Below are 57671 nucleotides of genomic sequence, written 5' to 3'. Positions count from 1 at the left end.
AAGATTATCGCCCAGCGCTTGTTTGTAGTTTTTAAGTTGCAAACGGAAGCTTTCATCAAAATCGAATAGGTTATTTAACGATTCAGGCGGGATTGCAATAAACTTAATGCCCTTGCTGTGCTCAAAAACATCGTGCTGATAAAGGTGGCAACTGCCTTTTTCGGCCCGGATATTGCCCACGCTCAGCAATGCCGAAAGTCGCCCGTAAGCCGCTTCGTTGGTAGGAAAGGCGAGGAGCGAGGGCCCATCAAGGAGATCGAGCCTACAGGCGGGAATTAGTTTTATGTGATGCTGTTTTGCCGCAACATGCGCACGTACAATGCCTGCAAGCGTATTTCTATCGGTAATGGCTATGGCTTCATATCCAAAAATAGCGGCCTGTTCAACCAATTCTTCAGGGTGCGATGCGCCCCTTAAAAAGCTGAAGTTACTGGTAACCTGAAGTTCGCTGTAGTTCATATTTTAAATTCCTTCCTATTCATATAATATTGACCACATAGAAACATAGGTCACATAGCTTAGCATATAAAAAAAAACTATGTTTTCTATGTGCCTATGTTGTCGAAAACGGTATTTCTATATGTAAGCATAAAATTGACCACATAGAAACATAGGTCACATAGCTTAGCATATAAAAAAAAACTATGTTTTCTATGTGCCTATGTTGTCGAAAACGGCATTTCTATATGTAAGCATAAAATTGACCACATAGAAACATAGGTCACATAGCTTAGCATATAAAAAAAAACTATGTTTTCTATGTGCCTATGTGGTCGTAAACGGTATTTCTATAGGTAAGCATAAAATTGACCACATAGAAACATAGGTCACATAGCTTAGCATATAAAAAAAAACTATGTTTTCTATGTGCCTATATTGTCGAAAACGGTATTAGTCACATAGCTTAGCATAAAAAAATTATGTTTTCTATGTGCCTATGTTGTCGAAAACGGTATTTCTATATGTAAGCATAAAATTGACCACATAGAAACATAGGTCACATAGCTAAGCATATAAAAAAAACTATGTTTTCTATGTGCCTATGTGGTCGTAAACTTATACAAAACCCTCTCTCTTGAGGTGGGCTGTTGGCGTTCTGCGATTCATCGCTGGTTATTCTTCCAGAAATATCTGGACATGCGATATATTACTATTAATGTTTTTGTATAACTGTCTGTTTTATAGTGTTACATATGAACGGTTGTCATGCTGTCCCGAAGCTTCGGGATCAGCATGTTTCATGCTAAAAAGCCCTACTCCCGTACGTACGGGACAAGGTGACGAGGCGGTTAACCAAATGGATGGAATACCAACTACGAACGGTCGTCATCCTTCCCGAAACTTCGGGAGGGATACTAAAGCGAAAGAAAGGCTTTAAGATTCCCGCCTGCGCGGGAAAGACGGCAAGAATAGATAAATGTAATCCCAATTCCTTTTTTATATAAAATTGACCACATAGGCACATAGGTCACATAGCTTAGCCATATATAAACTATGTTTTCTATGTGTCTATATGTTCGTAAACTTATACTACACTCTCTCATTAGGTGGGCTGTTTTCGCTATACGTTCATCGCCTCGTGATTCTTCCCGAAATATCTGGACATGCGATATATTAATATTTTGTGTAACTATCACGTCATCCCAACTCCCTTTTTTACTAAAAATAACTTAATTTATTACGCAAAAAAGCCATGCAAGTACCATTTCGAAGGCTTATCGCCAGAATAATGCCCCGAGCGGAAAAGCCAGTACCTCTTGCCAAGCTCATCTTCAACACTGTAATAATCGCGGTGCTCGCCAGCATCAAGCCACCATTCTCTTTCTATACGTTCGGGCCCGTCGGCCTTTTTTACTTGATGGATCTTACCGCGGTACCTAAACACCATTGGCGGATAATCAGGTATTGGCGCTGTTACCTCAATTTCTTCAGGTTTACCCAACAACTGAACAGGGCGGGGCTTATCGCTTCGCCACGGAATTTCGGGCTTTAAGGTAAGCGAGGTAACGGCCATAATAGCCCGCTCAGGCCAGTAATGTTGCTGCGGCAGGTAACGGTGAATGGTATTTTCGCCAACCTTTCCGCAAATTCGGTCTATAAGCTCGGCAATTTCCTGGTTGCCGCCGTTATCTGCCTGCAACCAAAAAGCTTCCTGCCTGGCTTGCGTATCTTCAACCTTTTGCGCATCAAGAATAAAAAGCTCAATCCCCATTTTTGGCGCTATATCACCAATTTTTAATCCAAAGAGTTTTAATAAATGGACTGCGTTTGAACTGGGCTGGTTGGTGCCAATTTGTACACGGATTATTTTCCCGTCAACCCGATAACAGCTCAGCGTAGCTTGCCGCAACCCCTTTCCTTCACTTTGCAACCGCTTACAAAGCGTGTTCATTAGCTTTTCTACTGCAATCTCGATACCCACCCTGGTATTAATAGGCTCCATGCTCGGTAGGCGCTCCGAAAATGGATCAGGCAAAATGATGGGCGTAATAGGATCGGGCATATCGCCTATAGCCTTTCTTATACGCTCGATCATTTCTTCACCAAAGCGTCGCCGCAAAACCGAGGCAGGCATGTTTATAAAACTTCCGATGCGATAAAGGCCGAGCTTGCTCAGCTTTTGTATATTCAGTTCGCTTAACCTTAATGCCGGAGACGGAAGTGGCAATAAAGCATCAATATGTTTGCCCGGGGCAATAATTGGCGATACCTTTCCGAACCTCGCAACGGCCCAACTGGTCGCTACAGTATCGCTAATGGCCGCCCTTACCTGATAACCAGCCCCCCGAAGCCTGTTTACCACTTCTTTAAGGTAACTTTTTTCGCCGCCCCAAAGATGCGTGCAACCTGTAATTTCCAGCATCAGGCCATCTGGTAAATCGATTCCAACAATTGGCGAATATCGGATGCACCACGTACCCAAAGCTTTTAGTAATCTGGCCGTTCTGCCGGGTTTATCATCCAGCACTTCAAGCTCGGGAAGGATAGCCCTTGCATCGGCCAATGGCATACCGACATTAATACCGAGTTCTTCCGCTTGCCTGCTTGCTGCACTCACTATGATCCTGTTTCCTGCTTTAATTGAAAAAATAACAGGCTTATCTTTAAGTTGGGGTCTTTTCAGGCAGATCCAATCTGTTAACAAATGAGAGAACCAAATAGACATATATCTTTTTTGCATCATATTGCCTCCCGTCTTTTTTCTTCAATAAACTGCTTTTCCGCCTGAGGAATTTCCTCACAAAACGCACCGTTTAAGTACGATACATTCCAACTTCCCGGCAGGCCATTTCTCACTTTTAACAGCGCCACCTGCCAATTGGGAAAGCCGAGCCCGGGTAAATCATCAATTTCCCTGCTTGGCAGCGGACTAATCTTCCATCTTGCTACGCAAATGGTATTGCTGAGTTTTTCTGCATTTCGCCTGATGAGAAATCCTGTAACCCTGCTTTTCTCTACCACCAATTGTAGCCGCCTCGATTGTGCAAAGCTGATTTCGTCGAGCTCAGAAACAACCACAGCTATTGAACTGCATTTAAGGGCTTCTTCCGTTGCCCAAAGCACATCTTTTTCCGATTTTAGATCGATAAACAACAGCCTGTCCGGAGATATGCCAAACGCGTTCAGCGAAGCTGGATAAAGGGTTCTTTTAGTGCTGATCCAAATGCAATTGGTGCCTGTTCTCATCAATGTTGCCATCAATGCCGTAATAAAGCCGCCGCTTGCCGCCGCATCTTCCATATTGCAGCCCAAAAATTCATGGATGGCTCCCGATGGGAATATGCCATTGGGGAAAGCATTACAAATTTGGGGCAGACCGATATCCTGCAATCCTCCCTCGCCAGAAGGTTTAACACCTTGTAGCAACAGTATCTGCTTTTGAAGCGCCTCTACAATATCCTTTTTTTGCTGCAACATAAATCAATTACAAATCTAATACTAAAAATATTAGTAATTTAACATTGTTGAAAAGTTATCGAAAAAGCTTAATTAATGCAATTTAAAGCTTGTTTTATATGTTGATAAATACTATTATTTTTAGTAAAATTACTTTTTTATATTTGTTCGTAATTCTAAACCAACCCGTTTTATGATTGAGCTTGACTTTTTTTATCCTTTAAATGATCCGAACGCCTTAGCCTATCAATTAATTTGTTTTGATACCAAAGCATGTTGGAAGATTTTATTGGATGGCGAACTTTTGGGCAGTTTTGAGAAACAAAATAATGCATGGAAGAAACTTACAGGCGAGTGGGTGAATGATGATTTTATTGTTGCCGCAGGAAACCTGATAGATGCACAAGCGTATAACCGCCTACCAAATGAGATTTGCACAAGGTGGGAAAAACAGATTGCAGAGGTAATTGCCGAATCAGATCATTCTTATCTGGTAATCTGTAAAGCCGATATCAATTTCGCCGCTTTTACAAAAATTTTCAGTCGCTTTATTCCCGGTCTGTTAAAAGATGAGTGGGAAATTACATTTAAAATTTATAGTCATGATTTTAACGAGGATTTGGAGCTTGTAACACGTATGGATTTACGTCGGGAACGTGCCTTTTATTAAAATTTGCAGTGAGTAGAGTTTAGTTTTTAAGGTTTAATTTAATCGAATTATAAGCTGAAATTTCTTTTAGGGTAAAAAATATCTATTTTAGAGAAAAGAAGCGACTTGATTAAATTAACTCCGATACGATTTGATGGTAAACTTAAGGGTGGTTCAACAAAACCTTGGAGCGTTACCTGTATCGACGAGAATTCAAACGATTTATCAATGATCCCTTGTGTGGTAAAATTATTTACCCCAAATCACATCGCTCAAAGTTGCCACATTGCAAAAGAGTTTATTTGTAGTGAACTTGCCCGAGAATTCGATTTAGATACGCCAGAGAGTTACTTGGTAAATTTAACCGACCCAAAATTTCTTAGCACACTTTTAAAGGAAGATGTTGAGGAACTTAAAACCAAACATCAGGGCACAACTTTCTGCAGTAAACTTATTAATGCTAGCTTGGTTAGCGAGGGGCTTAAAAAATCGACTTTTAGTATTAACGATTGTGCAACTTTATTTGCCTTTGATTGTATGATTATGAATGCCGATAGGGGCGGGCATCATAACAAGGCAAACCTAATGATGGATGATGATGGGTTTATCTTAATTGATCATGAGCTTTGTCTTCATTTTATAGATGGCGAATCTGATGATGCGCTACAAGTAATTTTAGATGAATTTGCTGAAAACAGATGGCCAAGAATTTACTTTCACCATTTGTTTTATTCAAAATTAAAAGCCTATCGTGGCCAGAAGAAGAACCTTTTTGACACTTTTAAAGAGTATCTCGACCGATTGGATATCAATAAAATCGCCGATTTGATTGAGCAGCTAAAAGTTGCAGATATTGGTGTTGGCGAAAGTGATCGACTAATTGATTATCTTTATCAGCTTAAACAAAATTCAAATAAATATTGTTTAATTATGTTAAGTCTCATTTCATGATAAAAGGAACGTTCCAATATGCTTTATTGCAATATCATCACTCACAATTGCTGGGGGAGGTGTTGAATGTTGGTCTTGTGGCCTATTTTCCCGAACACAAGAGACTTGAATTTATTTTTCCTGAAAAGCTTATCAGACTAAGGTACACTTATCCCGAAATTCCTGAAAAAACAATAAAATCTTATTTCAGGTATTTCCAAGATCGTGTTGCTACTTTGAATAAATCTCCGAACTTATTTTATGATCAGGATTTGGAGCACGGACTCCAACAATTTTTGGAAAAAGAATTTCTAGCGCCTGATGCTTCATCATTACAATTTGGTAATTATCGTAACTCAGTGCTCTATACTCAAAACATTCAACAAATTTGCGATCAGCTTTACAATCTTTATTTTTCTGTATTTAAGATTCAGGATAGCACTATTAAAAAGATCGATGAAACGATTTTACTCAGAAAGTACAAAAATCACTTGAGTAAATTTACTAAGAACACATCTTTAAACGAGGTCGATAATTTGTATTTTAATTATAGCATTAAACCCGATTCTGGAGCATCTGTTAAATTTGATATTGCCTGGAAAGAAGACAAGAACACCCACTTGGTAAAACCTGTTAGCTTTGATTTGCAAAGACCAGAATCCATCCAGCGAAAAGCCTGGCAATACTCCGGTCAGTTTGAAGATCTGCATGATTTAGCTGTACATAATGACTATTTATTTGATGTAATTCTTGCTAAACCAAAATCAACCGATTTGGTTAAGTCTTATGATAATGCCATTCGCTTACTCAGCAAGTCAGAAAGAGTAAATTTAATTGAACTGAACGAGTTACAGGAATATTCTCAGTTAACTATAGATTCCATTTTGGAACTTTAAGATTCGATAATTTACAGTCGACTTCTATTGCGTAGCTGTGGTATAAACGACTTTTTTTTACTCAGGCTTGTCGTGTAGACACCTTCTATTTATTAGTCGACAAACGAATAAACATGGTCTTCTGAGTATTTCGACTGGAGTTTATCTTGAGCGAAGCCGAAGGGCCCAATACAGGCTTAATCGAAGGGTGGATGTTTAGATATTTATCCAAAATAAAAGTCTTCGACTCCGCTACCATTGACGGTTTTCGTAAACACCATAAATCGTCATTTCGACCGAAGTGTTCAATGGGAGCTCCTACGGAGGAGAAATCTTAAGCTAAAGTTAGGTTCAAAGATTTCTCGGCTGCGCTCGAAATGACGGCGCTTCTTAAGAGCATTCTCCGAAAAACAATCTCACCACCAGCGAATTGAGGAAATTTAGCGCTGGCAGACTTTGATACAAATCGACAAAAGGTTGAACAAATAATAAAGAGGCTATTTCTTTACTTTGATTACAATTAACCAAATAATAAACCTAACTGCAAATCCCTTTAAAAAGCACCACAATGCTTTGCAGTTGCAATAACTTTTTATGAGAAACAATTTATTAATTTCAGATGCCTAACATTTTTGATTTTGCTTAAGTCAAATCAATGAGGAAATAAAAACTAAATCTAAATTATGGTCAATAAATACTTATCAATTCTGTAAATATTCATATCAGTTAAACGCACTCAACCATACCATTTATAAATGAGCCAGATAATGCCAGGCATTTTAATGATAGCATGCAACAAGGCTACAAAGCAGTTTACGAATAGCCAGCTTTGAACGCATTATACGTTTGCAATAACCAAATAAGTCGCATGTTTTAATCATTTATAATCGGTTGCATTTACGCTAAGCACAAAGAACATTACAGATAAGGTCATCCCAAAAACAGAAATCAAACTGAGATAACAGTTGTTGAATTTAACGCCGAAGATAAGGGTTTACCGGTTAAATCATTCCACACAATCTCAAAGCCAAAGCAACAGTTTAACGTTTTTACGCTATTCCATTTTGCAGGCAGGCAAAGCTTTTTTCAGATACAGCAACAAGGAACCCTAATTTTCTTGTATGGAAAACCTTTGTCCAAATCGCAACAGCACTTCCGTTTTTGGGCATTCTTAAAATAACCTTAATAAGATCACTTACGCCCATCGGCGGTTAAATCGTACAAATAAATAATGAATAATTAATTCATGTAAAATCTGGGGCTGCCCAGATAAAAGCAATAGGTATATGAAAGTAAAAAACAATGTTAAAACCAAACGTTGGCAAATCCATTGGATGTTGCTGGGGCTCTTAGCACTTACCTTAACAAATTGTAAGCAAGATGAGCTAAAGGCCGAACCCGGCTACGATCCTAATAAGGAAGTGCTTATTGCCGATTTTTACCCCAAAGAGGGAAGTGTAGGCAACAATCTGGTCATTTATGGCGATAATTTCGGAAACGATATTTCAAAAATAAAAGTGATGATCGGTGGTAAAGAAGCCAAGGTAATCAGCGTTAAAAATAACGCTTTGTACTGCATAATTCCCGAGAAAGCTTATGCCGGTGATATCAAGATTACCATAATCGGCGGCAACAGTCAGGAGCTTGCAAACGCAGTATCCAAAGAAGCATTTTCTTACAACCGGAAATTACTTGTTTCTACCTTTTTGGGCAAATATTACGAAGTAGCGAGCAATTTTGAGGAGAAAGAAGGTCCTTTTAACGATTGCGGTGCATTTAAGGGCGTGCTTTGGCTAACATTTGATCCCAGAAACCACAACCGCCTTTATTTTACGGCCGATGCAAACAGTTGTCGACTCATCGATTTCGAAAAGCAATATGTTAATTATTTCAGAACAGGCTTTGCCAGAACTTCAATCATCAATTGGAGAATTGATGGCAATCAGGATATGATAGCTTCAGATAACCATTCAAGCGATACCAAATACGGCAATTATATATTTAACCGCTCATCAAATTTCGTTCAAAACGAACCCATACAAGTTTATGCCCGCGGTGTAAACGGAACAATTATTCATCCCCAAAATGGAGAGTTGTACTATTCGAGGTTCAGGGCTGGCGATATCCGCAGGTACGATTTTGCTACCAAAGAAGACAAGTTGGTGTTCTCCAATCCGTATAGCGCCGTGGCCGTTTACATGGTTGTGCATCCCTCTGGCGATTACGCTTATTTGGTTGAATACGACAAGCATTTTATTATGCGTACCGATTACGATCGCGAAAAGAAAACATTTAAAACACCTTATACCATTTGTGGTGCAGCAGGTACCTCGGGCTATTCAGATGGAATTGGCACCAATGCCCGTTTAAACAATCCGGTTCAAGGCGTATTTGTTAAAAACCCCGATTACGAAACCGCGGGAGGCGACCAATACGATTTCTATTTCTGCGATAAGGCCAACCACGCCATACGCACACTAACGCCCCAGGGCCGGGTGAGCACTTTTGCCGGTCGAGGCAATAACGGCGCCAGTGGTTATGCCGACGGTGATTTGCGCACCGAAGCACGTTTCAACAATCCACAGGCAATTACCTACGATGAGGATAAGAAAATATTCTACATCGGCGATACCGGCAACTGGCTTATTCGCAAAATTGCAAAAGAAGAATAATTATTTAACAGCTATTATATAATGATGAGATTTATTGTACTAACGTGCATGGTGTTGTTTGGCATTTGCCTAAACGCTATGGCGCAGGAAGTGATAGTGAAAGGAGTAGTTACCGACGAGAAAAAACTACCCATTCCCGGCGTAAGCATATCAGTTAGCAATGTACCCGGATTAGGCGCTATTACTGATGTAGATGGAAAATACAGCATTAAAATGCCCTCATACCAAACATTGGTTTTCACCTTTATGGGTTATGATAAAAAAGAAGTATTGGTTAAAGAGCAACGCGTGGTTAATGTTACCCTGATAGAATCGGAGGCCAGTGTACTCGATGAAGTAGTAGTAACCGCAACTGGTAGCGAACGCAAAATAGCCATTACAGGTGCAATTACAACCGTAAACGTCGAACAACTAAAATCGAACCCCTCCACATCAATGGCCGATGCGCTGGCAGGTGTTGTGCCCGGTATTCAGGCTATGCAAACTTCTGGCCGTCCGGGCAGCGTTTCAGAGTTTTGGGTGCGCAGTATTTCTACATTTGGGGCAAGCAATGCTGCATTGGTACTCATCGATGGTTTTGAACGCGATATGAATGAGATTAATGTGGAAGATGTAGAATCGTTTTCAGTATTAAAAGATGCCTCTGCAACTGCCATGTACGGTAGCAGGGGAGCCAATGGCGTTATTTTGATAAAAACAAAAAGGGGAAAGGAAGGGAAAGTTAACATTAACGCCAAGGTAGAAGGCTTTTACAACCAGCTTACCAAGCTGCCCGAATTTGTTGATGGCTATACTTATGCCTCCATGGCAAACGAGGCCAAAATTGTTCGCAACCAGGAGCCGCTTTTTTCTAAAACAGAACTTGAGGTGCTTCGGTTGGGGCTCGATCCCGATCTCTTTCCCAATGTAAATTGGATGGATGTAGTATTACGCGATGCTGCAAAAAGTCAGCGCAGTATGCTTAACCTCAGCGGTGGCGGTAAAACCGCCCGCTATTATTTATCGGGAAGCTACCAAAACCAACAAGGTATGTACAAGGTAGATGATGCCCTGGGAGATTATAACACCAATGCCAATTTTAATAAGTACACCTATCGCCTAAGTGTGGATATGGACATTACCAAATCTACCTTGCTAACGGTGGGCGTATCGGGCTCATTGCGTAAGCAAAACGACCCGGGCGTGGGCAGTAATGCCATCTGGACAGCGCTAATGGGCTATAATGCCATCACCTCGCCGATTCGGTATTCAGATGGGAAAATTCCTGCAAGCGATGATGGAGATAACGATCCGAACAATGATATGGACCGGTTTAACCCATTGGTACAGGGAACAATGACCGGCTACAACGAAAGCTGGAGCAATAACATTCAAACCACTTTAAATCTCAATCAAAAGTTAGATTTTATTACCAAAGGGTTATGGTTTGTGGGGCGCTTTGGATACGATACCTACAATAACAATTATATTAAACGTTACAAATTTCCCGAATTGTGGAGCGCCAACCGTTACCGCAACACCTCGGGCGACCTTGTTTTTAAACGAATAAAAGAAGAACAAAAAATGACCCAATCGGCGGGATCAGATGGCGATAAACGTGAGTTTTTTGAATGGGAAATGCATTACGATCGCAACATTGCCCTGCATAATTTTGGCGGCGTGTTTAAATACACACAGGCATCAAAAGTGTTTACGCAGAACATTGGTACCGACCTTAAAAACGGAATTGCCCGCCGAAATCAAGGTTTGGCAGGTCGCGTAAATTACAACTACAACTCCCGTTATTATGTCGATTTTAATTTCGGTTATACCGGATCAGAGAATTTCCACAAAGATTATCGCTTCGGGTTCTTTCCTGCCATTTCTGGCGCATGGAACATTGGCGAAGAGCCCATCATAAAAAAGCTGGGTTGGGTTGATATGTTCAAGGTGCGTTATTCTTACGGAAAAACAGGAAATGACAATCTGGGCGACATCAGGTTTCCTTACTTGTACACTTTAGAACAAATGTATCAGAGAGATGCAAATGGCAATATCCAATATTATTCTGACGGAACGCCAATTGGGGCCAGCGGCTATCAGTTTGGCGATTACGAATCGGCATCCCGCCCGTGGGGAGGTTTAGGATACACTTCTGTAGCCTCGCCAAATGTGACCTGGGAGGTTGCCACCAAGCAAGATCTGGGCATTGATTATTCATTGTTTCACGATAAGATTAGTGGTGCTGTCGATTACTTTTACGAGCGCCGCGAAGGCATTTATATGAGCCGTAATTTCCTGCCGGGATTCGTCGGTCTCGAAAACAATCCATCGGCCAATGTGGGCGAGGTAAAGGCGCACGGTATTGATGGTAGCTTTACCTTCAAGCAGAAAATATACAATGTAGATTTAACTCTTCGCGGTAACGCCACTTATAGCAAAAGCGAGATTATTGAACGAGACGAGGAAAACACGATTTACGCTTACAAACTGCAAGAAGGCCACCGCGTAGATCAGGCAAGGGGACTTATGGATTTAGGCTTGTTTAAAGATTATGATGATATCCGTAACAGCCCCAGGCAAACCTTTGGCGAAGTGATGCCCGGCGATATTAAATATAAGGACATTAATGGCGATGGTAAAATCGATGATAACGATATCGTAGCTATTGGCGCCACAACCAGGCCCAACCTTACTTACGGGTTCGGTGTTTCAGCAAGCTGGAAAGGCCTCGATATCAACGTCCATTTTCAAGGTGTAGGCAAGTCAACCTATTTCATCAACGGTTCATCAGTGTATATGTTTAACCTTGGCCAAAACTGGGGCAACATCCTCACCGATATTGCCGACAGCAACCGCTGGACGTTAGGCGTTAACGAAGATCCAAATGCAGATTACCCACGCTTAACTTACGGCCCCAATGCTAATAATTACAGGGCATCTACCTTTTGGTTACGGGATGGTTCGTACCTGCGCTTAAAAACCCTCGATATAGGTTACTCCCTGCCCAAAACCTTTGTTAACAAGGCCCATTTAAATAACGTTCGTTTCTTTTTAATAGGTACCAACCTGCTCACATTTTCGAAGTTTAAGCTTTGGGATCCCGAACTCGGAAGTTCAACCGGCAAGGTTTATCCGCTTAGCAAAACATTATCAGTAGGCGTATCAGTTAATTTATAAGCATCAGAGAACATGAAAAAAATACTAACAATCTTAACTGTTGCAAGCACCATACTCATTGTTGGCGGTTGTAAAAAATATCTCGATTCGGATTACCTTTTTGATGAGCGATTAACCACCGAAGAGGTGTTTACCAATACCGATTATGCAAACCGATGGCTGGCAAAGGCTTATTCATTTCTAGGAAGCAACTACATGCAAGACGTAAGCAGCAAAAAATCGGTACCCTTTAACTTTGCCGATGACATGTATTACGGCGATGAAAGCGACGGTTATAAACGATGGAAAAATGGCCAATACACCGAAAATGGCTTAAACGGAGAAAGCAAGGAAATTTGGAACACAGCTTACAAGGGAATTAGACAGGCTTCGATTTTTATAAACAATATTGATATCAATAAGACCCTTTCTGTAAAGGAAATTGCCGATATGAAAGCGCAGGCGAGGTTTTTAAGGGCTTACTTTTATTGGGTACTGCTGCGCACCTATGGCCCAATACCTATTGTACCCGACGAAGGTATTGATTACACAAAGGAATATGATGAGATCGCACAGCCGCGGAACACTTATGAAGAATGTGCAACCTATCTTTCGAATGAACTTGTAGAAGCTGCAAAAGGGCTCTCTGCCCAGCAGGGAATACAACAGCTTGCACGGCCCACGCGTGGTGCTGCTTTAGCACTCAGGGCCCGGGTATTACTATACGCCGCAAGCCCATTGGCCAACGGAAAAGCTCCGGCAGAAGTGGCTGCGGCAATGGTTACCAAAGACGGCAAGCCCTTACTTTCGCCAACGTACGAAGAATCGAGGTGGGCAAGGGCTGCAGCCGCCGCAAAAGATGTGATGGACCTTGGGCAATATCGCCTTTATGTGGCCTACAAAAAAACAACTGGCGATGCTGCCTATCCGGCAACAGTTACCCCTCCATTTGATAGCAACTTTTCTAACAGTGCATGGCCCTCGGGCTGGAGCGATATCGATCCTTTCGAGTCCTATCGGGCACTGTTTAACGGAACCGTTCCTGCGTATCAAAATCCAGAGCTCATTTTTACACACGGCCAAAACCAGGGCGGCGAAGGCATAAATGTTTTGGTATTGCACCAATTGCCCCGTTTAGAAGGTAAAGGATACAACTCGCACGGCATGACACAAAAACAGGTTGATGCCTATAGCATGAACGATGGCAGCGACATACCGGGAATGAACAGCATGTACGCTGGCAGACAGGGTTACGAAAACAGGTACAATACGCTGCCACGCGCAACAGGCTTTGTAAAACAAGAAGAGTTATCAAAATATCCCGAATTAGGTCCTTTAGGCGTTGGAGTAAACAAGCAGTACGTTCGTCGCGAACCACGCTTTTACGCCTCAGTATCGTATAACGGCTCAACGTGGAACCTGTTAAATGCCGAAAGTGTGCGGGATGAAAAAAGTAACGTACAGATCTTTTATTACAGAGGCGATCCCAATGGGTACAAGAATACGTCGTACTGGCCGCGAACAGGAGTGGGGATAAAAAAGTACATCCATCCAGACGACATTAGTAATGTGGCCGTTACGGCATACGATCAAAGTCGGATGAAACCGAAAGTCGATCCTGCAATTCGCTATGCCGAAGTGTTGCTGATGTATGCCGAAGCACTAAACGAGCTGAACGGTTCGTATACCATTCCATCATGGGACGGTACCAAAACACACAATATATCGAGAGATATTTCGGAAATGAAACGTGGAATCCAGCCTATCCGCATCCGTGCGGGTGTTGCCGATTACGCCAGCGATGTTTATTCAGACCAGAACAAATTTCGTATTAAATTGAAGCGGGAGCGCCAGGTAGAATTGTTTGCCGAAGGACAGCGTTATTTCGATTTACGCCGTTGGACAGATGCACAATCTGAAGAATCGGCCCCTGTTTATGGCTACAATGCTTATGCTACCAAAGCACAGGCCGACCTTTTCCATACCGTGGTAGAAACGCCATCGCTGCCCTCTATTTTCACTCTTAAAATGTGGTTCTGGCCGATACATTTCGATGAGCTGAAACGAAATAAATACCTCACACAAAATCCCGGTTGGACCAATCCTGAATAATTTAATAGAATCTACAAACATGAAGAAGAATTTATATTTTCTGTTTTTACTGATAGCAACAGCAGCAGGCTTTGTTTCGTGTAACGATGAATGGAAGGAAGAGCAATATGTTCAAATGGCATCATTTAAATCAGACCCCACCGCTCAAGGAGTAACCTGGTGTTATATCCGTTATAATGCACAGGGTAAATTGCGATATAATTTGCCGGTTATCATTAGTGGCTCAACAGCCAACGTAAAAGATCGAACCATCCATATCGGTTTAGACCCCGATACACTGGCGAAATTAAATCAGGAGCAATATGGCCACCGCCAGGAGTTGTATTTCAAGCAATTGAGTACAAATTATTATGCTATGCCCCAAACAGTAAACGTACCTGCCGGAGTAAGCACCGTTACGGTACCCATCGATTTTACCCTGGGAAATCTCGATCAGGCCGACAAATGGGTGCTCCCCTTACAAATTTTAAGCGATCCCTCATACGATTATCAGGCCAACCCGAACAAGTATTATCGGCGAACAATGTTGCGCATCACACCTTTTAACGATTACTCTGGCGAATATGGCGGCACCTTGTATAAAATATACCTCGACGGAGATACCGAACCGCTAACCTTAAATACCCACAGAACTTTTGTTGTAGATGATAAAACCATATTTCTGTATGCCGGCATCAGAGATATTGATTACCTCGACCGTAAAAACTATAAGGTGTTTATTAAATTTACCGATGAGAAATTAGATGTCCAAAAGAAAAAGCTGGAAATCTGGAGCGATAATACCGCGAATAACAAATTCAAGGTGGGCGCAACGCAATCTTATTATACAAGAGACGAGGCAATGGATGCAAAGCTCCCATATTTGAAACACATTTATACCACGCTTTACCTTTCTTACGAGTTTGAGGATTATACCACAGTACCCGGCCAACGACTAAAGTATAAGGTAGAAGGTACTTTATCGATGCAACGCGATTTAAATACCTTGATTCCTGATGAAGATCAGCAGATACAATGGTAAGGGAAAGGTAGAGGGTAGAGGGTGATAAGGTTTAAGGTAGAGGGTTTGCCTTTCTCTTGATTAAAAAAAACCACGAATTGGGAGTTAATTCGTGGTTTTTTGTGTGTAAGCTTTGTCATCCTGAGCGCAGCGAAAGGATCTCCAAGCGATGAATCCGATAGCTATCGGACGCAGAACGCCAAAACCCCACTGCCAAAAGAGGGCGAGTGGACAAGGGCGGTAACATATAGGTTGCAGATACTTCGCTATGCTCAGCAAGGCAAAACCCTTGCTGTTATGGTAGCTGATCTACATAATTTTCTGTCTGTTAAATATTTATTTTTGATTAAGCTTGCACTCAAGGTCTTTTGTTCGGATGGCGTTTATTGTGGAAACACGATAACACCCGGATCTTCTTTTCATCTTCATCAATGGTAAAATAGAGTGCGTATGGAAAATTTCTGATTTTTAAAGCCCTTATATTTTTATATCGAACTCTAACAAGGGGAGCTGTTTCTAAGGTGGCATACGCTTCTTTAAGCGCCAATGCGAAATTTAAAGGTGCATTAATGCTGTATAATGCGTAATAATCAATGGCATTTTCAATCTCCTTTTGAGCCCGAGGAGATACCACGATTTTATAAACCATACTTTTTATTAAGCTGTTTGATAGATTCTTCGGCCGAAAGATAAGTGCTTTCATCTTCCTGCAGGCGCTCGTCTAAAACGGCCTTTGCATCAGTCGTCAGTTCAAAATCACTGTCATCTTCCTCCACAATAATAGTAATGGGCTTCGATTTAAAAGTGGTTTTAATAGCATCCACAATGTCGGTGCTTAAATCCTGTGCAGATGTTAAATGATATGTTGTATACATAAACTTCTGTTTATTATTGTCTTCGTTTTGATAAAGATAAAAAAGATATTAGTTCTTTTTGTTAAAACAAAGCAAATTGCAAGAATATACTTTTTGAAACTGAAAGGATAAATATTATTTCAAAGATTTCTCGGCTGCGCTCGAATCCGATAGTTATCGGCTGACGATATGTTTAACGCTGTCATCCTGAGCGCAGCGAAAGGATCTCCAGGCGATAAAAACAAAACGCCAATAAGGCACTGCCTAACAGTTGAAAACGCCATCGACGTTATTTTCCAGTTTACTAGTTATAGGCCCCTGCATTACGGTCGTCATCCTAAGAGATTAGTTCTTGGGAAAACAGAGAAGTTGGGATGACAGTTTTTCACCGAGTCGTCATTGCCCCAAAGAGGCTACTTTGTAGCGAGGCTGGGCTTGAGCGAGCTGAAGCAATCTTAGAATGGCCGCCACAGAGAGATTGCTTCGTACCTCGCAATGACGACCCGTTCATAGGTGCTGTCATCCTCAGCTTGTACCGATAGCTATCGGTAGGGGATCCTAATGCGTAAAAATGCTACTTTGCATTAGGATTCCCGCCTGCGCGGGAATGACGGCAAGTAGCCTGCATGCGATTTACTTTGCTGTTGGCTCCAGCCAACGGCCCATCAGCACATCAGTAATTCGCTATTCTAAAACTTTTAAAAGATCCCTTTTGTGGGGCATTGCCTTTCACTACAATCCCGGCTCTGTAACCCATTCCCCATGGAACGTACTTAGCTGCGTTGAACGGCGTGCGATAAAGGCTCACCCATTTTTCACCATCGTTTTTATAGAAAAATTCAATCTGTTTCCCGTTATCAGCAATCTGCATTCGTAATTGCACCGTTTTTGATAAGCTTATTTTCAAATCCTTAAGAACGGTGTATGTCCCCTCGAAATTGTCAAAAACCGCAAGGCCGTCGTTTGAAGCAGTTATTCCTATTCCACCGAGTTCGCCGGGCCATTTGCTTTTAAAAATTGCGCCACCCAGGCAAATCCCTGCGTTTGTTTCATTAACATTTACATTCGCTTCGATATTGAAATTTACCGTTTTAATGTATTGCCCCAAAAACGTTCCGAGGCCATGGTTTTGATCAGAGGCAGCAAGGTTTAAGCCATTCTCGAACGACATTTGGGGCCTTTCAGACTTTGATGGCCATTGCCATACCAAATTCAACTTGGTGTCCTGCTCAAAGTCGTCAGTAAAATTCAGGTCAGACTTGGCACGATTTGGAACAGTTGCGTTGTGTAGCACAGGCCAACCATCTGCACCAATTGTAAGCTCCTCTATAACACCCTCCCGGCCAACAAAAACATCATAGTCCTTATTAAAAGCATGATAAAGCATAAACAACCGATCATCGGCCGATTTTACAACCGTACCATGTCCGGGGCAATTCCATTTATCGTTACTCGCCATTATGGGGTTGTTTCCGTATTTCTCCCAAACCCCGCTCGCTAAGTCTTTGGTTCTGGCGATGCCCGTTTTATAGTTGCAATTGGCATCGCAGCAGCCGCCAACCGAGTACAGGCTGTAAACATATTCTCCCAAAGTAAAAAAGCAGGCCCCCTCTACAAGCCCCGTTTCCCAGGGTTGGCTATTGGTAAACATTTTAGTTTTTTGGCCAAGTAATTTTGTTCGGCTTTCATTAATTTCTTGTTTCCAGATCCAGCTTTCTTTGCCACAGCCGTTACCATCGTTTTTCCAAAAAGCGTAAATTTTGCCATTGTGCTGCAGCTCAAATGCGTCTATTGCACCGCACTCATCCTCTATAATCACTGGGCCGTTATCTGTAAATTTATCCGTTTCTATTTTATCTGCATCAACCCAGGCAATGCCACATTGCAGACCCGGATTGCCTTTGGTTTCTCTGTTGTGCGCCGTGTAATAAGCATAAATACGATTCTGTTTTGCATCATAAACCAGCTCTGAAGCCCAGAAATTGTTTTCGCCCCATTGGTTTTTCATATCCTTAAAGCCGTTGGGGAAAACGTGGTTGATCAATTTCCAATTTTTAAGATCCGTCGATTTATAGATCGTAAAATAAGGTGCCCACTCATTCGTGGTCGACGTGGCATAATACACCTTGCCAACCCTGATAATTGATGGATCCGGATTATCGCCGGGCAGGGCCGGATTTACCAGTGCACTTCCGATCGGCACATCATCGCTGCTTGTTGTTTGCGTTCTGTTTATTCCACACGATAAAAGCGTAAGGCTGGCAACGAGGCAAACAGTGCTGTTTCTCAAGGCATCAATTGAAACCGAACCTAAAGTTGCCGGGCTCAAGCCGCATCGCGTAAGCATCTTCGAAGCCTTAGTTATTAGTTTAGTTTCAATGGATAGAAGCTTTCTTTTGAAAGATGCACGAAGCAAGGATAACGAAAAACTGGTCATGTAATTAAATGTAAAAGCTATTTTTTGTTAGTGTTATTTTCTCGAAAGTAAGCAATTATAAGCATGAAGATAGGTGGGGCAGCCCCGAGCCATCGGCTGCCAACATCGTTTTGCTCAGCAACCAAGGCTGCAAATACCGTAAGCAATGTTGATCAATGTATCGTTTTTGGAAATTGTAACTTATTGTATATTAATTTTTTGTTGAATTAAAGTTGAATTCACGCCTTTGCAACCAAGTCAATATTGAACTCGGCGAACTGTTTTTTCAATCGCTTTTTGTTCATGCAATTGAGACAAATCGACAATAAATTGAACATATTTTACCATGTGCATTGGCTTACTTTGAAAATAGAAACCAATTATAAACTTGCTTCGGAGTTTGAATAACAAGAATTAGTTGTTTAAGAAGCTGCTGGATATTTATGAAGCCGAAATTTTTTGTCTTGCTCATCGTAGGCGTAATCTCAATACTAACAATGCTTATTCGTATCAAAACCGCTATTCCAAAGCAACTTCATGGTATAGAAATAGTAAATAAACCCTTAGCCTTGATGCTACAATTTTGGATCGGTAATATCCTTTAAACTGAGTTCGAAGAAATACAATTAAAACACATATAAAACTAAATTTAATGAAAAACAATAGGTTAATTTACACGCTACTATTAGGTATGTTCGCAGTAAACCTGGCTTATGCACAGAATACCCTTAGCAAGAGCGAAAAAAAGGAAGGTTATAAACTGCTCTGGAATGGAAAGGATGCAACGGGTTGGCGTGCTATATTTAAAGAACAGTTTCCTGCCAAGGGCTGGGAAATGAACAATGGCGTTTTAACGGTATTGGCATCAAACGGAAGGGAGCAGGGCTCGGGAGGTGATATCGTTACCCGCGACCAATTTTCGGCGTTTATATTAAAGTTCGATTTTAAATTAACCCCGGGCGCCAACAGTGGCATAAAGTATTTTGTAACAGAAGAAGAAAAAACCAACCTATCGGGCATAGGTTTAGAGTTTCAGGTGTTGGATGATGAAAAGCACCCGGATGCTAAGCTCGGCAAAAACGGCAACCGCAAACTAGGGTCGCTTTATGATCTTATCCCATCTAATAAACCTGCATCGGTAATTAAGCCGATTGGCGAATGGAACAGTGGAGAGGTGAGGGTTTACCCCAACAACCATGTGGAGCACTGGCTAAACGGTGTAAAGGTTGTGGAATACGAACGCGGCTCGAGCGAATTCAAAACGCTGGTTGAGGGTAGCAAATACAAAAACTGGAAAAACTTTGGCGAAGCGAAACAAGGCCACATCCTCATTCAGGATCACGGCAATAAGGTATCGTACAGAAACATTAAGATAAAGAAACTTAAGTAAAGCAAGGCTATGGAAGAATCAAGAAGAGATTTTATTAAAAAAGCAGCAATTGCGGCAGCTGGAACCTATGTAGGCACTTTTGGGATGTCGGCTAAAAGTTACGCCAACATTATCGGTGCCAACGATCGGGTGAGGGTTGGCGTAGTGGGTTTTTCTGATCGATTTAAAGACACCCTGTTTCCTTGCTTTTTAAACCATAATAAAGAACTGAACTTCGACATTGTTGCGCTTTCCGATTTATGGAGTTATCGCCGCGATCTTGGAACCGAGTATATTACTAAAAAGATCGGTCACGATATCACTTCCTTTAAAAACAACGATGAGCTTTATGGAATGAAAGATCTCGATGCGGTAATTATTAGTACGCCCGATTTTGCACATGCCTCGCACGCCATCGAAGCGGTAAAGAATAAAAAGGATGTATACTGCGAAAAGCCTTTCGCCGAAACGATGGACGATGCCCGTGCGGCCTTAAAAGCCGTTCGATCATCTAAACAGATCTTACAAATTGGTTCGCAGCGCCGTAGCGGACAAAATTATCAGGCTGCAGCTGATTTTATTAAGGAGGGAAAATTTGGCGATATTACCATGGTAGAGCTGAGCTGGAACGTAAACCAGCCGGGCCGCTGGCGCCGCCCCGATTTGGTAGCCAAGCTGAAAGAACAGGATACCGACTGGAAACGGTTTTTGTTGAACCGCCCCTATGAGCCGTTCGATCCGAGGATTTATCTTGAATACCGCCTTTTCTGGCCTTATTCATCTGGCATGCCGGGGCAATGGATGAGTCACCAGATTGATACCGTACATTGGTTTACCGGCCTCGCACATCCGCGTAGCGTAACCGCCAACGGTGGCATTTATCAATGGAAAGATGGTCGTAGAAATTGGGACACAACCACTGCTGTTTTCGATTACGGTCCGCTTGATGATATGAGCAAAGGCTTTCAGGTGGTATTTACATCCCGAATGCATAACGGCGATGAAAGGCCTGCAGAAATTTATTACTCGAACGGGGGAGAGTTAAACCTCATTACCAATACTATATCGCCACAAGGTGGGTTAACAGCACGAGCGGCAGCGGCAATGAAGATGCAGCCAAATTTGCTTCCCGAAATTAAACTTGCAGCGCCATCGGCGGCCGCGGCTTCTGCCAATACCGGCGCCGATGTATTAAGCTCCAATCACATGCGCAACTGGTTAGAATGCATACGCAGTAGAAAAGAACCAAACGCTCCCGTTGAAGCAGGTTACCAGCACTCCATAGCAAACATCATGACAAACGCCGCGGTACATACCGGCGGCAAAGCAACCTTTGATGCAAAACGGCAGGAGGTGATGGTAAACGGAAAGGTTTTTAAGTATTAGCGCCTCAACCAACCCTCCCCAAAAGGGAGGGTTTTAACGTTTTTTAATTTTAAAAAAACAAAGCGTTGTGATGACAGGGTTTTACGCTGTCATCCTCAGTATAACGAAGGATCACCAAGCGATGAAACGCAGAACGTCAAAAAACCGCTGCCAAAGAGGGTAAGTGAGTAGGCAGGGATGGTAGGATGTAGGTTGCAGATTTTTCGTACCTACTATTGACGTTTTCTGAAAACATTAAAAATCGTCATTTGACTGAAGTGCTCCATAGGAGCTCCTTTTGAGGAGAAATCTTTGAACCTTGAATAAAGATTTCTCGGCTACGCTCGAAATGACGATGCTTCTTAGCGTATTTTTCTAAAAAACAACGTCATTCATATTGATTTTTACCCCACAATTACCCCTACCATTGACGTGATTGTTTAATATGTATAAGACACTACATGAACGGTCGCCATTCCCAGCTTGACTGGGAATCTTAATGCAAAAAAAGCGCCACGCTTTAGGATTCCCGCCTGCGCGGGAATGACGGCAAGAATAATTTACGTCATTCATATTGATTTTTACCCCATAAATTACCTCTACCTTTGACGTGATTGTGTATTATGTATAAGACACTACATGAACGGTCGTCATCCTCAGCTTGACTGGGGATCTTAATGCTAAGGTTATAAGATTCCCGCCTGCGCAGGATCCGATGAGGTTAATAATATTTTCATTTTCAACCACATAGAAAACATAGGTTTGTGGCAAAGCGCTGTGGGGCATGTAACTCAGTCCCGTTTGGTGAGGAGGGTAGGAGATTAATTATGTTGAGCAGACCGCGTCCTATTTTAAGAGTTAGTGTAATGGTAATGATGCTTTGTCAGGCTGAGCGGAGTCGAAGCCTCGTGCATTTGCACTTCGAATCTGCTCAGGGTGACAATTATCACTGTATTTATGATCAACAGAATACTAACTATCCCCGGCATCCTTACTAAGCGAATTCATATATTCTTGTGGCGATACCTTAAAATACCTTAAAAAGTTTTTATTAAACAGACTTTGGGAACCGAAACCCACCATTTTTGCAATCTCAAAAAAGGTAAATTCATTTTGAGCAATCAATTTGGTCGCTTTTTTAAGTCGGGTAACATCGATCAATTCTTTCGGCGATAACGACGATATTGCTTTTATTTTGCGGTAAAGCGTAGGTCGGCTCATGTGCATGTGCTCTGCCAGTTGATCGATATCCAGATAGGGATCTTGAATATTCTTGCGCACATACTCATCAAGTCTTTTCAAAAATGCTTCTTCGGTTTTGGAGTTGGCAACCACCCGTACATCCTCAAAGGGCGAACTGGCAATATGGGCCTTTATTTTTAAGCGATTTTGAAGCAGGTTGGCCACCTGTACACGCAACAATTGCGGCGAAAAAGGCTTGTTAACATACAGGTCTGCGCCAACTTCTAAGCCCTCTATATTTGCTTTATACGTGTTTTTCGATGTCAACAATATAATCGGTATATGGCAAAACTCAACGTTCGATTTAATCGATTTGCAGAGCTCAAAGCCATCAATGCCGGGCATCATAATATCAGAAATGATAAGATCTACGTTTTCCTTTTCTAAGAGTTGTTGAGCAGCCTCTCCACTCGTGGCCAGGTGCAGCTTGTAGGTTTTTGTAAAAACCTTTGTCAAAAATTCAAGGATATCCTCATTATCATCAACAATTAAAATCGTATCGCTCATGTTTACTTTATCTTTTTCCAACTACTCAATTTAAATTCAAACTCCTGGTGAATGGGTAAGGTTAACTTAAATACCACTTTGTTTGCCTCACTTTCCAAATTTAACGAACCGTTATGTAATTCCGTTAACGATTTCGCGAGCGAAAGCCCTATTCCCGTTCCCGGCTTATCTTTGCCATACAACCTAAAAAACGGCTCGAATACCTGCGATTGATATTGTTGCGGTATTCCCCGGCCATCATTTGTAAACGTAATGGTAAATAGCCCGGCATTTTCATCAGGCAAAGATAAAATGACGCTAACAACGCTACTGCCGTACTTAATTGCATTAGAAATGAGGTTGTTACAGATCTTAATCAGCGCTTCTCTGTCGGTAAATGCAATTACGTTTTTTTCAGGCAGTTCAAGCTCGAGCACAATTTTGCTCTTTTGGGCCTCTTGCCTAAAGGCATCTATTTGCTCTTTAAGCAGCTTGTTTATATTGGTGTTTACAAAGTTCAGCCCGAACTGGTGCATCTCTGTTTTGCGGAAATCGAGCAGCTGATTGGTAAGCTTCGCCAGGCGATTGGCATTTTTTTCTACCATCAGTAAGCTGTCTTTTAAAGGTTGTTCTTCCGCGTCCTCAATCATCATTTCAACCGGCCCCAATATCAACGTTAAGGGCGTTTGTATCTCGTGGGCAATATTTGTGAAAAATTCTATTTTGGCCTGATAAATCTCTTTTTCCTTTTCGTGCTCAAACAGCCTTAGCTTGTTCCTGTTTTTGCGTTCGATGTAACGGTGATAGTAACGTATAGCAAAAAACAATGCCGTGGCAATCAGCAACAAATAACACACATAAGCCGTAATACTTTCCCAAAATGGTGGGCGAATTTTGATGAATAAACGCCGCTCCTGACCTGTCCAGCTGCCAATATTGCTTTTTGCTCTTACCAAAAAAGTATAATTGCCCGGAGATAGATCGGTAAAATAGGCTTTTCTGTTATTGTTGAGATACGTGGTAGCCTGATCTAAACCCTGCATCATGTATTCGTACCGCGTAACCTCGGGCGATGAATAATTCAATGCGGCAAATTCGATGCTGAAACTATTCTGATCGTACGCAAGCTCAATAGAATCGGTATACGAAATGGACCTCGTTAGCGGGCTATCTTCAACGTTGGGGAAAACCTCTTTATCATTGATCTGAAAACCGGTAATAAACGTTGGTGGTGCCTTATCCTTATGCTCAAAATCTTTCGGGTTAAAAGAGATCATTCCCCTTACCGAACCAAAGTACATTCGGCCTGTTGCATCTTTATAAGCCGAACTAAAGTTAAACTGATCGGTAATTAAGCCATTTGATTTGGTATAGATCTTAAATTTCTCCGTTTGGAGGTCGAAACAGATCAATCCTTTCAGTGAGCTAATCCACAGGTGTTTCGAATTATCTTCCAAAGCCCTGAACAGGATGTTTGTTGGCAGGCCGTTTTCGGTGGTGAACTTTTTCAGCACCTTTCGGTCGGGACTCAGCCTGATCAAACCATTGCCCTCTGTAGTAAACCACATGGCCTTGTTGCTATCTTCCATAATACCGCATACCGGAAACTCGTGTACGCTTTTCCCGTTTACCTTATCGCCAAAAGTAATATTGCCATGCTTACCGGTTTTCGGGTGATAGTAATAGGCGCCGTCAGATACGCTACCCGTCCAGATATTGCCAAACCGATCTTCGCGGATGTCATACACGTACGAGTTTGTAGGGATTTGTTTTACCCGTTTAAAAGTTTTTCGCTCCTTATTAAAGATAAAAAGCCCCGAACCCATATTATAGCCCGTGCCAACATATATGGTGCTATCTTTTGAAAGATAAATAGAAAGCACAAAATCGCTCGTTTCTTCATTCGGTTCGCCAATGGTTTTAAAACGATTAATCACAGTGCCCTTCTTAATGTCGAGGATTTCCATTCCGTGCAAAAACGGCCCTACAAAAAGTTGGTTGCCATATGCTAGCAGGCCGTGGATGTTGGGGTACGATAAATCGCCCGGCTTACCGTTGGCCGTATAATTGGTAAACTGGCCTGTTTTGGGGTTAAACTTGTTTACGCCCGCATCTTCCGTACCGATCCACAAGTCGCCCTTATTATCCGGGCAAATCTCCCTTACCGCATTCCCCGAAATGGAATTGGTGCCCAGCAGGGGGTAATACTTTTCAAACCTCGCATTGTTCTTCGAAAAGTAGCTCAGTCCGCCAAAATAGGTGCCGGCCCACATGCCCCCCTCGTTATCACGGCAAACCGTATAAACGGCGTTATCTGGAATAGAATAAGGATCGCCGGGGCGTTTGCGTAATAGTTGACTGGTGTTGGTGGCCAAATTGTAAATGTAAATGCCCGATTCTGTTGCCACCCAATATTCTTGCTTCTCGCCCGCAGTAATATCGCGAACATAGATATCGGTATTATCGCTGTTTTTTAAAATGAGCGATTTGATTACGCCGGTGCTGCTATTGTAACTTTTAAGTCCGCGTTTAAAGCAGCCCACTAAAATTTCGTTGTTGCCAATAGGGAATACTTTACTGATAGATCGAAGGTTTGAAGGCACATTTTTTTCGATAATTCTCACCGTACTTCTCCATCCGTTGTTCGGGTTATAGGTAGTCAGCTGCCCATCATCGTTGCCTATTAAGATGTTGCCGTTATTGTTAACCGCAATACACGAAGCTGTTGTTTTTAAATCGATTATTTTATTTTCTTTTTGAACGTATTTATAAAGTGCCCGGTTAGCCAGAAAAAATAAATTATTGTGGCGGTCGATCAATATGGCGTTGATGTAGCTTTGCGGTGCAGTTTGCAGGGGTGTAAAAACCTCTTTATAAGGATCGTATTTAATTATTCCGCGGCCGGTACCTACCCACAACATGCCTTTTTTATCTTCGGCAAGACAGATAATAATGTTATTGCCAATATTCCCGAACTTGCTTTTTTCGTTTTTGAAGGTTTTAAACGTGTAGCCGTCAAAACGATTTAAGCCTCCGCGTGTTCCAATCCAAATCAGGCCCTTTCTATCCTGGACAATCGCATTTACAGAATTATGCGCAAGCCCATCATCTGCCTGGTACTGCTTAAAGTAATGAGATTGCCCTTTGCAGGTAAAAACTGCAAAAACGCAAGTAAACAACAACAGAAATAATAATAGGGACCGCATAGTAAGTTAATCCCAAATATATATAATTAGATGCGTTGTAGTATTGTCCTTTGAATTATGCAAAATTTGTTCTCAATCTCTATTACTTTTATTGGCTGATATTCAGTTGGTTATTGCGTGTTTAGTTTCGGCCTTGATACATATCGACAAAAAGATGAACAATTTTAAAAGTTAAACCTTCCGCTCGGTGGTTTTCGATAACTGCACAGTGAACTCAATGTTGTTTAGTTAAGGAAATAACAAAGCATTGTTATCCTGAGTTTTAGTTTTTAGCGAAAAAAATCAACATAAAGTGACGTTTGGGATTTATTCGTTCGCTATCTGCGCCATGCGTCCCCCTTCGAAGGGGGCAGGGGGATGATTTCCAAAAAAAAATCCTCTCCCTTTGTATGGATTCCGGTATCTTTCGTTTGTGCAACCCTCTCCAAAGAGGGACAATGAGACCGTGCGTTAAACCCAGAGTAATAACGTCAATGGTAGTTTAGTTCTTTAGCGAAAAGAATCAATATGGATGACGTTTATATATTCTTGCCGTCTTTCCCGCGCAGGCGGGAATCTTAAAGCATTAGCAGTAAGATCCCTCCCGAAGTTTCGGGAAGGATGACGATCGTTCATAGTTGGTGTTCCATTCAGTTGGCTAACCCATAGGGCGTTTAACCTATCATCCTAACGCCTGTGTTTTTTCGAAAACTGATCTCTGCGCATGACCACCGCTCATAGTTTTTTAGGTGCTTACCAAACTTGATATAAAACGACAAAAGAATGAACAATATAAGCGGCGCATATTTTCTTACTTTGAAATTAAGAAACCAAATATCCAACGCCGAATCGCTTGCTGCGCAAAAGATGTGGCCAAAAGCACGGTAAAACCCACTGCTTTAAAAGCCAACGGTAAGTAACCGGTTTCAGTTGCTCGCAAAAAAAGTAGCATTTAGTCGCCAAATATGAATATGAGATAAACCTAGAGCCCTTAACAAATCTGTGCCTTCCGGTATTTAACATTTCACATTTCAGCCGGGGTGCCAAAATGTATGTGGCCAATACAAATCATCTTTACTACAATCCTAACCAAATATGAAATATAAAATTCTACTAAAAAAAATCTTTTCGTCCACCTTTTCTCATGTTATGGTAGCCACCATTTGCATAACGGCAATTGGTACAAACAAGGCCAAAGCCGATGGAGTAGGCGGTAACAATCCTGCAGGCGCTAAGCTTTTGGCATTTAAAACTACGGATTTTCAGGCCGATATCATCATCACCGGTAAGGTAACAGATGACGAAACAAAATCGCCCATTCCCGGCGTTTCCGTTAAGGTTAAAGGCAGTACAACAACCACCGTTACCGATGCAAATGGCGTATATAAAATAAGCGTTCCGAACCAGCAAGCGGTACTTACGTTTACGTATGTGGGTTACGATATACAGGAACGCACAGTTGGCGATGTTAAAAATATCAATATTGTTTTAAGCTCCTCGCAGGCTAAATTAGATGAAGTAGTTGTTGTGGGTTATGGAACTCAAAAGAAGGCCGATGTAACCGGCTCCGTAGTAAGGGCAAATTTGGAGGATTTTAGAAACGCACCCACTACCAATGTGGCCAGTCTTTTGCAGGGAACCGTTCCCGGCTTAAACGTCGGTCAGGTTAATCGTGCCGGTGCAACCCCATCTATCAACATCAGGGGGCAAAACACTTTGGGCGGAAATCAAAATGTGCTCATCATTTTGGATGGGGTGCAGTACAACAGCTCGTTAACTTCCATCAATCCGGATGATATTGCATCAATCGATGTGTTAAAAGATGCCAGTGCAACCGCCGTATATGGGGCTCAGGCTGCAAACGGGGTTATTTTAATCACAAGTAGAAAAGGAACCATCGGCCGAACCCGGATTTCGTTTTCGACACAGTATGCTACACAAAAGCCGAATATAGATCTTAAGCCGATGGCAAGAGACGAATATTTGGATCATATTAAATATTTGTATTACGATCAGGCTTTTCTGGCGCCCGATTTTACCCAGCCCAACCCCGCCTTTGATTTGGTAAGCAAAGTAGATCCATCGATGAAAGATGCATCGGGAAACCTGCTGCCAAACGATTTTAGTTGGTACGATGAGGCCACACGAACGGGCTCGATAATAGATAATCAGCTAAGTGTATCAGGTGGAACAGAAAAGATCAATTACCTGCTTTCGGGGAGTATCACCAAAAACTCGGGCTTTATTAATAACGACGTACAGAAAAGAAAAACGCTTAGGGCCAATATAGAATCGAAGGCAACAGACTGGCTTACCGTTGGTTTGCAATCGTTCGGAACCTTTATTAATGAGGATGGGGTAGAGCCAAACTTCGAAAATATTAACCTCATGTCGCCATTAATTTTGCCCTGGGATGATAACGGAAACCTGAGGATCAACCCTTACAACACCAACTTAACAAACCCACTGCTGAGCTATCAGGCCGATGATTATGACCGCCATAATTATTTTTTCGCTAATCTATACGCCAATGTGCAATTGCCGATAAAAGGGCTTACTTACAGAATTAGCTTTGGCAACAATTACCGCCTCGATTTAAAATACATTTCGAGTGAGTATGATGCTAACCTGACCGGACAGGCTTCTAAAGAAACGACCACGTATTACGATTATACCTTTGATAACCTTTTAACCTACAACAAAACCTTTGGCAAGCACAACTTTACCGGAACATTGCTGTACGGCTCTATTGAGCGTGAGAATAGTTACACCAGAGCGTACTCAACGGGTTTTTCGAGGCTAACGCTCGGTTACAATAACCTGCAGCAGGGAACCAATCGCTTTGCCGTATCAAATGCCTGGAATGAAGCGCTCAACTATCAGATGTTCCGCCTAAACTACAGCTACGAAAGCAAATATTTGTTTACAGGTACAATCAGGAGAGATGGCTTTTCGGGCTTCGCAGAAAATAATAAATACGGTATATTTCCATCGCTATCAGTAGGTTGGGATATTTCGAAAGAACCATTTTTTAAGGTAAATTGGGTAGATAACCTGAAATTAAGAGTTGGTTATGGCGTAGCCGGAAACCAAACCACAAGGTACTCATCATTGGCAACGGTTGATGTAAACGCCGCTTATGTTTTTGGCGATGGCGGTTCAACGCAGTTCGGGCAGCAGGTAAACTCATTATCTAATCCCGACTTAAAATGGGAGCGTACTACAGGCGCCAATGTGGGCTTAGAATTTACGGTATTAAAAAACAGGCTATCAGGTGTTATCGAATATTATGATACCAAAACTACCGATCTACTTTATTCGGTAAACATTCCCGTAGTTACAGGTTTTGGCAACATTTTAACCAATATCGGCGAACTGAGAAATAAGGGTTTTGAAGTGTCTTTAAACTCCAAAAACCTGAACAGCGGCGAATTTAAATGGACATCGTCCCTAAACTTTGCCCGAAACGTAAACAAGGTTGTTAAGCTGCTTGGCGATCGGAATGGCGATGGTGTTGAAGATGATCTTCCGCAGAGCGGACTTTTTGTTGGGCAGCCAACTGCAGTAATTTACGATTATCGGGTAAACGGCATCTGGCAGGTTGGCGAGCAAATCCCAACGGGCTACTCAGCAGGAACCTATCGCATTGTGGATCAAAACGGCGATGGCGTAATCGATGCAAACGACAGAACAATTATAGGTTCGTCTGCACCAGCCTACAGGTTGAGTTTGCTCAACAATTTCCAGTACAAAAATTTTACGCTGAGCGTATTCCTAAATTCTATCCAAGGTGGAAATAAATCCTATCTGGCTAATAATACTGCAAGGATAATTAGAGATGACAACGCCATCAGAAACAATTACCTGAGTGGAATAGATTATTGGTCGCCAGACAACCCCAACGGCAAATATCCCCGCTCTTTCGTATCCGCAACATTAAACCCACCGCTGTTTCAGAACCGAAGTTTTGTAAGGCTGCAAGATGTATCGCTCTCGTATAAGTTTAGCGGAAAGTTTGTTGAGCGCCTGAAACTTCAAAACCTCAATGTGTTTGTAAGTGGCAAAAATCTGGCTACCTGGACAAGTTGGGATGGCTGGGACCCAGAAACCAATCAAGGTTTAACCAACAACGGAAGGCCGGTATTTAAAGGCTATTCTGTAGGGCTTAATGTTACATTTTAAATTAGAAACGATGAAAAAGATAACCGCTACCATTATAATTGCAATTACCGTTCTGTTTTTCTCTTGCAAACAAGATTTTTTAGATGAAAAACCGCTCGATTTTTTAAGTACAACCAACGCTTACATCAGTGCTCAGGATTTTGATGCTGCTGTAACTAATCTTTACGACCGCGTACGAAGAGAATTTTACAACAGTGGCGAAAGAAGGCCTTTTGATTATGTGTTTGGCTGCGATTTGGTTTTTGATGGCCAACCGTCGGTTGATAGGCACACCAATATGGTTGCCGCCTATTCGCCGCTAAGTACAGAAATCCCGTTAATCCACTGGACTTCGTTGTATAAAATCGTTTCAGAATCAAATACCATTCTCGATCGCATTCCGGGTTCTGAACTATCGGCTGCCGATAAGACATTAATGGAAGCCCGGGCTAAATTTTTCCGTGGCATGGCCTATCGCACACTCGCTTACCTGTACGGGGGCGTTCCGTTAAATACAACAGAAGTGGTTTCAGCAAAAACAGATTATGCACGCGCATCAAAAGCCGAAGTAATCGAGCAGGTGATTACCGACTTGAAGTTTGCCGCCGAAAATTTACCTGCCATAAACGCGGTTCGCGATGGCGAAATCAATAACCTTGCAGCGTATCACCTCTTATCCGAGGTTTATCTTGCCGCAGGGCAGTTTCAGAACGCTGCCGATGCCGCCTCTACGGTTATCAGCAACCCCAATGTTGGCTTAATGACAGCCAGATTTGGTGTTAAGGCATCAGATGCGACCAAAAATGTGTATTGGGATCTCTTTCAAAAAGGCAACCAGAACAGAAAAAATGGCACCAATAAAGAGGCACTTTGGGTAATTCAGTTCGAAACCGATGTTCCGGGTGGCGCTGCGGTTTCAACAGGCATTAGTGGCTCGTACCAGCAAGAAAGGCATTTTGCTCCGCAATTTCTCACTTTCAGGCTCTCGGGAAGTAATGTGCAACCGTTTTTATACCCCATTAGCGATTACACCGGGGGTAGGGGCATCGGCTGGGCCATATCTACCAAATACTTTAGCGATGTAATTTGGCAAAGTGATTTTAACAACGACCTCCGAAATGCGCCTTTCAATTTTGTTCGCGAGTTTAAGGTTACCAACCCTGCGCACCCCCGTTTTGGTCAAACCATTTCTACAATTAATCCGCCTGCGGGCGTTACCGTACCACGTAGAGATTTTTACGCTTTTCAATCCAAAATAACCACTCCCGGCGATCATCCGGATGGCATGTTTCAAGATAAATCGCAGTTGTTGCTCAAGGCCAGCGCCGGAGGCACCTACGCCGATCAGTACATGTTTAGGTTGGCAGAAACCTATTTGTTGCGGGCCGAAGCCTATTTGGGTTTGAACCAACTGGATAAGGCTGCTACCGACATTAACGCCGTGCGCAGCAGATCGAATGCATCGCCTGTGTTAGCGGCAAACGTAAACATCGATTATATTTTAGATGAACGCATGCGTGAACTGGGGTCCGAAGAAAAACGTAGAATAACATTGATGCGTTTGGGACTGGTTTACGATAGGGTGAAGAAATGCAATCCGTATTACAACGATGTTTTGCCGACTTACAATTTGTGGCCTATTCCCGCTTCAGAAATTGAACGGAACAATGGCACCAAACTGGCTCAAAACCCGGGGTATTAAACCTTTTATTTCTGGTTACTAAATAATTATAAGTTGAAAACAAACCTTAAAAGTGTAAAAATTTTACCCTTATTGCCACCGCTAACCTATTTATGGACGCATTTCTTTTTTGTGGGTCGTCATTCCCGCGCAGGCGGTCCCGTACGTACGGGACTAATGCAATTGATCCGTTTTGTGTATTAGGATCCCCAGTCAAGCTGGGGATGACGACCGTTCTTAGCTGGCGCCTACAGGTTTGGTTTCCATTTTTGACTTATCCAGCCATACAACACCCTTTTAATTATGTGTCCACACGATAGACCGCTAACCGCATATAAAAATGAAAAAACAAGCAACTAAAAATGTAGAAGTGCTTATCGACCTCCTGGGCTATGGCATTGTAGAGTTATCGGTGGCATATAGTTTAAACTTTAACGATGTATTACCACGCACGTACAGCATAGAATGCCATACCGAGCCTGTCGATTCAGCAAGGCACACCTGGCTTTATTCGCGGGATTTTAAAATGATTTTCTCTAAAATAGAGCCGAGCGTAGGCTATACCGTTTGTTTCAATGAAGAAAAATCAAATAAGAACATTTATTATCAAACCATGTTAAATGTGGTTTCTGATTATATTTTATTAAAAGAAAACTTGTGTTAGACTTTTTAGTCCTTAGTCTTGAGTTTTAGTCTTTTCCCAAAGGGATGCCTTTCGCAAAGCTTTCGCCTTTCAGCTTTCCCAAAGGGATGCCTTTGGCACACCTTTCACCTTTAAAAACCAAATATATTATCAATATGTATAAAAAACTGTTTACATTATTGCTCCTGGTACTTCCGTGCCACTTGTTTGCCCAAAAAAATCTGCTCAAAGACTTTCCAGAGGGATTTGGCCCGAAAGAAGTCGGCAAACGCCTTGCTTATCGCTTTGTAGATAGAAAGCACATGCTCCATGCCGGAAAATGGATTAGCTATCCCGAAACCTTTAACTGGACAGGTGCCCTTAAGTATGCCGCGATAACGAAAGATAAAACCCTGCTATCGTTGCTCGAAAAGAGATTTGAAAAACTCACCTCCGAAGAAAAACAGTTGTTGCCCATTATGAATCATGTTGATTTGAATATGTTCGGTAGTCTGCCGCTAGAGCTGTATCAAATTACCAAAGATAAACGCTATTTCGAGTTGGGAATGCCCTACGCCGATACCCAGTGGGCCGTTCCGGAAAACGCAACGCCAACGCAAAAAGAATGGGCTAGCAAAGGGTTTTCGTGGCAAACCCGTTTATGGATCGACGATATGTACATGATTACCATTGTGCAAACCCAGGCCTATAAGGTTACCGGCGATCGAAAATATCTTGATCGTGCCGCCAAAGAAATGGTGCTCTACCTTGATGAATTACAACGCCCGAACGGCCTGTTTTACCATGCACCCGATGTTCCTTTTTACTGGGGCCGGGGCAATGGCTGGATGGCGGCTGGCATGACTGAGCTTTTACGTCTGCTGCCAAAAAATAGTGAGGAGCGCCCACGCATTTTAAAAGGGTATGAAACTATGATGAAAAGCCTTAAACAATACCAATCGCCAACTGGCATGTGGAATCAATTGATTGATGAACCAGAGTGCTGGGCCGAAACTTCGGGGTCGGCGATGTTTACCTATGCCATGATTAGCGGCGTAAAACATGGCTGGTTAAACAAAGCAGAATATGCGCCCGTAGCACGAAAGGCCTGGCTGGCATTGGTACCATACATCAACGACAAGGGCGATGTTGCTGAGGTTTGCGTTGGCACCAACAAGAAAAACGATAAACAATACTATTACGACCGCCCACGAAATGTTGGCGATTCTCATGGGCAATCGCCGTATCTGTGGTGTACAGTGGCCTTGTTAGAAAAATAAGATTTGTCTTGGTTCCTCCCTGAACGGTGTCGTCATTTCGACCGAAGTGGAGAAATCTTTACGCAAAGACAGGCTCAAAAATTTATCGGATGCGGTATAGGGTCAACTTTAAAGAATTTAGCGGCCATAAAGTGACCATATAGGCATAGAGAACAATAGAGGACTGCGCCTTCAAACTATATGACCTATGTGACTATGTGATCAATATTTGAGGATTTAGGAGCCAGGAAGTAACCATTTAGGAATAGACAGCATATAGGCTTGCGCTTTCAAACCTATATGCCCTATGTGCCTATGTGGTCCGCCTTTATAGAATTCGAGCGGCCATATAAATGACCAAATAGGCATAGAGAACATAGCGGGCTTGCGCTTTCAAACCTATATGCCCTATGTGCCTATATGGTCCGCCTTTATAGAATTCGAGCGGCCATAAAGTGACCATATAGGCATAGAGAACATATAGGGCTGCGCCTTTAAACTTTGTACCCTATGTGCCTATGTGGTCCGCCTTTATAGAATTCAGCGGCCATAAAGTGACCATATAGGCATAGAGAACATAGAGGGCTACGCCGTCAAATTATATGACCTATGTGCCTATGTGGTCCGCCTTTAGGCTGTTATATGGTCAACCTTTAACTTATAAAGCGTGCTTAATTTGGTTAGCATTGGCCATCCTTATAAGGCTGGTGTCTGCACGCTCCGATACCTGGGGCCATTGGTCCCGGGTTATCTTTTTACGGCACGGTCGTCTCGAAATTGAATCAACTTGTAACCACCCTAATCAATCTCGATCGCAAGAGAATTGATTAAAATAACCATCTTCTTATAAAATTCAGTCTCAAGTTCCTAACTTAACTTCATGAAGAAAAAAAACGTTTCAATTTTTATCGCTCTAATATTTTTTCAGCTTCAGATCATCATTCCCCGAAGCCATGCCCAGACAGCTAAAAAGCAGTTTAAGGCCGATATTATCATTTATGGCGGAACCTCTGCTGCGGTTACAGCAGCAGTACAGGCAACCCGGATGCATAAAACAGTGATTATTGTTTCTCCCGATCAGCATTTGGGCGGGCTTTCCTCTTCTGGCCTCGGTTTTACCGATACCGGCAATAAGGAAGTAATTGGTGGATTATCAAGAGAATTTTATCACCGCGTTTATCTTCATTATCAGGAAAACAATGGCTGGAAATGGCAAAAAAAAGAACAATATGGAAACATGGGGCAGGGTACACCCGCCATAGATGGAAAGGATAGAACCATGTGGATTTTTGAGCCCCATGTTGCAGAAAAAATAATGGAAGATTTTGTTAAGGAAAACCATTTACAGGTGTTTCGCAAAGAACTGCTGAACAGAAAGCATGGAGTTGTTAAAAAGAGTGGTAATATCGTTTCTATTAGCACCCTGAGCGGTAAAAAATTTAATGGAAGAGTATTTATCGATGCTACCTACGAGGGCGATTTAATGGCCGCCGCAGGCGTAAGTTACCACGTAGGCCGCGAGGCAAATGCCACCTATGGCGAAACCTGGAACGGTGTACAGGCGTTGGTTTTTCAGCACGGGCATCACTTCGCCTCAAAAATAGATCCCTATAAAATCCCCGGCGATAAAACAAGCGGGCTGCTTGCCGGTATTTCGACCGAAACCCCCGGGGCCAATGGCACTGCAGATAAAAAATTACAAGCCTATTGTTTTAGAATGTGCTTAACCAATGTGCCCGAAAACAGGGTTGCCTTTCCAAAGCCCGACCGCTATAACCCGCTCGATTACGAATTATTAGTAAGGGTTTTTAACAGCGGATGGAAAGAGTTGTTTAACAAATACGATCCACTGCCAAACCATAAAACTGATACCAATAATCATGGCCCCTTTAGCACCGATTTTATCGGCATGAATTACGATTACCCCGAAGCATCGTACCAACGGAGAGCCGAAATTGTGAAAGATCACGAAAATTATCAGAAAGGGTTGCTCTACTTTATGGCCAACGACTCAAGAATTCCTAAAGGTTTGCAAGAAAAATTAAATACCTGGGGCCTGGCCAAAGATGAATTTAAAGACAACGGAAACTGGCCTTACCAAATCTACGTTCGCGAAGCAAGGCGAATGATTGGAAATTTTGTAATGACCGAAAAAGAAGTTTTGGGTCAAAAAGAAGTGCCAAAACCGATTGGGATGGGCTCTTATTCATTAGATTCGCACAATGTACAACGCTACGTTACCCCCGAAGGCTACGTGCAAAACGAGGGTGATATTGGCGTAAAAGCCCCAAAGCCATACAGCATTGCTTACGATGCAATTGTGCCTAAAGCTTTTGAATGCAAAAACCTGCTGGTTCCGGTTTGTATTTCATCATCTCATATTGCCTATGGTTCCATTAGGATGGAGCCTGTGTTTATGATTTTGGGCCAATCGGCGGCGACGGCAGCATCTTTAGCCATTGATGGGAAAAAAGCTGTTCAACAGGTAGATTATAATCAACTAAAGTTAAATCTGTTAAAACAAGGGCAACGGTTAAGTGTGTTTTCGCCAAATTAAATCCCATGCCTATCCCGCTGCAACATATTGTACCGCGTTATCTATGAACGGTAGTTATCCTCAGCAATGAGTTTGTAAAATCAAGGACTGTGATGATTGCTTGTTGTTACAGGCAGTCGCGAAAGTTGCTTAGAAAACTGAAGTCATCCGATGAATATGACTGTGCCAAATTATTCATCGGATGACAAAAATTTCAAATCCAGTCTTAATATTCTCTCGCCATTAACTGATTCGTTAAGCTGAGCAAATCAGACTTACGTTCCTCGCTCACCTCAATTTGTGCAAATACCTCTAATGCCCGGTCGAGGTAGCTGTTCATGCTTTCTTTCGCAATATTCTGAACGTCTAGCGTATCGTAAACCGATCTAACCGTATCAACCTTTTCCTTAATATCGAAGTCTTTGTAACTCGTCCAGCTGTTTAGCGATTGTTTCGTTTCGCCCTCGGCCAGCTCGAACGCCTTTAATAACAAGAACGTTTTTTTATTCGCAATAATATCGCCGCCAACTTGTTTGCCAAACTTTAACGGATCCGCGTAAACATCTAAAATGTCGTCGTGCAGTTGAAAAGCAATTCCTATATTTTCGCCAAACTGATAAATCAGATCCGCATCCTTTTCAGAAGCGCCAGCAATAATAGCCCCTAATTTTAATGCCCCGCCCAAAAGTACGGCGGTTTTTAACCTGATCATGTTGATGTATTCGTCGATGCTAACATCATCACGACTTTCAAATTCCATATCGAGCTGCTGCCCCTCGCAAACGCCTTGAGCAGTCGCATTAAAAGTGTCTAAAACATCCTTTAAAAATATCGGATTAACTTTGGCCAGGTTTTTATTCGCTTCAACCATCATCACATCGCCACTTAAAATGGCCGTGTTGGTGCTCCATTTTTCATGCACGGTTGCCTTTCCCCTTCGCAGAGGAGCATTATCCATAATATCATCATGCACAAGCGTAAAGTTATGGAACACCTCAATCGCCATTGCGGCATGGATAGAATCGTGTGCATCTTTGCCAAAAAGCTCAGTGGCCATTAGAACCAGTAGCGGGCGCACGCGTTTGCCCCCAAGGTTGATGATGTACCTTATCGGATCATATAGCTGTTTAGGATGATCGGGAAACCTTAAATTTTGTATCGCTGTATCTAAAATCTCTTGCAATTGCGCTGTTGTATGCATGCTTAACGTAACATTGTGCTTTCGGGCACAAATCTCTTAAATTTTAATCAGGAATTAGTGTAAAATCGATCTGACGTTTAGAAAGATCAACTTTTTTTACACGAATCATCACCTCATCGCCAAGTTGGTACTTTTTCTTTTTTCGCTGGCCGATGATGCAATAGTTTTTCTCATCCAGCACATAAAAATCGTCAGAAATATCACGTAAGCGAATCATTCCCTCGCACTTGTTCTCCTCAATCTCAACATACATGCCCCATTCTGTAACACCTGAAATAATTCCCTTGTACTCAGTACCGATATTGTTTTCGAGATATTCGGCCTGCTTGTATTTAATCGACGCTCTTTCAGCATCGGCAGCACGTTTTTCCATTGCCGATGAGTGCACGCAGGCAACTTCGTAAGCTTCCATGTCGGCCGATTTGCCCCCGTCGAGATAGATCTGCAATAAACGATGCGCCATTACATCAGGGTAGCGGCGAATTGGCGAAGTAAAGTGCGTATAATAATCAAAAGCCAAACCGTAATGACTTGTCTTTTTTGTGGAGTAAATGGCTTTTGCCATCGATCGGATGGCCAGCGACGTTAAAATGTTCTGTTCTTTTTTGCCCTCCACATCGGCCATTAAATGGTTAAGCGATCTCGCAATTTCCTTATCAGATTTCGTGTTGATTTTATATCCAAAACGCGAAGCGAAGGTGGCAAAAGTATTTAAAGTCTCCATATTTGGCGAATCGTGCACCCGGTAAACAAACGTTAATTTGTTTTTGCCTTTTACTTTTTTCGCAATGAATTCGGCTACTTTTCTATTTGCCAAAAGCATGTAGTCTTCAATAAGTTTGTGCGCATCCTTACGCTCTTTTACATATACGCCAATGGGTTTACCCGCATCATCAAGCTTAAATTTAACCTCCGTGCTTTCGAAACTTATTGCGCCATTTTTAAACTTGCGGTCGCGTAAAATGTAGGCCAGTTCATTCAGTTTCAAAATCTCGCTTGCATAATCGCCAGCCTTATTTTCGATCACTTCCTGCGCTTCTTCATAGCTAAATCGCCTATCCGAATGGATAACCGTTCGCCCATACCATTCATTTTTTATATTCGCTTCTTCATCTAGCTCGAAAACAGCCGAAAAACACAATTTATCTTCATGCGGGCGAAGTGAGCAAACGCCATTGCTTAAGCGTTCGGGCAACATCGGAATCACACGATCGACCAGATAAACCGAAGTTGCACGGCTGTACGCTTCTTTATCCAACTCCGTTCCCTCAATAACATAGTGAGAAACATCCGCAATGTGAACGCCGATTTCATGATTTCCGTTGGGTAGTTTTTGATATGAAATGGCGTCATCAAAATCTTTCGCGTCAGCAGGGTCGATGGTAAAAGTTAGTATTTTTCTAAAGTCCTTACGTTTCGTAATTTCAGCTTGCGAAATTTCTTCCGGAATCGCATTGGCTTCCTTTTCTACCTGCGAAGGGAATTCTAACGGAAAACCATATTGCGCCAAAATCGCATTCATTTCGGTGTTGTTTTCACCTTGATTGCCCAATACATGCTTCACCGTCCCGATAGGATTTTTTGCACTTTCAGGCCAATCTGATAACGTAACTAAAACGCGTTGACCATTTTTAGCACCATGAATATCCGCCAATGGAATAAAAATGTCGTGCATCATTTTCTTGTCGTCGGCAATCACAAAGGCAAACCGATCAGACACTTTAATCACGCCCGTAAAATCAGATTTCGCACGTTTGATGATCTCCACCACCTCGCCGTCGTTTTTGCGACCGCTTTTTTTGGCAAACACATAAGCCTTAACCGTATCGCCGTGAAGTGCATTTTTTAGCTTACGGGGCGCCACGAAAACATCTTTTTCAAATTCGTCTTCCGGAACAATATAAGCAGAACCATCTGCAGTCATATCTACCGTTCCGATAATGAAGTTTTGAAGGTCTTTAAGCTTGAATTTTCCTTTTTCAGGTTCAAGAAAAATGCCTGTACCTTTTCCCTCTTTTAAAATCTCTAAGATTGCATCTTTCGACTCCGGATCGGTGAGATTTAATTTTGCCGAAACTTGTTTATAATTAAGAAGCTGATTGTTGTTCTTTTCAAAAATATCACTAACCAATTGATTCAGAACCAATTTTATATTTGCTGATTTTTTCCTTGCCATACGCTAAAACTGAATTTATCGAAGATACGGAAAAAGGTTGAGGGTAGAAAGGGAAGGGTAGAAGTCCGAAAGCCGGAGTCAGAAATTTTACATCACAGCGCTGGCGCAAGCGTCTCGCTTGTTCTTATCTCAAAACTCCTCGCTTGTGCCTACCTCGTTTTTATTGAATCGTAAAGTTTATTTTTCGTCCAAGTCCAAATTCGATAAGTTTATAAAGAGTTGAAAGTTGGATGTCGCTGTGTCCGTTTTCAATTCTTGAAATAAAGCTCTTTTTTGCTCCAATTTTTTCGGCAAGCTGTTCTTGTGTCATTTGAGCCAACTTTCGTTCTTCTTTTATTAATTCTCCAATGGCAAAAGATTTGGCTTTAATTTCAAAGTCAATTCTCTCTTTTGTTCCTGTTGCTCCATATCTTTTATCAAGATGTTGGGAGAAACTTTTAATATTTTTGTTTTTTGTTTCCATTTTTATTTGCCCTTTGTTCGTTAAAATATTCCTCCATTATTTTTTCTGCTTTGCTTAATTCTTTTAATGGGGTTTTTTGAGTTTTCTTTTGAAATCCATTAAAAAGAACTACTAAATTTCCTTTGTCAAAACAGCAAAATATTCTGTAAATATTACTTCCGTATTCAACTCGAATTTCAAAAAGCCCTTTTACATTTTCAATACTTTTAAAAAATTTGGTGGGAACACGTTCAAGAATTGTCATCATAAAAAGCACTTCGTCTATTTTGTCCTTTACTTTTTCAGTCAGAGGTTCGAAAAAGTCCTCGAAGTAGTCTTTATAGAAAACAATTTCTCTAATAATTTTCATTTCTCAAAGTTAACGAATAATGGAACATTTCCAAAGTAAAACAGACAAATTTAGATGCTTTTTCGTTAGCGATGAGTTTGGTTGCAATTTTCCCAGCACTGGCGCAAGCGTCTCGCTTGTGCCTACCTCACCTCGCTTGTGCTTACCCAATTCTCTTAAATTATGTAACCTCGTAGCGAGACGCTACGACGAGGTAGTAGACCTTGGACTTAGGACTTTGGACTCCGACTCCCAACTCAAAACTCCCAACTCAAAACTCCCAGCCTACGCCCCCGGTATCGCTTCAATCAACTTCTTCGTATATTCTGCTTTTGGAGCATAAAAAATCTGTTCCGGATATCCTTCTTCCTCAATCTTGCCTTTGTTCATTACCAGAATACGATCGGAAATATGCTTAACAACCGCTAAATCGTGCGAGATAAAGATATAAGTAAGGCCAAATTCAGCCTGTAAATCTTTAAGTAAGTTCAACACTTGCGCTTGTACCGAAACATCTAACGCAGAAACCGATTCATCGCAAATAATAAACCTGGGTTGTAGCGCTAAGGCCCTTGCAATTACCACACGTTGCCGTTGACCACCGCTAAATTCGTGCGGATAACGGTTAAAATGTTCTTCTCTTAACCCAACCTTGTTTAGCAGTTCTAAAACCTTTTGTTTTCGTTCCGCGTCATTTTTTAAAAGGTTATGCACCTGTAATGGCTCTAAAATAGATTGGCCGATGCTGAGCTTGGGATTTAAAGAAGCGTATGGATCTTGAAAAATAATCTGAATATCTTTTCGCAGTTTGCGGAGCGCAGATTTACTGATGTTTGTAATGTCGTTACCGTCGAAGATAATCTTGCCCGATGTCGGCTGGATAAGCCTTAAAATTGTTCGCCCCAGCGTAGTTTTTCCGCAACCAGATTCGCCCACTAAGCCCAGCGTTTCACCCGGAAAAACCTGAAAGCTGATGTGATCAACAGCCTTAACGTAGTCGGTGGTTTTGGCAAATAAACCATTGTTAATAGGGTACCAAGTGCAAAGGTTGTCTATTTGCAATAACGGCTTTTGAGCGTACAATTGCGCTCTTCGCTTGGCAATCTCATCCGTTGTTAGTTGATTCGAAGCTTGTAAATGTGCGCTCGCATCATCTACTTTTCCGGTAAGGAAATCGGCAACCACTGGCAGCTTTTTGAGTTGCAGGCTAGGCGAAGGACGGCAGGCCAGAAGGCCCTTTGTATATGGATGTTGCGGGTTCTCGAATATCGCTTTTGCGGGGCCTTGCTCAACAATTTCTCCTTTATACATCACCGCAACCTCATCCGCAATTTCGTTGATCACCCCTAAATCGTGAGAAATAAAGATCATCGCCATATGGCGTTCTTCCTTAAGCTTCAGCAGCAGTTGCAGGATGGTTTTTTGAACTGTTACATCTAACGCCGTGGTTGGTTCGTCGGCAATTAAAAGTTTTGGGTTACAACTCAAGGCCATTGCAATCATCACCCGCTGCTTTTGACCACCGGAAATTTGATGCGGATAACTGTCAAATATCTTTTCAGGCCGGGGTAGCTGAACTTCTTCAAAAAGTGCGATGGTGCGGCGTTTTGCAGCCTCTTTACTTACCTGTTGATGCAGCATAATCGCTTCAGCAACCTGTTCTCCGCACGTAAAAACCGGATTGAGCGAGGTCATCGGCTCTTGAAAGATCATTGAGATTTGATTTCCCCTGATCTGGCGAATTTCGTTCGAACTGAGGTTAAGGAGGCTAACGTCGTCAAATTCGATATTTCCTCCAATTTTGGCCGAACGCTCATCGTGCAGGCGCATAATGGAAAAGGAAGTAACCGATTTGCCCGAGCCAGACTCGCCAACAATACCCAAAATAGACCCTTTTTTTACCGAAAAACCGATTGTTTTTACAGCCTTGAACCAAGTTTTTTCATCTTGATTATAAAAATCGATAGTTAAATTCTCAACGTTTAGCATCAGGATACAATTGTAATGTTTTCTGGCGAAATTATATCCATTCCCTTAAATTTTAATAGCACTTGTGCTGTGGTAACCACATCTTTTTGACAATAGGTAACAATTCGTTCCAAATTCTGCTCTTCGTAATAAACCTGCCGCACCTGACTTCCGTCAATATCATCTTTCGGCGTTGGAATATTTAGAATTGCCGCTAACAAGTTGAGTGAGGTATAATGTTTGTAATCGCCAAATTTCCACATTTCCATGGTGTCGAGGTGGTTCACCTCCCAGGGTTTTTTGCCCGAAATATCTAACTGCGATGGGATCTCGAGCCCATTAACCAGCAAGCGACGGCAAATGTAGGGGAAGTCGAATTCTTTGCCATTGTGTGCGCAAAAGGTTAACGTTGGTGCCTGCTTGTTCATCAATGAAATAAATTGCTGCAAAATTTCTTTCTCATCGTGACTGGCGAAAGATTTTAATCGCAGCGAATAAGATTTGTTTTGATAACTGAAAATCCCCAGACTTATGCACACGATTTTGCCAAATTCGGCGAGGATGCCTGCACGCTCATAAAACTCTTCCGCATCTTGGCCTTCCTTACGTTGAAAATGCGTTTTTTTCTCCCAGAGAAGTTGCATAGCCGGAGGCACCTCGTCAAAAGATGCATATTGAGGAACGGTTTCAATATCTAACATCCATATCTGACTTAAATCTAGCGTTTTTAACATTAAACAAGATAATGAAGAATTATCAATAATCAAATTACAATAAGCAATTTACAGTTAGCAGTTGGCAATTTACAGTTGGCAGTTGGCAATTAGCAATTTACAGTTGACAATTCAACAATTAACCAGTTAACCAATTTCAACAGTTAATCCGTTCAACAATTTAGCAATGCAACAATTAAACAATTAAACAATTCAACAATTATCTTTAGCTTTGAGTATGGCAAAAAGCAAATTTGAGCAATCGTTGGAAAATGGTGCTCACAGCAAGATCAAAAATCTGGTTGGCAGCTGGGAGGGAACAACTAAAACCTGGTTCCAAAAAGACGTTTTGGCAGACGAATCACCCGCTCACGCTGAGATTACATCCATTTTAGACGGTCGTTTTATATCGTACGACTATCAAAGCAGCTTAGAGGGTAAGCCGTTATCCGGTAAAATGATTATCGGATTCGATATTCCTTATCAAAAATTTACTTTTAGCTGGATCGACACTTTCCACATGGGCACTCAAATTATGCAGGCCAGCGGCGAAGCTACAGAAAATGGCTTTTCAATTTTAGGTTCGTGGGGAAATCCCGAGTACGGCGAACAGTTATTCGGCTGGCGCACGGAACTTGAAATAATAAATGATGATCAGATTGTTTTCTGGGCCTACAACATTATGCCCGGCGAAGAAGAGGTTAAGGCCATTGAAACGGTTTACAAACGGATTTAAACGCGTAAGCCAAAAAGGCGCCTCATAAATAAAGATCTGTCATCCTGAGCTTGTTGAAGGACTTGTCTAAATGCTTAAGGGGCGTTTCGACTACCTGACCCGATTTCTAAAATGATGTGGACACATCTTTGAAACATTGTTTTACGAGCTGAAATCATCAAATCCGATAGCTATCGGATGACAACACATTTTATGGCGTTTTCTAAGAACGGTCGTCATCCTTCCCGAATCTTCGGGAGGGATCCTAATGCGCAAGAAATTGGGCGCCGAGCAGTAATCCCGTACGTACGGGACCGCCTGCGCAGGAATGACGGCGCAAAAAACGAGATGTATCCACAGGATACGACTTCTCGGGAAGATCAACGTGACAAATTCGGATCAAAGTTAATATTTTGAGAAAACCTCTTGTAAATAATAACAATTTTCTTTTATCCGAAAGTGCGATAAGTTATGATGTAGTTGCTTGAGTGCTTAGTGTGTTATTTACACTAAGTGTTTGCTTAAAGTCAAAGTATGCTTTTTTAAGCCCGCGGTGCTGTATTTTTTTGGACATTTGCACTGCAAAGTAAAAGTCATGCAAAAAGATTCCCAGTCCGCTTCCCCAAAAAATGTTAATTTAACAATCGTTAGTTTCGTAGCCTTTACCTTTTTTGGCTATTTTACAATCGGCCTCACATTGGCTGTACTTCCCGAATATCTCCACGGAAATTTAGCTTTCAGTACCATGATCGCTGGTTTGGTAATCAGTTTGCAATATGGGGCAACTTTTTTGTTTCGCGGTTACGCAGGGAAAATTGTAGACAGAAGAGGACCGAAGCCCGCCGTTTTAATGAGTATGGCAGGATTCATCGTAAGTGGCGTCGTTTTATTGGCGGTTGCTTTTTTGAAAGACTACAGAATGCTTAGTCTGGCGCTGCTTGTGGTCATGCGCCTGGTAACCGGCTTCTCAGAAGGTTTGGTTGGTGCCAGTCCTATTAACTGGGCAATTTTTAAAGTAGGTAGCCAACATACCGCTAAAGCCATAAGCTATAACGGCATCGGTAATTACGGTGCGCTGGCGGCCGGTGCACCGCTTGGTGTCATCATCAGCAATAACTTGGGCATTGGTTACATTGCTTTGCTTATCATTATAATAGGGGTTGCAGGCTTGGTTTATGCAAACGGTAAAATAAATATCATCGGAGCAAGCAAGGAAGCACCTCAATCGTTTTTATATGTGCTGAAAAAAGTTACCCCTTATGGCCTTTGCCTAGCTGCCGGCGGAATCGGGTTCGGCGCAATTTCTACTTTTATTACGCTTTATTATTCTTATCTGCACTGGACAGGCGCTGTACTTTGTCTTTCGCTTTTTAGCTCGATGTTTGTTTTGGGCAGGTTAATATTTGCAGGAGCCATAAACCAATATGGCGGCATGAAAACGGCTATTGCCTGTTTAGCGATGGAAGTGATTGGATTAAGTGTGATTGCGATGGCCGTTAACCCAATGTTTACATTTATTGGCGCCGGTATTGCTGGTTTGGGCTTTTCGCTCGTTTTTCCGTCACTTGGCGTAGAGGCCGTTCGTTTGATCCCGGCTTCAAGTCAGGGTGCTGCTCTTGGAAATTACGGTTTGTTCATCGATTTATCTTTAGGGATTACCGGGCCGTTGCTTGGTGCGATTTCAACAGGCTTCGGAATGAATTATCTGTTCCCTTTTAGCTTGTGTATCGTAGCAATGGGACTGCTTTTAGCGGTTGCCATATACTATAAACGGCAGAAACTGCAGGTGGCCAATTAAGATTAACGGTAGAAAAATGGAGTTTGCTGTCTCCGTGAGTGCCCGCCTGATCCGGACGGGCAGGCAGTGAAGAATCTGCAAGCGATGAAAGTTTGTGTATTCTCAATCCTGAAGGGTCTTATAGGTTGTCACCTTGAGCGGAGTCAAATGGATCACACTAGGCTTCGACTCCGCTCAGCCTAACAGAGGGTCTTCGACACTACCAAAGCTTTAACTGCAGTGTAAGCATTAATGTGCGGTTAAACTTTGCTGTCATGCTGAGGAACGAAGATTCACTAAGCGATGGAATGCCAAAAGCTAACAAACGTCTGCCTAAAACAGAGGTGAGTGAATCAAAATCACTGCAAAATAACAAAGGGATTCTTCGCTACGCTCAGAATGACAGTACAGGATGAAGCATTGATTTAAAACAAAGTTGCCGGATTTGGCGTAGCCATCACCGGAATCTTTAAATCTGTTTGTAGCGCCTCATTTAGTTTCTCGATAAAGTGTGCTGACAGTAGCGGCGAAGCAAGTTCAACGTTTTGGTGAACAAAGAAATACAGGTTTTGTAATCCTTCGTTTTTCCACTGAACAATACGCTCTACCCATTCATCGAGTCGATTGTAATCGCTCTCGTGGTTTGCACCAACGTAACGTATAAATGCAGTTGGTGTAGTCAGGCGCATGTGGAGCATATCTCTTCGGCCCGCGGTATCAACAATGATATTTGTAACACCGTTATCTTCAAACAACTTCGCAAAATCGTTAGCAATTGCTGCATTTGAGAACCATTCCACATTCCGCACCTCAACACCTAGCGGGATTACCTTAGGAAACTCTTCTATAACAGTTTTCAGTCGGTCGAAATCCTTCGGCTTAAAGTTATCGTGCAGCTGCAAAAACGCCATGCCCAGCTTATCTTCGAAATTGCTGATGGCATCACAAAATTGCTCAACGGGCTCTTTAACGTTGATCAGTCGCTTAAAATGACTAACGCTATTGGTTATTTTGGGGAAGAACTTAAAATCGGCAGGCGTCTTTTCCGTCCACGTAATAACTTGTTCGCTACTGGGCATACCGTAAAATGTAGCGTTCAGTTCAATGGAGTTAAATTGCGTAGCGTAGTAGCTAAGCTCGTCCTTTGTTCCCTTTGGGTAAAAGCCTTTCAAATCTGTTTTGTTCCATTTAGCGCAGCCAACAAATGCCTGAAAATTTTGCTTAGGCTTGTTTGCGACTAAAATTTTTGCGGTTTCCGGTGCATCAGCAGGAAGTTTAAAATCTATAATGGATGGGTCGTCTACTTGGCCGAATTTCATAATATTTTATTTTATGTCAAATATATCCAAATCTCCAAAAATTAGACTATCTATTGCATCATAAATCTGTGATCTTAAGGTTTGCCAAAGGTATCTATTTGAGCAATTGCTTAGGTTAATCGCAATTAATTTTGGAGGAGATCCTTTCCAGGAAACCAGATTTCGAAAATCATTATCCTTTGATAGGATGATTACTTTCTGTTTGCTTTTAGCGAGTTTATAGATGTCCTCGTCTGGTATTTTGTTTAGTTTTAAATAGTGGAATGAAATACACTTGATTTTTATTTCCTCCATTAACCACTTTGCTATTATTGGAGAGGTGTTTTCATCTACCCAAACCTCCCATTCATTCGTAAATATATTCATCCCTAATCTGTTTAGCGCTAAAAAGCAATGCTGCCTTTATATCGTCACTTTCGAGGATGGGATGTTCCTCTAAAATTTCTTCATTCGTCATTCCAGATGACAAAAGTTCCAAAATGTCAATTACCGTAAATCGATTGCCTCTAATGGTGGGCTTGCCACCCATCAGTCCAGGGATAATCGTGATTCGTTCTAATAAAAGATTTTCCTGACTTTTCATGTTTAAATTTAGTAAATTATTTACAATAAAGAAAGCACAAAGTAATACTTAATGCTCCCAACAAAAAAAATACCCCAGTTTAAAAACCGAGGCATTTATGTGTTATAATATTAAATTTAATGTTGACTGTATTCCCAAACTGAGACTGATAACTGAGACTGAGAACTGAGAACTGAATTAATATCCCAGTATCTTCAACACCTGCTTACTATTTTGTTCTTCGCCAAAAACCTCAAAGTTGAAGCTTTCATCGCGGTTTCTACGAATTAAAACATGTTTCGGACTTGGTAATAAACAGTGGTGAATACCTCCATAGCCGCTTAAAACCTCTTGGTAAGCGCCCGTATGGAAGAAACCCAAATACTGTACTTTACGCGTTTTCGGCATAAATACACTGTTCATATGCGCCTCCTGATTATAGTAATCCTGGCCATCGCAAGTTATTCCGCCGAGGTTAACACGCTCGTATTCCGCATCCCAATTGTTAACTGGCAGTAAGATATATTTTTGGTTAAGCGCCCAAACATCAGGCAGGTTCGTAATAAAAGATCCATCTAACATTAACCAGCGCTCACGGTCGTTTTGCTGCTTGCGACCCAAAACTTTGTATAAAATTCCGGAAGCCTCAGCAACCGTATATTTTCCAAACTCGGTAATAATATCTGGCTCCATAACCTCATGGATGGCACAAATTTCCTTAATCCGCTTTACGATTTCGTTTACCATGTACTCGTAGTCGAAATCAAATACCAACGAATCTTTAAACGGCATTCCGCCGCCGATATCAAGTGTGTCTAAATCAGGATTGATCTTTTTAAACTTGCAATAAAGCGTAACATATTTTTCAAGCTCGTTCCAGTAATATGGCGTATCAGAAATACCTGAATTGATGAAAAAGTGCAATAATTTTACGCGGAAGTTCGGATTATGAACAATCTTATTGTTGTAAAAGTCGATTACATCTTCCATTCTGACACCTAAACGAGAGGTATAAAATTGCGAGTCGGGCTGTTCCTCAGCAGCAATACGGATCCCCAAATTACAAGGTGTATCAATATCCACCTCATCATCAAAAAGGTTAAACTCCTCTTTGTTATCCAACACGGGAATAATGTTCCGATAACCGTCGTGCAACATATCGATAATATATTGCTTGTATTGATAGGTTTTAAAACCGTTGCAAATAATCGTAGTATCCTTGGTTAATTTGCCTTTTTTCTCTAACGCATCAACCATTGGCATATCAAAGGCCGATGATGTTTCTAAGTGAATATTGTTCTTTAATGCTTCCTCTACAATGTGCTTAAAATGCGAACTTTTGGTACAATAGCAATATTTGTAGTCGCCACGATAATTATTTTTTAAAATGGCAGTTTGGAAAAGGATCTTGGCTTGCTGAATTTTCTTGCTTACCATTGGTAAGTACGTGAAACGTAGGGGAGTACCGTAAGTTTCAATCATTTCCATCAGGTTTAAATCCTGAAAATATAACTCATCATCTATAACATCAAAGCCTTCTTGCGGAAAGCCAACGCTTAGATCGAGAAATTCTGAGTAACTCTGCATTTACTTTTAAGATAATTTTTGCAAAAATGTAATTTTAAATCGAGAATTAATCCTTATCAAGAATATTTTTACCGTTTAGAAACGCTTTATTAGCCAATACGTTTTTAGCGGCTTCCCTATCTGAACAACGAGGTGCCAAATGTGTTTAAATTATCTGTTTTAAACGAGGGGAAATTTAAGGTTTTGAAGAATTTACGATGTAGGTGAAATAACGCTTAATACATCGAATATAAGCGACCGTTATCATCAGAAATCAGTTCTAGAAAAAACAAAGGAGTTGGGATGACAGGTTCTTTCGACAAATCGTCATTGCGAGGCCAGGCTTGTGCGAGCCGAAGCAATCTGATTTCTACAAAAAGAGATTGCTTCGTGCCTCGCAATGACGTTAAGGCGGTCGTCATTGCGAGGAATGAAGCAATCTTATTGAGAAATATGCTAATTATCAATAAATAATAATCGAACGATTAATAATACTGCAAAATACTGCATTTGATTACACAATTGTTTTGGTGAGCCTTGGTAAAGATGAAAAATTCACTTTTCGACGGTTTGATTTTATGCTTTTTAACAAGTTCGTCGGCTCTCGCCGGATAATTTCTAACGATTACATTCCCGCTTGGGTTTTTTAGTCTTTTCAGTTCGGCGGGACTTAGTACCTCGTTAACTAGAAATATCCGACCGGGAAACTCAGCGTTGATCTCTCGCGAAATGTACAATTGCGTTTGCGGATCGAGCTTTTTAAGTCCGTACGTTTGTCCGATAAAATTGAAAGCGCCTGATTTTAACAAAGCGGCATCGGGCTCATAAAGATAATCGCCCGGGGCAACTTGAGAAGCGAACTCGGTTTCGGTATTTAACGTCGCCCAGCCAATGGTTAGGCTTTTTTCGGTTTCGTTTAAGGTAGAGGCTACAATTTCAGTCCTGCCATTAAAATGGCGGTCAATTATCCATAAAAGTTCCTTGCACTCGTTTTTAACGCTTACAATGTGGATCTGACTAACGTTTTTAAGTTCGGATAACCCGGCGGAAATATCGAGCAGCGGCGCTGTTTTAATGATAATTCTTTCGGTTTTACGCAAAAGGGCGTCGAGATTTATGGTAACGTTTGGTGTGCAATCTTTCAGCATAAAAACTTTGCCTTTTTCTGCCCGTCTTGCCGGGTCTATATAAATGGTACCAAACTGTGCGGAAGCAGATTTTACATATTCGATGCCATCGGTATTTTTAAACGTAATGTTTTCAGCCTGTAACACTTCGGCGTTATGTTGCGCAATTTCAGAAAGATCGCCATTGATTTCGCAATGCGAAACTGTTTGAACTTGCGATGCAAAATAAAATGCATCAACCCCGAAGCCTCCTGTAACATCTATTAGTGAGTTACTGACGGCTAGTTTCGACTTATATTTCGCTGTAATCTCCGATGATGTTTGCTCAATGGATAGGGAAGAGGGATAATAAATGTTTTGTGCATTGAACCAGGTGGGCAATTTTTTTTCGGCTTTTTTCCTTGCAAGAATCTGGTTGGCCAATTCGGCAGACGAAACATCATCAAAAGGACTTTTAGCTAACGCGATTTGATTGGTATCGGCGTTCAAATTTAAACGGATATAATCTTGTACGGGTTGAGCTAAAATGGCTTTGTTCATTATTTAAGTATCAAGTATTTAGTATCAGGCCCGCCTGACCGGACGGGCAGGTATCAAGACTTTGCAGGTTGCTGTAAGGTTTTCTATTTCGGATTTCCGACTCTTTTCGCTCTGGTCTTTCACCCATTTCTGTCGCTTTAAGATTGCTTCGTACCTCGCAAAGACGAACTGGATAGGTCTTTCCGCTTTAGTCTTTCGTCGGACTTTAGACTTTAGACTCCGAACTTTTTCGCTTTCCGCTTTAGTCTTTCAGCTTTTACCTTTTGTAGCGCCTTATCTTCGGGCTTCCGAATGTTTTCCACTTTCAGCTTTAGTCTTTCAGCTTTTTTAGCGCCTTATCTTCGGACTTCCGGACTCCCGACTTTCGGACTGTTTTCCGCTTTCCGCTTTAGTCTTTCAGCTTTTACCTTTTTTAGCGCCTTATCTTCGGACTTCCGGACATCCGACCTCGGACTTTTTCACTTTCCGCTTTCCGCTTTAGTCTTTCCGCTTTCTGCGGCACTTTATCTTCGGACTTCCGGACTCCCGACTTTCGGACTTTTTCCTCACATATTCTTCATTACCATTTGGCAAGTATGTCTACTTTTTACCTCAAGCAGAATGTCTTTATCAACCGTTACGCGATCAATAGTTTGTTGATTATAATAGCGTATGGTAACCAATTCGAGGTTTTTATTGTACTTCACGGTAAAATCGTTCGACAGGTCGCTGATGAGTTTTTCTATTTGGCGCTCATGATCATCGACACTAACAGAAAAGCTTATTGCTGAATTGAGCATCGTATTGATCTTGATTTTGTGCTTATGAAAAAGATCGAAAATATTGCTCAGGTTTTCTTCGATGATAAAAGAATAATCTTTTGGAAAGATCGAGATTAAAGCCTGATTGATCTTGAAAATAAACGACGGTGTCGGCAGCGGATTGCTGTCTTTTGTGATGGCGGTTCCTTTTCCGGTTGGCTCAATAAACGAACGCACAAACAATGGAATGCCTTTATTTTGAAGCGGTTTTATCGTTTTGGGATGAATTACAGTAGCACCGTAATAGGTCAATTCGATTGCATCATGGTAGGACAGCTGAGGGATTTTCTCGGTCTCATCAAACCACTTCGGATCTGCATTTAACACCCCGGGCACATCTTTCCAAATGGTAAGCGCTACGGCATCTAAACACGACGCAAAGATTGCCGCCGAGTAATCCGAACCTTCCCTACCCAAAGTGGTGGTGTAGTTTTCGCTTGTGCCACCAATAAAACCTTGGGTTACAATGATGTTATCCTCCAGTAGGGGCGCAAGATCCTTTTGAATAATCTGGTTTGTTTTAGGCCAATCTACCTTTCCTTCGCGGTACGTATTATCGGTTTGGATGTAATTTCTGGCATCTACCCAAAGCGTTTTATTTTCCGTTTTGTTGAGCCACGCAGCTAAAATCTTGGTCGAAACCACTTCTCCGATAGAAACGATTTGGTCGTAGATATAATCTGGGTGTTCAGTAGGTTCTTCTTCAATCAGCCAATCAATTTCTACAAAAGTATTGGCCACATCATCATAAACGGAATTTTGTTCACCTCCAAAAAGTTTGTCGATTAACTGAAAGTGAAACTGTTTAATTTCTTCAAAAATTGTAGTTGTATTTTCGCTATGCGATAGGTAAGCGTAGGTTAAATCCTCCAATCGATTGGTAATCTTGCCTATGGCAGAAACTACAACGAGCAATTTCCCGTTTTGATAATCGCGAATAATGTTGGCTACATTTCTGATGCCGGCCGCATCCTTAACTGAGGCTCCTCCAAATTTAAAAATATCCATATTAAAACGCCTTAATTTGAGTGGTAGATAATGCTGCATTTAACCAGCCATTCTCTAAGGTTGCGTTGTATTTGTTGTAAAAATTAATGGCGGGCTCATTCCAATCTAACACCTGCCAAACCATGCCGTTATAATTTCCGTTTTTAGCTTCGGCAATCACCTTTTCAAATAGTATTTTACCAATACTCTTGCCACGCATTTCTTCGGTAACGATAAAATCTTCTAAGTATAATCTACAGCCTTTCCAAGTAGAGTAACGTGTGTAATAAAGCGCAAAGCCCACCACGGTACCGTCAACTTCGGCAACAAAAGCCTTCCAAATCGGTTTTTCGCCAAAGCCAGCTTCAATAAAGTGGTTTAAATCTACGGTTACTTCCTCTGGGGCACGCTCGTAAACCGCCAATTCATTAATTAGTTCGAGTATTCTCGGACAATCGTCTGCAATTGCAGTTCTAATATTTAGGTTCATTTCTTTATCTTTTTGTCAATTTGAGGTTTTTGTTGGTGGTTGATTGTCCGTTGACTGAAGTCAACGGCATTGAATGCAATTCGCCAAACCAGCCATTGCCGTCGGTTTCAACCGACGGAGCTGGGGCAATGCATGCAATTCGCCAAACCAGCCATTGCCGTCGGTTTCAACCGACGGACTCAGTCAGTATTTTTAAAATGTTTAATCACTCTTTTCCCAAAAATACTTGAGCCTATCCTCACCATGGTACTGCCTTCTTCAATAGCAATTTTATAATCGGCGCTCATGCCTGTCGAAATTTCTTTAAACGCATCATCATTGGCAAAAAAGCTAGCTTTAACACCTTCAAAAAGCACTTTTAACTCATTAAATTCGATGGTAATCTGTTTTTCGTTTTTTGTGTTTGTTGCAATCCCCATAAGCCCGACAATACGGATATTTTTTAGCTCGCGAAATTCATCTGAGCGTAGAATTTCGATAACCTCATCGTAGGCCAATCCGAATTTGGTATCCTCATCGGCAATGTAAACTTGCAGCAAGCAGTCGATTATTCTTTTATTTTTAAGCGCCTGTTTATCAATCTCCTGGAGCAGTTTTAAGCTATCAACCCCATGAATGAGTTTAACAAATGATGCAATATACTTGACCTTATTGCTCTGTAAATGACCAATTAAATGCCACTCAATATCATCAGGTAGTTCAGTTTGTTTTTCAACCATTTCCTGTACATGGTTTTCGCCAAAAATACGCTGACCGGCATTGTAAGCTTCTAAAATAGATTCAATAGGTTGTGTTTTCGAAACCGCAATCAGTTTAACGCCATCCGATTCAACCTCGCTTTTATATTTTTTAAGATTATCAGCTATGCTCATTTATAACTATTTTTGGTAAAATTAATAACCTTGCCGCAATTTGGGCAATAAATAACAGTTTAAATTAGAAAATGAAGAGATTAATATGGGTTTTAATGGTGGCCGTTGTAGGCGTGGGTTGTAAGCCTGGCATCCCCAGCGGCATTATTAAGCCCGAAAAAATGGAGAAAATTTTATTCGATGTGCACATAGTCGACGGTTACCTGTCTACCATTTACATTCCCGATTCTGCCAAAAAAATCGCTTCTTCTTATTACAACGGAATTTACAAAAAATTTAACATCGACTCAGTTCAATACCATAAAAGCCTGGTTTGGTACAACAGTAACCCCACTGAGCTGGAGAAAATGTACAAGAACATTCAGATTGCAATGAGTAAACAAAAGAAAGCGACCGAAATTGCTGATTTGATGATTAAGAAGAAGAAATTTAAAGCAGATTCGATCGTTATTATTAAGAAATTCAAGGCTGATTCTTTAACCATCAGGAAAAAAATGAAACCTGATTCCCTGTCCAAAGCAAGGTCGGTTGCTGAGATCGCCAGACTGAAAAAAAAGGCCGACTCATTAATAAATATAGAAAGAACCGGAGCAGCGAGCCTTGTTCCAACACCAGTACAATAATATGTTATATCCCGAGAATTGTTTAGAACGTTTAGGATTTGTAGAAATAAGGCAGCTAATTAGCAAACATTGTTTGAGCCCGATGGGGCAGGCGATGGTGCAAAAGATGCAAGTGATGAATCGTTTTGATCAAATCGATAAATTTTTACGCCAAACCGACGAGTTCAAAAGTATCCTGCAAAATCAGGAGCCCTTACAAATCAATACGTTTTTTGATATCAAATCGCTGATCGAAAAGATCAGGGTAGAAGGCACTTATCTGTTAGAAGATGAGTGGTTTCAGGTGTACACCTCATTGCAGACCGTTTTTTCGGTTTTGCGGTTCTTCGAGGAGCGGGCAGAGGTTTACCCAACCTTGGAGGCTTTGTTTGAACACTTGCCAATAGAAAAGAATATCCTACGCAAAATTGAAACCGTGATAGATGCAAAAGGGAAAATTAAGCCCAATGCGTCAAAAGAATTGCAAGAAATTACCTCCGCAATAGCAAAGGCCGAGCAGGATGTACGCAAGCGCATGGACTCGATTTATAAGCAGGCCATTGCCAACAACTGGGTTGCCGATGGAAGTTTAACCATCCGCGATGGGCGAATGTGTATTCCCGTATTAGCAGAGAACAAACGTAAGTTAAAGGGCTTTGTGCATGATGAATCGGCCTCTGGCCAAACCGTTTACATTGAGCCCGAGGAAGTTTTTTCTTTAAATAATAAACTCCGCGATCTCGAATTTGACAAACGGAGAGAAATTATTAAAATCCTGATTGCCCTAACTAACGATCTTCGTCCGTATTCACCGCTATTGCTTTCTTACCATGGCTTTTTAACAAAGCTTGATTTTGTGCGAGCAAAAGCACTTTTTGCCCTTGATATTGATGCAGAAAGGCCGGGATTGCTAAAAGAGCCAAAAACGAAGCTGATTAATGCAAGACACCCCTTGCTATCAATTTCGTTCGCTGCCGAAAAGAAGACCGTAACCCCTTTAAACATCCATATCGACGCAGAAACACGCGTAGTCCTGGTTTCAGGACCAAATGCCGGTGGTAAATCGGTTTGCATGAAAACAGTTGGTTTACTGCAGATTATGCTGCAAACTGGTTTGCTTATTCCGGTTGATGCAAATAGTGAAGTCGGTATTTTTGATAACATCTTTGCCGATATTGGCGATGATCAATCGATAGAAAGCGATTTGAGTACCTACAGCGCCCACTTAAAAAAGATGCGTTATTTTGTAGAGCACGCCACGCCGAAAACGATGGTACTGATTGATGAATTTGGTACCGGAACCGATCCGCAGTTTGGTGGGCCAATGGCCGAGGCGGTTTTAGAGGTACTGAACAATAAAAAGGTGAGGGGCGTAATTACCACCCACTATTCTAATTTAAAATTGTTTGCCGGAAACACGCCCGGTTTAGAAAACGCATCGATGCTTTTTGATAACGCCAAAATGAAACCGCTTTATATCCTGGAAATGGGCAAGCCCGGCAGTTCTTATGCGTTCGAAATCGCACAAAATATTGGCTTGCCGAAGGAAGTAATTCAACTGGCAAAAGACAAAACCGGTTCGAACCAAAACCGCGTAGATACCATGCTGGTAGATCTTGAACGGGAAAAGAAAAACGTTTACGATGCGAAAGTAAGCCTGGCCAATCAGCAAAATAAGGCCAGAAACCTTGTTGCCGAAAATGAAAAGTTAAAGGCTTTTTTAGAGGAAAACAGAAAGGTTTTAATCAAAGAAGCCAAACAGGAAGCCCAAAACATCATTAAGAACGCCAACAAGCTAGTCGAAAATACCATTGCCGAAATAAAGGAAAAACAAGCTGAGAAAACGGTAACCAAAGAACTTCGCCAAAATTTACAGAGAGAATTGGTAAAAAATACCGTTCCGAAAGAGCGACCAAAACCTTCGCCAGTAGTTGTAGGCGGCGAAATTGAGGTGGGCGATTGGGTAAAATTTACTGATAGCGAAACCACAGGACAGGTTTTAGAGATCAACAGAAACGAACTCGTTTTAGCGATAGGTGATCTCCGCTCAACGGTGAAGAAAACCCGCGTACAGAAAATTAGCAACAAAGAAGCGAAAAAGGTTATTCAAAGCAGCAACAGTTCTTTTGCCGGGCGTATGAACGATGCTGTTTCAGGATTTAGGGCCGAACTCGATCTTCGCGGAAAGCGTACAGAAGATGCGCTGTTTGAAGTGGAGAAATATCTCGATAAGGCCATCATGCTTGGTTTCCCGTCCATTAAATTAATTCATGGAAAGGGCGATGGGATTTTAAGAAAAATGATCAGGGAATACCTACGGAAATACAGTCAGGTAAATAGGATGGAAGATGAGCATGCCGACAGGGGCGGCGATGGGATTACTTATGTTTATTTGAATTAAGTGGTTTAATACGTTCTTATTTTGCTGTCAGCCTAAGCGCAGCGAAGGATCTCCAGGCGATGGAATGTTAACGCTGAGCAGGCACAAACCTAAACTGAGCGTTTGCGGGTAAAGAACGGTTGAGTGCTACTAGGTTGGGGATTCTTCACTGGGTTCAGAATGAAAGCTAGGTTAAAGTGGTCGAGGCGTGTTGTCATCCTGAGCGCAGCGAAGGATCTCCAAGCGATGGAATGCTAACGCTGAGCAGGCACAAACCTCAACTGAGCATTTGTAATAAACGAATGGTTAAGTGCTACCAGGTTAGAGATTCTTCACTGCGTTCAGAATGACAGTTCGCCAAAAAAAAAGGGGTTTCGTGTAAAAAACTGAGGGGTTCATGTAAAGAAATATACCGGTTGATGTAAAAGCAGGATATTTACACTCAGAAACATAGGCCATACCAGGCCTTTACAATATTAGAAGTCATATGTCAAACGCCGGGTTCCGTAAAACCAATCCTTCAACTGACATATGATTTTTTTTTGCCTTAACTTTCAGTAGCCGTCCTTTCCTTGTGCCCCACTTGTACCGATTTTTCGGTAGCGGAACGGAAAAATCTGGCAAGGAATTAATGTA

General features: G+C 41.8%; 40 protein-coding genes (1 of these 40 running past the window's edge). 18 read left to right on the top strand and 22 right to left on the bottom strand.

The features are described 5' to 3' along the window. From IZT61_RS04115 to IZT61_RS04105, 3 genes are all read right to left on the bottom strand, one after another. Positions 1-459 carry the start of an error-prone DNA polymerase gene (locus IZT61_RS04115; protein WP_196099930.1) on the bottom strand. 2769 nt of this gene lie to the left of the window's left edge, so 459 of the gene's 3228 nt are visible here — the first part of the coding sequence; its start codon is at positions 457-459; its stop codon lies off the left edge, out of view. Positions 460-1678: 1219 nt separating this feature from the next. Further along, complete coding sequence (locus tag IZT61_RS04110) at positions 1679-3184, bottom strand: Y-family DNA polymerase (protein WP_317193179.1); 1506 nt, start codon at positions 3182-3184, stop codon at positions 1679-1681. After that, positions 3181-3918, bottom strand: a complete 738-nt coding sequence (locus IZT61_RS04105) for an ImuA family protein (protein WP_196099929.1) — start codon at positions 3916-3918, stop codon at positions 3181-3183. Before IZT61_RS04105 ends, IZT61_RS04110 begins: the two co-directional genes overlap by 4 nt. Positions 3919-4090: 172 nt before the next feature. On the opposite strand from IZT61_RS04105, the gene IZT61_RS04100 reads away from it, so the two are divergent. The 7 genes from IZT61_RS04100 to IZT61_RS04070 all read left to right on the top strand — a co-directional run bounded on the left by IZT61_RS04100 (position 4091) and on the right by IZT61_RS04070 (position 15294). Beyond that, entirely contained in the window at positions 4091-4567 is a 477-nt protein-coding gene (locus IZT61_RS04100) for a hypothetical protein (RefSeq protein ID WP_196099928.1), read from the top strand. Positions 4568-4672: 105 nt separating this feature from the next. Then, on the top strand, positions 4673-5497 hold the full coding sequence (locus IZT61_RS04095) for a HipA family kinase (protein ID WP_196099927.1): 825 nt from the start codon (positions 4673-4675) through the stop codon (positions 5495-5497). After that, on the top strand, positions 5467-6372 hold the full coding sequence (locus tag IZT61_RS04090; RefSeq protein ID WP_196099926.1) for a DUF3037 domain-containing protein: 906 nt from the start codon (positions 5467-5469) through the stop codon (positions 6370-6372). Before IZT61_RS04095 ends, IZT61_RS04090 begins: the two co-directional genes overlap by 31 nt. Positions 6373-7637: 1265 nt before the next feature. Further along, complete coding sequence (locus IZT61_RS04085; RefSeq protein WP_196099925.1) at positions 7638-9023, top strand: IPT/TIG domain-containing protein; 1386 nt, start codon at positions 7638-7640, stop codon at positions 9021-9023. Between the two features lie 21 nt (positions 9024-9044). Beyond that, on the top strand, positions 9045-12182 hold the full coding sequence (locus tag IZT61_RS04080) for a SusC/RagA family TonB-linked outer membrane protein (RefSeq protein WP_196099924.1): 3138 nt from the start codon (positions 9045-9047) through the stop codon (positions 12180-12182). A gap of 12 nt (positions 12183-12194) precedes the next feature. Further along, on the top strand, positions 12195-14273 hold the full coding sequence (locus IZT61_RS04075) for a RagB/SusD family nutrient uptake outer membrane protein (protein ID WP_196099923.1): 2079 nt from the start codon (positions 12195-12197) through the stop codon (positions 14271-14273). A gap of 19 nt (positions 14274-14292) precedes the next feature. Further along, the gene (locus IZT61_RS04070) at positions 14293-15294 is read left to right on the top strand and encodes a DUF4973 domain-containing protein (RefSeq protein WP_196099922.1); all 1002 of its coding nucleotides are present in this window, start codon (positions 14293-14295) and stop codon (positions 15292-15294) included. Positions 15295-15631: 337 nt separating this feature from the next. Here the strand turns inward: IZT61_RS04070 and IZT61_RS04065 are convergent, their stop codons facing one another. The 3 genes from IZT61_RS04065 to IZT61_RS04055 form a co-directional block, all read right to left on the bottom strand. After that, a complete protein-coding gene (locus IZT61_RS04065; RefSeq protein ID WP_196099921.1) occupies positions 15632-15922 on the bottom strand; it encodes a type II toxin-antitoxin system RelE/ParE family toxin in 291 nt (96 codons plus the stop codon). After that, a complete protein-coding gene (locus tag IZT61_RS04060) occupies positions 15912-16148 on the bottom strand; it encodes a hypothetical protein (RefSeq protein WP_196099920.1) in 237 nt (78 codons plus the stop codon). The genes IZT61_RS04065 and IZT61_RS04060 overlap by 11 nt, the downstream gene beginning before the upstream one ends. A 652-nt stretch (positions 16149-16800) precedes the next feature. After that, complete coding sequence (locus IZT61_RS04055) at positions 16801-18474, bottom strand: glycoside hydrolase family 43 protein (RefSeq protein ID WP_196099919.1); 1674 nt, start codon at positions 18472-18474, stop codon at positions 16801-16803. Between the two features lie 721 nt (positions 18475-19195). Here IZT61_RS04055 and IZT61_RS04050 point away from each other — a divergent pair. Next, complete coding sequence (locus IZT61_RS04050; protein WP_196099918.1) at positions 19196-19933, top strand: 3-keto-disaccharide hydrolase; 738 nt, start codon at positions 19196-19198, stop codon at positions 19931-19933. Between the two features lie 9 nt (positions 19934-19942). Then, positions 19943-21298, top strand: coding sequence for a Gfo/Idh/MocA family protein (locus IZT61_RS04045; protein WP_196099917.1), 1356 nt, complete (start codon positions 19943-19945; stop codon positions 21296-21298). A 951-nt stretch (positions 21299-22249) separates the two neighbouring features. Here the strand turns inward: IZT61_RS04045 and IZT61_RS04040 are convergent. After that, positions 22250-23047 carry a response regulator transcription factor gene (locus IZT61_RS04040; RefSeq protein ID WP_230383840.1) on the bottom strand — a complete coding sequence of 266 codons (798 nt, stop codon included), beginning with the start codon at positions 23045-23047 and terminating at the stop codon, positions 22250-22252. Then, a complete protein-coding gene (locus IZT61_RS04035; protein WP_196099916.1) occupies positions 23029-26211 on the bottom strand; it encodes a ligand-binding sensor domain-containing protein in 3183 nt (1060 codons plus the stop codon). The genes IZT61_RS04040 and IZT61_RS04035 overlap by 19 nt, the downstream gene beginning before the upstream one ends. 1074 nt (positions 26212-27285) lie before the next feature. On the opposite strand from IZT61_RS04035, the gene IZT61_RS04030 reads away from it, so the two are divergent. The 5 genes from IZT61_RS04030 to IZT61_RS04010 all read left to right on the top strand — a co-directional run bounded on the left by IZT61_RS04030 (position 27286) and on the right by IZT61_RS04010 (position 36470). After that, entirely contained in the window at positions 27286-30372 is a 3087-nt protein-coding gene (locus tag IZT61_RS04030) for a SusC/RagA family TonB-linked outer membrane protein (protein WP_196099915.1), read from the top strand. A gap of 10 nt (positions 30373-30382) precedes the next feature. Beyond that, a complete protein-coding gene (locus IZT61_RS04025) occupies positions 30383-32053 on the top strand; it encodes a RagB/SusD family nutrient uptake outer membrane protein (RefSeq protein WP_196099914.1) in 1671 nt (556 codons plus the stop codon). Positions 32054-32372: 319 nt separating this feature from the next. Further along, complete coding sequence (locus IZT61_RS04020; protein ID WP_196099913.1) at positions 32373-32696, top strand: hypothetical protein; 324 nt, start codon at positions 32373-32375, stop codon at positions 32694-32696. 134 nt (positions 32697-32830) lie between these two features. Beyond that, the gene (locus tag IZT61_RS04015; protein ID WP_196099912.1) at positions 32831-33934 is read left to right on the top strand and encodes a glycoside hydrolase family 88/105 protein; all 1104 of its coding nucleotides are present in this window, start codon (positions 32831-32833) and stop codon (positions 33932-33934) included. An 859-nt stretch (positions 33935-34793) separates the two neighbouring features. Then, on the top strand, positions 34794-36470 hold the full coding sequence (locus tag IZT61_RS04010) for an FAD-dependent oxidoreductase (RefSeq protein WP_196099911.1): 1677 nt from the start codon (positions 34794-34796) through the stop codon (positions 36468-36470). Between the two features lie 205 nt (positions 36471-36675). Here IZT61_RS04010 and IZT61_RS04005 read toward each other — a convergent pair whose 3' ends face one another. The 6 genes from IZT61_RS04005 to IZT61_RS03980 all read right to left on the bottom strand — a co-directional run bounded on the left by IZT61_RS04005 (position 36676) and on the right by IZT61_RS03980 (position 43319). After that, positions 36676-37650, bottom strand: a complete 975-nt coding sequence (locus IZT61_RS04005) for a polyprenyl synthetase family protein (RefSeq protein ID WP_196099910.1) — start codon at positions 37648-37650, stop codon at positions 36676-36678. 43 nt (positions 37651-37693) lie between these two features. Further along, on the bottom strand, positions 37694-39826 hold the full coding sequence (gene rnr, locus IZT61_RS04000) for a ribonuclease R (protein ID WP_196099909.1): 2133 nt from the start codon (positions 39824-39826) through the stop codon (positions 37694-37696). Between the two features lie 160 nt (positions 39827-39986). Then, the gene (locus IZT61_RS03995; protein WP_196099908.1) at positions 39987-40289 is read right to left on the bottom strand and encodes a helix-turn-helix domain-containing protein; all 303 of its coding nucleotides are present in this window, start codon (positions 40287-40289) and stop codon (positions 39987-39989) included. Further along, on the bottom strand, positions 40264-40638 hold the full coding sequence (locus tag IZT61_RS03990; protein WP_196099907.1) for a type II toxin-antitoxin system RelE/ParE family toxin: 375 nt from the start codon (positions 40636-40638) through the stop codon (positions 40264-40266). The genes IZT61_RS03995 and IZT61_RS03990 overlap by 26 nt, the downstream gene beginning before the upstream one ends. Positions 40639-40902: 264 nt before the next feature. After that, positions 40903-42606, bottom strand: a complete 1704-nt coding sequence (locus tag IZT61_RS03985; RefSeq protein ID WP_196099906.1) for an ABC transporter ATP-binding protein — start codon at positions 42604-42606, stop codon at positions 40903-40905. Continuing rightward, complete coding sequence (locus tag IZT61_RS03980) at positions 42606-43319, bottom strand: 3'-5' exonuclease (RefSeq protein WP_196099905.1); 714 nt, start codon at positions 43317-43319, stop codon at positions 42606-42608. Before IZT61_RS03980 ends, IZT61_RS03985 begins: the two co-directional genes overlap by 1 nt. A 217-nt stretch (positions 43320-43536) precedes the next feature. On the opposite strand from IZT61_RS03980, the gene IZT61_RS03975 reads away from it, so the two are divergent. Continuing rightward, positions 43537-44034, top strand: a complete 498-nt coding sequence (locus IZT61_RS03975; protein ID WP_196099904.1) for a DUF1579 domain-containing protein — start codon at positions 43537-43539, stop codon at positions 44032-44034. 574 nt (positions 44035-44608) lie between these two features. Next, complete coding sequence (locus IZT61_RS03970; protein ID WP_196099903.1) at positions 44609-45811, top strand: MFS transporter; 1203 nt, start codon at positions 44609-44611, stop codon at positions 45809-45811. Between the two features lie 404 nt (positions 45812-46215). On the opposite strand, the gene IZT61_RS03965 is transcribed toward IZT61_RS03970, so the two are convergent. From IZT61_RS03965 to IZT61_RS03930, 8 genes are all read right to left on the bottom strand, one after another. Next, complete coding sequence (locus IZT61_RS03965) at positions 46216-47109, bottom strand: DUF72 domain-containing protein (protein ID WP_196099902.1); 894 nt, start codon at positions 47107-47109, stop codon at positions 46216-46218. A gap of 6 nt (positions 47110-47115) precedes the next feature. After that, positions 47116-47475: a DUF5615 family PIN-like protein gene (locus IZT61_RS03960; RefSeq protein WP_196099901.1), complete on the bottom strand. Its 360-nt coding sequence runs from the start codon at positions 47473-47475 to the stop codon at positions 47116-47118. After that, on the bottom strand, positions 47456-47692 hold the full coding sequence (locus IZT61_RS03955; RefSeq protein ID WP_196099900.1) for a DUF433 domain-containing protein: 237 nt from the start codon (positions 47690-47692) through the stop codon (positions 47456-47458). Before IZT61_RS03955 ends, IZT61_RS03960 begins: the two co-directional genes overlap by 20 nt. 177 nt (positions 47693-47869) lie before the next feature. After that, positions 47870-49258 (bottom strand): arginine decarboxylase, encoded by a 1389-nt coding sequence (locus tag IZT61_RS03950; protein ID WP_196099899.1) that lies wholly within the window; start codon positions 49256-49258, stop codon positions 47870-47872. A gap of 464 nt (positions 49259-49722) precedes the next feature. Further along, on the bottom strand, positions 49723-50904 hold the full coding sequence (locus IZT61_RS03945; protein WP_196099898.1) for a THUMP-like domain-containing protein: 1182 nt from the start codon (positions 50902-50904) through the stop codon (positions 49723-49725). Positions 50905-51449: 545 nt separating this feature from the next. Beyond that, positions 51450-52712 (bottom strand): aspartate kinase, encoded by a 1263-nt coding sequence (locus tag IZT61_RS03940; protein ID WP_196099897.1) that lies wholly within the window; start codon positions 52710-52712, stop codon positions 51450-51452. Position 52713: 1 nt separating this feature from the next. Further along, positions 52714-53181, bottom strand: coding sequence for a GNAT family N-acetyltransferase (locus IZT61_RS03935; protein ID WP_196099896.1), 468 nt, complete (start codon positions 53179-53181; stop codon positions 52714-52716). A 179-nt stretch (positions 53182-53360) separates the two neighbouring features. Next, entirely contained in the window at positions 53361-54053 is a 693-nt protein-coding gene (locus IZT61_RS03930) for a YggS family pyridoxal phosphate-dependent enzyme (protein ID WP_196099895.1), read from the bottom strand. Between the two features lie 71 nt (positions 54054-54124). Between IZT61_RS03930 and IZT61_RS03925 the strand changes: the two genes are divergently transcribed. Then, a complete protein-coding gene (locus tag IZT61_RS03925; RefSeq protein ID WP_196099894.1) occupies positions 54125-54676 on the top strand; it encodes a DUF4296 domain-containing protein in 552 nt (183 codons plus the stop codon). A gap of 1 nt (position 54677) precedes the next feature. After that, positions 54678-57056: an endonuclease MutS2 gene (locus IZT61_RS03920; protein WP_196099893.1), complete on the top strand. Its 2379-nt coding sequence runs from the start codon at positions 54678-54680 to the stop codon at positions 57054-57056. Positions 57057-57671 lie beyond the last annotated feature (615 nt).

Origin of the sequence: Pedobacter endophyticus, from assembly GCF_015679185.1 — a bacterium.
Lineage (GTDB): Bacteria > Bacteroidota > Bacteroidia > Sphingobacteriales > Sphingobacteriaceae > Pedobacter > Pedobacter endophyticus.
The sequence above is the reverse complement of the archived record's forward strand: the minus strand, read 5'-3'. Positions and strand labels throughout refer to the sequence as shown.

What these genes read in the sequence shown, in the direction of transcription:
- IZT61_RS04110 (WP_317193179.1), bottom strand. Translation starts at nt 3,184, where the DNA reads ATGATGCAAAAAAGATATATGTCTATTTGGTTCTCTCATTTGTTAACA.
- IZT61_RS04105 (WP_196099929.1), bottom strand. Translation starts at nt 3,918, where the DNA reads ATGTTGCAGCAAAAAAAGGATATTGTAGAGGCGCTTCAAAAGCAGATA.
- IZT61_RS04100 (WP_196099928.1), top strand. Translation starts at nt 4,091, where the DNA reads ATGATTGAGCTTGACTTTTTTTATCCTTTAAATGATCCGAACGCCTTA.
- IZT61_RS04085 (WP_196099925.1), top strand. Translation starts at nt 7,638, where the DNA reads ATGAAAGTAAAAAACAATGTTAAAACCAAACGTTGGCAAATCCATTGG.
- IZT61_RS04080 (WP_196099924.1), top strand. Translation starts at nt 9,045, where the DNA reads ATGATGAGATTTATTGTACTAACGTGCATGGTGTTGTTTGGCATTTGC.
- IZT61_RS04075 (WP_196099923.1), top strand. Translation starts at nt 12,195, where the DNA reads ATGAAAAAAATACTAACAATCTTAACTGTTGCAAGCACCATACTCATT.
- IZT61_RS04070 (WP_196099922.1), top strand. Translation starts at nt 14,293, where the DNA reads ATGAAGAAGAATTTATATTTTCTGTTTTTACTGATAGCAACAGCAGCA.
- IZT61_RS04065 (WP_196099921.1), bottom strand. Translation starts at nt 15,922, where the DNA reads ATGGTTTATAAAATCGTGGTATCTCCTCGGGCTCAAAAGGAGATTGAA.
- IZT61_RS04060 (WP_196099920.1), bottom strand. Translation starts at nt 16,148, where the DNA reads ATGTATACAACATATCATTTAACATCTGCACAGGATTTAAGCACCGAC.
- IZT61_RS04055 (WP_196099919.1), bottom strand. Translation starts at nt 18,474, where the DNA reads ATGCTTACGCGATGCGGCTTGAGCCCGGCAACTTTAGGTTCGGTTTCA.
- IZT61_RS04050 (WP_196099918.1), top strand. Translation starts at nt 19,196, where the DNA reads ATGAAAAACAATAGGTTAATTTACACGCTACTATTAGGTATGTTCGCA.
- IZT61_RS04045 (WP_196099917.1), top strand. Translation starts at nt 19,943, where the DNA reads ATGGAAGAATCAAGAAGAGATTTTATTAAAAAAGCAGCAATTGCGGCA.
- IZT61_RS04035 (WP_196099916.1), bottom strand. Translation starts at nt 26,211, where the DNA reads ATGCGGTCCCTATTATTATTTCTGTTGTTGTTTACTTGCGTTTTTGCA.
- IZT61_RS04030 (WP_196099915.1), top strand. Translation starts at nt 27,286, where the DNA reads ATGAAATATAAAATTCTACTAAAAAAAATCTTTTCGTCCACCTTTTCT.
- IZT61_RS04025 (WP_196099914.1), top strand. Translation starts at nt 30,383, where the DNA reads ATGAAAAAGATAACCGCTACCATTATAATTGCAATTACCGTTCTGTTT.
- IZT61_RS04020 (WP_196099913.1), top strand. Translation starts at nt 32,373, where the DNA reads ATGAAAAAACAAGCAACTAAAAATGTAGAAGTGCTTATCGACCTCCTG.
- IZT61_RS04015 (WP_196099912.1), top strand. Translation starts at nt 32,831, where the DNA reads ATGTATAAAAAACTGTTTACATTATTGCTCCTGGTACTTCCGTGCCAC.
- IZT61_RS04010 (WP_196099911.1), top strand. Translation starts at nt 34,794, where the DNA reads ATGAAGAAAAAAAACGTTTCAATTTTTATCGCTCTAATATTTTTTCAG.
- IZT61_RS04005 (WP_196099910.1), bottom strand. Translation starts at nt 37,650, where the DNA reads ATGCATACAACAGCGCAATTGCAAGAGATTTTAGATACAGCGATACAA.
- rnr (WP_196099909.1), bottom strand. Translation starts at nt 39,826, where the DNA reads ATGGCAAGGAAAAAATCAGCAAATATAAAATTGGTTCTGAATCAATTG.
- IZT61_RS03995 (WP_196099908.1), bottom strand. Translation starts at nt 40,289, where the DNA reads ATGGAAACAAAAAACAAAAATATTAAAAGTTTCTCCCAACATCTTGAT.
- IZT61_RS03990 (WP_196099907.1), bottom strand. Translation starts at nt 40,638, where the DNA reads ATGAAAATTATTAGAGAAATTGTTTTCTATAAAGACTACTTCGAGGAC.
- IZT61_RS03985 (WP_196099906.1), bottom strand. Translation starts at nt 42,606, where the DNA reads ATGCTAAACGTTGAGAATTTAACTATCGATTTTTATAATCAAGATGAA.
- IZT61_RS03980 (WP_196099905.1), bottom strand. Translation starts at nt 43,319, where the DNA reads ATGTTAAAAACGCTAGATTTAAGTCAGATATGGATGTTAGATATTGAA.
- IZT61_RS03975 (WP_196099904.1), top strand. Translation starts at nt 43,537, where the DNA reads ATGGCAAAAAGCAAATTTGAGCAATCGTTGGAAAATGGTGCTCACAGC.
- IZT61_RS03970 (WP_196099903.1), top strand. Translation starts at nt 44,609, where the DNA reads ATGCAAAAAGATTCCCAGTCCGCTTCCCCAAAAAATGTTAATTTAACA.
- IZT61_RS03965 (WP_196099902.1), bottom strand. Translation starts at nt 47,109, where the DNA reads ATGAAATTCGGCCAAGTAGACGACCCATCCATTATAGATTTTAAACTT.
- IZT61_RS03960 (WP_196099901.1), bottom strand. Translation starts at nt 47,475, where the DNA reads ATGAATATATTTACGAATGAATGGGAGGTTTGGGTAGATGAAAACACC.
- IZT61_RS03955 (WP_196099900.1), bottom strand. Translation starts at nt 47,692, where the DNA reads ATGAAAAGTCAGGAAAATCTTTTATTAGAACGAATCACGATTATCCCT.
- IZT61_RS03950 (WP_196099899.1), bottom strand. Translation starts at nt 49,258, where the DNA reads ATGCAGAGTTACTCAGAATTTCTCGATCTAAGCGTTGGCTTTCCGCAA.
- IZT61_RS03945 (WP_196099898.1), bottom strand. Translation starts at nt 50,904, where the DNA reads ATGAACAAAGCCATTTTAGCTCAACCCGTACAAGATTATATCCGTTTA.
- IZT61_RS03940 (WP_196099897.1), bottom strand. Translation starts at nt 52,712, where the DNA reads ATGGATATTTTTAAATTTGGAGGAGCCTCAGTTAAGGATGCGGCCGGC.
- IZT61_RS03935 (WP_196099896.1), bottom strand. Translation starts at nt 53,181, where the DNA reads ATGAACCTAAATATTAGAACTGCAATTGCAGACGATTGTCCGAGAATA.
- IZT61_RS03930 (WP_196099895.1), bottom strand. Translation starts at nt 54,053, where the DNA reads ATGAGCATAGCTGATAATCTTAAAAAATATAAAAGCGAGGTTGAATCG.
- IZT61_RS03925 (WP_196099894.1), top strand. Translation starts at nt 54,125, where the DNA reads ATGAAGAGATTAATATGGGTTTTAATGGTGGCCGTTGTAGGCGTGGGT.
- IZT61_RS03920 (WP_196099893.1), top strand. Translation starts at nt 54,678, where the DNA reads ATGTTATATCCCGAGAATTGTTTAGAACGTTTAGGATTTGTAGAAATA.